This window comes from Romboutsia sp. BSD2780061687b_171204_C1 (assembly GCF_015560225.1).
In the GTDB taxonomy this organism is placed as follows: domain Bacteria; phylum Bacillota; class Clostridia; order Peptostreptococcales; family Peptostreptococcaceae; genus Romboutsia_C; species Romboutsia_C hominis.
On record NZ_JADMRK010000008.1, the window covers coordinates 1 to 57671 of the forward strand.

58 protein-coding genes and 1 rRNA gene (1 of these 59 running past the window's edge) are annotated in these 57671 nt (G+C 29.7%); 3 read left to right on the top strand and 56 right to left on the bottom strand.

The annotated features are described in order from the left end of the window. Positions 1-328, bottom strand: a 16S ribosomal RNA gene (locus tag I2H23_RS12110); the annotation flags it as partial. Between the two features lie 462 nt (positions 329-790). On the opposite strand from I2H23_RS12110, the gene I2H23_RS12115 reads away from it, so the two are divergent. Continuing rightward, positions 791-982: a hypothetical protein gene (locus I2H23_RS12115; protein ID WP_092921369.1), complete on the top strand. Its 192-nt coding sequence runs from the start codon at positions 791-793 to the stop codon at positions 980-982. Between the two features lie 418 nt (positions 983-1400). On the opposite strand, the gene I2H23_RS12120 is transcribed toward I2H23_RS12115, so the two are convergent. Next, positions 1401-2552 (bottom strand): S41 family peptidase, encoded by a 1152-nt coding sequence (locus I2H23_RS12120; RefSeq protein ID WP_195581700.1) that lies wholly within the window; start codon positions 2550-2552, stop codon positions 1401-1403. Positions 2553-2707: 155 nt separating this feature from the next. Between I2H23_RS12120 and I2H23_RS12125 the strand changes: the two genes are divergently transcribed. Continuing rightward, positions 2708-3283, top strand: coding sequence for a 5-formyltetrahydrofolate cyclo-ligase (locus I2H23_RS12125; RefSeq protein WP_166504681.1), 576 nt, complete (start codon positions 2708-2710; stop codon positions 3281-3283). A gap of 62 nt (positions 3284-3345) precedes the next feature. Here I2H23_RS12125 and I2H23_RS12130 read toward each other — a convergent pair whose 3' ends face one another. From I2H23_RS12130 to purR, 52 genes are all read right to left on the bottom strand, one after another. Continuing rightward, positions 3346-5739 carry an ATP-binding protein gene (locus tag I2H23_RS12130; RefSeq protein ID WP_195581701.1) on the bottom strand — a complete coding sequence of 798 codons (2394 nt, stop codon included), beginning with the start codon at positions 5737-5739 and terminating at the stop codon, positions 3346-3348. Positions 5740-5978: 239 nt separating this feature from the next. Next, complete coding sequence (locus I2H23_RS12135) at positions 5979-6401, bottom strand: hypothetical protein (protein ID WP_092921379.1); 423 nt, start codon at positions 6399-6401, stop codon at positions 5979-5981. A 340-nt stretch (positions 6402-6741) separates the two neighbouring features. Beyond that, the gene (locus tag I2H23_RS12140; RefSeq protein WP_092921381.1) at positions 6742-7677 is read right to left on the bottom strand and encodes a transketolase family protein; all 936 of its coding nucleotides are present in this window, start codon (positions 7675-7677) and stop codon (positions 6742-6744) included. Then, entirely contained in the window at positions 7670-8497 is an 828-nt protein-coding gene (locus I2H23_RS12145; RefSeq protein WP_092921383.1) for a transketolase, read from the bottom strand. Before I2H23_RS12145 ends, I2H23_RS12140 begins: the two co-directional genes overlap by 8 nt. Before the next feature lie 288 nt (positions 8498-8785). Further along, positions 8786-9148, bottom strand: coding sequence for a type II toxin-antitoxin system PemK/MazF family toxin (locus I2H23_RS12150; protein WP_092921385.1), 363 nt, complete (start codon positions 9146-9148; stop codon positions 8786-8788). Further along, the gene (locus I2H23_RS12155; RefSeq protein WP_092921386.1) at positions 9138-9422 is read right to left on the bottom strand and encodes a ribbon-helix-helix protein, CopG family; all 285 of its coding nucleotides are present in this window, start codon (positions 9420-9422) and stop codon (positions 9138-9140) included. The genes I2H23_RS12150 and I2H23_RS12155 overlap by 11 nt, the downstream gene beginning before the upstream one ends. 30 nt (positions 9423-9452) lie before the next feature. Continuing rightward, positions 9453-10610 (bottom strand): alanine racemase, encoded by a 1158-nt coding sequence (gene alr, locus I2H23_RS12160; RefSeq protein WP_166504680.1) that lies wholly within the window; start codon positions 10608-10610, stop codon positions 9453-9455. 15 nt (positions 10611-10625) lie between these two features. Next, the gene (gerS, locus tag I2H23_RS12165; RefSeq protein ID WP_166504679.1) at positions 10626-11216 is read right to left on the bottom strand and encodes a germination lipoprotein GerS; all 591 of its coding nucleotides are present in this window, start codon (positions 11214-11216) and stop codon (positions 10626-10628) included. Between the two features lie 21 nt (positions 11217-11237). Then, complete coding sequence (locus tag I2H23_RS12170) at positions 11238-11699, bottom strand: CBS domain-containing protein (RefSeq protein WP_092921392.1); 462 nt, start codon at positions 11697-11699, stop codon at positions 11238-11240. Positions 11700-11703: 4 nt separating this feature from the next. After that, positions 11704-12084: a holo-ACP synthase gene (acpS, locus tag I2H23_RS12175; RefSeq protein ID WP_092921394.1), complete on the bottom strand. Its 381-nt coding sequence runs from the start codon at positions 12082-12084 to the stop codon at positions 11704-11706. Positions 12085-12277: 193 nt separating this feature from the next. Beyond that, complete coding sequence (atpC, locus tag I2H23_RS12180; protein WP_092921396.1) at positions 12278-12538, bottom strand: ATP synthase F1 subunit epsilon; 261 nt, start codon at positions 12536-12538, stop codon at positions 12278-12280. A 2-nt stretch (positions 12539-12540) separates the two neighbouring features. Next, positions 12541-13935, bottom strand: coding sequence for a F0F1 ATP synthase subunit beta (gene atpD, locus I2H23_RS12185; protein WP_092921397.1), 1395 nt, complete (start codon positions 13933-13935; stop codon positions 12541-12543). Between the two features lie 15 nt (positions 13936-13950). Continuing rightward, the gene (gene atpG / locus I2H23_RS12190; RefSeq protein ID WP_092921398.1) at positions 13951-14808 is read right to left on the bottom strand and encodes an ATP synthase F1 subunit gamma; all 858 of its coding nucleotides are present in this window, start codon (positions 14806-14808) and stop codon (positions 13951-13953) included. 27 nt (positions 14809-14835) lie between these two features. Continuing rightward, entirely contained in the window at positions 14836-16338 is a 1503-nt protein-coding gene (gene atpA, locus I2H23_RS12195) for a F0F1 ATP synthase subunit alpha (protein WP_166504678.1), read from the bottom strand. Positions 16339-16353: 15 nt separating this feature from the next. Then, positions 16354-16896, bottom strand: a complete 543-nt coding sequence (locus I2H23_RS12200; protein ID WP_166504677.1) for a F0F1 ATP synthase subunit delta — start codon at positions 16894-16896, stop codon at positions 16354-16356. Beyond that, positions 16893-17393, bottom strand: a complete 501-nt coding sequence (atpF, locus tag I2H23_RS12205) for a F0F1 ATP synthase subunit B (protein ID WP_092921401.1) — start codon at positions 17391-17393, stop codon at positions 16893-16895. The genes I2H23_RS12200 and atpF overlap by 4 nt, the downstream gene beginning before the upstream one ends. A 97-nt stretch (positions 17394-17490) precedes the next feature. Next, positions 17491-17736: an ATP synthase F0 subunit C gene (gene atpE / locus I2H23_RS12210; protein WP_092921403.1), complete on the bottom strand. Its 246-nt coding sequence runs from the start codon at positions 17734-17736 to the stop codon at positions 17491-17493. Between the two features lie 57 nt (positions 17737-17793). Continuing rightward, the gene (gene atpB, locus I2H23_RS12215; protein ID WP_166504676.1) at positions 17794-18498 is read right to left on the bottom strand and encodes a F0F1 ATP synthase subunit A; all 705 of its coding nucleotides are present in this window, start codon (positions 18496-18498) and stop codon (positions 17794-17796) included. A 2-nt stretch (positions 18499-18500) separates the two neighbouring features. Then, the gene (locus I2H23_RS12220) at positions 18501-18890 is read right to left on the bottom strand and encodes an ATP synthase subunit I (protein WP_092921407.1); all 390 of its coding nucleotides are present in this window, start codon (positions 18888-18890) and stop codon (positions 18501-18503) included. Between the two features lie 4 nt (positions 18891-18894). Further along, a complete protein-coding gene (locus I2H23_RS12225; protein ID WP_092921409.1) occupies positions 18895-19122 on the bottom strand; it encodes an AtpZ/AtpI family protein in 228 nt (75 codons plus the stop codon). Between the two features lie 544 nt (positions 19123-19666). After that, the gene (gene upp, locus I2H23_RS12230; RefSeq protein ID WP_166504675.1) at positions 19667-20296 is read right to left on the bottom strand and encodes a uracil phosphoribosyltransferase; all 630 of its coding nucleotides are present in this window, start codon (positions 20294-20296) and stop codon (positions 19667-19669) included. A 12-nt stretch (positions 20297-20308) separates the two neighbouring features. Beyond that, the gene (gene rpiB / locus I2H23_RS12235) at positions 20309-20761 is read right to left on the bottom strand and encodes a ribose 5-phosphate isomerase B (protein WP_195238520.1); all 453 of its coding nucleotides are present in this window, start codon (positions 20759-20761) and stop codon (positions 20309-20311) included. A 59-nt stretch (positions 20762-20820) separates the two neighbouring features. Continuing rightward, complete coding sequence (locus tag I2H23_RS12240) at positions 20821-21861, bottom strand: L-threonylcarbamoyladenylate synthase (RefSeq protein ID WP_166504673.1); 1041 nt, start codon at positions 21859-21861, stop codon at positions 20821-20823. A gap of 28 nt (positions 21862-21889) precedes the next feature. After that, positions 21890-22570 (bottom strand): ZIP family metal transporter, encoded by a 681-nt coding sequence (locus I2H23_RS12245; protein ID WP_092921417.1) that lies wholly within the window; start codon positions 22568-22570, stop codon positions 21890-21892. Between the two features lie 118 nt (positions 22571-22688). Further along, positions 22689-23753, bottom strand: a complete 1065-nt coding sequence (gene prfA, locus I2H23_RS12250) for a peptide chain release factor 1 (RefSeq protein ID WP_092921419.1) — start codon at positions 23751-23753, stop codon at positions 22689-22691. A gap of 44 nt (positions 23754-23797) precedes the next feature. Next, on the bottom strand, positions 23798-24646 hold the full coding sequence (gene prmC, locus I2H23_RS12255; protein ID WP_092921421.1) for a peptide chain release factor N(5)-glutamine methyltransferase: 849 nt from the start codon (positions 24644-24646) through the stop codon (positions 23798-23800). A 10-nt stretch (positions 24647-24656) separates the two neighbouring features. Then, complete coding sequence (locus I2H23_RS12260; RefSeq protein WP_092921423.1) at positions 24657-25556, bottom strand: DUF1385 domain-containing protein; 900 nt, start codon at positions 25554-25556, stop codon at positions 24657-24659. Between the two features lie 139 nt (positions 25557-25695). After that, on the bottom strand, positions 25696-26280 hold the full coding sequence (locus I2H23_RS12265; protein WP_092921425.1) for a thymidine kinase: 585 nt from the start codon (positions 26278-26280) through the stop codon (positions 25696-25698). 72 nt (positions 26281-26352) lie between these two features. Beyond that, complete coding sequence (gene rpmE, locus I2H23_RS12270) at positions 26353-26553, bottom strand: 50S ribosomal protein L31 (protein ID WP_092727659.1); 201 nt, start codon at positions 26551-26553, stop codon at positions 26353-26355. Between the two features lie 116 nt (positions 26554-26669). After that, positions 26670-28175 (bottom strand): transcription termination factor Rho, encoded by a 1506-nt coding sequence (rho, locus tag I2H23_RS12275; RefSeq protein ID WP_092921427.1) that lies wholly within the window; start codon positions 28173-28175, stop codon positions 26670-26672. Positions 28176-28435: 260 nt separating this feature from the next. Then, positions 28436-29437: a class II fructose-bisphosphatase gene (gene glpX / locus I2H23_RS12280; RefSeq protein ID WP_092921429.1), complete on the bottom strand. Its 1002-nt coding sequence runs from the start codon at positions 29435-29437 to the stop codon at positions 28436-28438. 705 nt (positions 29438-30142) lie between these two features. Further along, complete coding sequence (pepF, locus tag I2H23_RS12285; RefSeq protein ID WP_442970812.1) at positions 30143-31861, bottom strand: oligoendopeptidase F; 1719 nt, start codon at positions 31859-31861, stop codon at positions 30143-30145. A gap of 616 nt (positions 31862-32477) precedes the next feature. Next, the gene (spoIIE, locus tag I2H23_RS12290) at positions 32478-34847 is read right to left on the bottom strand and encodes a stage II sporulation protein E (RefSeq protein WP_092921431.1); all 2370 of its coding nucleotides are present in this window, start codon (positions 34845-34847) and stop codon (positions 32478-32480) included. A gap of 89 nt (positions 34848-34936) precedes the next feature. Further along, positions 34937-35857, bottom strand: coding sequence for a Ppx/GppA phosphatase family protein (locus tag I2H23_RS12295; RefSeq protein ID WP_195581703.1), 921 nt, complete (start codon positions 35855-35857; stop codon positions 34937-34939). 129 nt (positions 35858-35986) lie between these two features. Then, a complete protein-coding gene (locus I2H23_RS12300; RefSeq protein WP_092921435.1) occupies positions 35987-36271 on the bottom strand; it encodes an FtsB family cell division protein in 285 nt (94 codons plus the stop codon). 6 nt (positions 36272-36277) lie between these two features. Beyond that, positions 36278-36772, bottom strand: coding sequence for a spore cortex biosynthesis protein YabQ (yabQ, locus tag I2H23_RS12305; RefSeq protein WP_092921437.1), 495 nt, complete (start codon positions 36770-36772; stop codon positions 36278-36280). Beyond that, positions 36773-37027 (bottom strand): YabP/YqfC family sporulation protein, encoded by a 255-nt coding sequence (locus I2H23_RS12310; RefSeq protein ID WP_092921439.1) that lies wholly within the window; start codon positions 37025-37027, stop codon positions 36773-36775. 61 nt (positions 37028-37088) lie between these two features. After that, positions 37089-37331 (bottom strand): RNA-binding S4 domain-containing protein, encoded by a 243-nt coding sequence (locus I2H23_RS12315; protein ID WP_092921441.1) that lies wholly within the window; start codon positions 37329-37331, stop codon positions 37089-37091. Between the two features lie 88 nt (positions 37332-37419). After that, positions 37420-37698, bottom strand: coding sequence for an HU family DNA-binding protein (locus tag I2H23_RS12320; protein ID WP_092921443.1), 279 nt, complete (start codon positions 37696-37698; stop codon positions 37420-37422). 70 nt (positions 37699-37768) lie between these two features. Beyond that, positions 37769-39223 (bottom strand): nucleoside triphosphate pyrophosphohydrolase, encoded by a 1455-nt coding sequence (gene mazG, locus I2H23_RS12325; protein WP_092921444.1) that lies wholly within the window; start codon positions 39221-39223, stop codon positions 37769-37771. Positions 39224-39432: 209 nt separating this feature from the next. Continuing rightward, complete coding sequence (locus I2H23_RS12330; protein ID WP_092921446.1) at positions 39433-41046, bottom strand: putative polysaccharide biosynthesis protein; 1614 nt, start codon at positions 41044-41046, stop codon at positions 39433-39435. A gap of 260 nt (positions 41047-41306) precedes the next feature. After that, the gene (locus I2H23_RS12335; protein ID WP_092921448.1) at positions 41307-41846 is read right to left on the bottom strand and encodes a stage V sporulation T C-terminal domain-containing protein; all 540 of its coding nucleotides are present in this window, start codon (positions 41844-41846) and stop codon (positions 41307-41309) included. Positions 41847-41945: 99 nt separating this feature from the next. Continuing rightward, entirely contained in the window at positions 41946-42950 is a 1005-nt protein-coding gene (locus I2H23_RS12340; protein ID WP_092921450.1) for a peptidylprolyl isomerase, read from the bottom strand. Between the two features lie 19 nt (positions 42951-42969). Further along, entirely contained in the window at positions 42970-46356 is a 3387-nt protein-coding gene (gene mfd, locus I2H23_RS12345) for a transcription-repair coupling factor (protein WP_092921452.1), read from the bottom strand. A gap of 15 nt (positions 46357-46371) precedes the next feature. After that, positions 46372-46932, bottom strand: a complete 561-nt coding sequence (pth, locus tag I2H23_RS12350; protein WP_092921454.1) for an aminoacyl-tRNA hydrolase — start codon at positions 46930-46932, stop codon at positions 46372-46374. A gap of 13 nt (positions 46933-46945) precedes the next feature. Then, complete coding sequence (locus I2H23_RS12355; protein ID WP_092921456.1) at positions 46946-47575, bottom strand: prepilin peptidase; 630 nt, start codon at positions 47573-47575, stop codon at positions 46946-46948. 56 nt (positions 47576-47631) lie between these two features. Next, positions 47632-48408 carry a prepilin peptidase gene (locus tag I2H23_RS12360; protein WP_092921458.1) on the bottom strand — a complete coding sequence of 259 codons (777 nt, stop codon included), beginning with the start codon at positions 48406-48408 and terminating at the stop codon, positions 47632-47634. A 181-nt stretch (positions 48409-48589) separates the two neighbouring features. After that, a complete protein-coding gene (locus tag I2H23_RS12365; RefSeq protein ID WP_092921460.1) occupies positions 48590-49654 on the bottom strand; it encodes a type IV pilus twitching motility protein PilT in 1065 nt (354 codons plus the stop codon). A 541-nt stretch (positions 49655-50195) separates the two neighbouring features. Beyond that, a complete protein-coding gene (locus I2H23_RS12370; protein ID WP_092921462.1) occupies positions 50196-51146 on the bottom strand; it encodes a ribose-phosphate diphosphokinase in 951 nt (316 codons plus the stop codon). An 86-nt stretch (positions 51147-51232) separates the two neighbouring features. Continuing rightward, positions 51233-52606 carry a bifunctional UDP-N-acetylglucosamine diphosphorylase/glucosamine-1-phosphate N-acetyltransferase GlmU gene (gene glmU / locus I2H23_RS12375; protein WP_092921463.1) on the bottom strand — a complete coding sequence of 458 codons (1374 nt, stop codon included), beginning with the start codon at positions 52604-52606 and terminating at the stop codon, positions 51233-51235. Positions 52607-52807: 201 nt separating this feature from the next. Then, complete coding sequence (spoVG, locus tag I2H23_RS12380) at positions 52808-53086, bottom strand: septation regulator SpoVG (protein ID WP_092921465.1); 279 nt, start codon at positions 53084-53086, stop codon at positions 52808-52810. Between the two features lie 148 nt (positions 53087-53234). Then, a complete protein-coding gene (purR, locus tag I2H23_RS12385) occupies positions 53235-54104 on the bottom strand; it encodes a pur operon repressor (protein WP_195581704.1) in 870 nt (289 codons plus the stop codon). Between the two features lie 221 nt (positions 54105-54325). Here purR and murC point away from each other — a divergent pair, with 221 nt between their 5' ends. Then, positions 54326-55678: a UDP-N-acetylmuramate--L-alanine ligase gene (gene murC, locus I2H23_RS12390; RefSeq protein ID WP_092921469.1), complete on the top strand. Its 1353-nt coding sequence runs from the start codon at positions 54326-54328 to the stop codon at positions 55676-55678. Positions 55679-55729: 51 nt separating this feature from the next. On the opposite strand, the gene I2H23_RS12395 is transcribed toward murC, so the two are convergent. Further along, the gene (locus I2H23_RS12395) at positions 55730-56530 is read right to left on the bottom strand and encodes a hypothetical protein (RefSeq protein WP_092921471.1); all 801 of its coding nucleotides are present in this window, start codon (positions 56528-56530) and stop codon (positions 55730-55732) included. A 230-nt stretch (positions 56531-56760) separates the two neighbouring features. Next, positions 56761-57671, bottom strand: the 3' portion of a protein-coding gene (locus I2H23_RS12400) for a M20/M25/M40 family metallo-hydrolase (protein ID WP_092921473.1). It continues 205 nt past the right edge of the window; the window shows 911 of its 1116 coding nt (coding positions 206-1116); its start codon lies beyond the right edge, outside the window; it ends in the stop codon at positions 56761-56763.

Consider the following 57671-nt stretch of genomic DNA (forward strand, 5'->3'; position numbering starts at 1 on the left):
GAGTTTGGACCGTGTCTCAGTTCCAATGTGGCCGATCACCCTCTCAGGTCGGCTACTGATCGTCGCCTTGGTAAGCCGTTACCTTACCAACTAGCTAATCAGACGCGGGTCCATCCTGTACCGCAAAAGCTTTGATAAGAAAGCCATGCGACTCTCTCATGTTATCTCGTATTAGCATACCTTTCGGTATGTTATCCGTGTGTACAGGGCAGGTTACCCACGCGTTACTCACCCGTCCGCCGCTCTTTACCGAAGTAAATCGCTCGACTTGCATGTGTTAGGCACGCCGCCAGCGTTCATCCTGAGCCAGGATCAAACTCTCAAATAAAAGTTGTTACCCGCTCAGACTATCATTATCTGAATATCTGGCTTGGTTGTATTCGATTCTTTAAAGAATCATTAGTTATTTAAATTAACCTACTGTTTAATTTTCAAAGTTCATTTTAAGCGACCGTGTCGGCGCTACTTTTTTACAACTTCTTTAGTTTACCAAAGTAATTTTACTTTGTCAACTTTTTTCTGTTGCTTTTCTTTTGTGTTTGCCCTTTTCTTAAGGACAAGTATAACTATACCATCTCAAATCCATTTCGTCAACACTTTTTTTGTTTTTCTCTAATTTTATTTATCTTTTCATTTAAATTACTATATATACTAATGTTTACATATATATTACCCACGATATTGAATATTAATTCTTAAACTTCATAAAATATTAAATAAATACAACTTTATATACTTGTATAAACTCTAAGAAAGGAGATGCTATATATAATTATAGCTAACAAATTCTATGTCTACTTTCAACAAAATCAAAGATTTATATGAGGATGGCTACAGATGTATTTACCATAACTGTACAGATAATAATTACACTATATATCTTAAGAATTTTGATTCTGAAGATTCTCAAACTATTGAGATATCAGATGAAAATGAATTTAATCAATTTCAAGGATATATTAATGATTTAAAGATGTCATAACTAATTTTATTTTTCATTTTAAATTTTAAAATTAGATATTAAACTACAAAAATAGAGAGTTTTCACACTCTCTATTTTGTAGTAACTAGCTTCTTTATAAGGTTTAATAATTCCACTCTATCTACTTCCATTTGTTTTTTATGCTCTTTATATTCATTGAAGTTAACAACTTTACCTCTGTTTTTCTTCATAATAACCACTTCCTATTTTAATTATAAACTTAATATATTAATTCTATACTTAATTGATATTCCCTTCTATAAAATATACAAAATTTCTTAAATATATTCATATTTTATATTTTAATTCTTTATAATATGTTATATTTTTACATTCTATTTTTTTATAAATTTTAATTATATTTTTCATTAAAAAACAGGCACTTTTTATATTTTATGCCTGTTTTTATTGATATATTCTATTTTATTTCCTTTTTCATCCAATCAATAGCTTTATCTAATTGCTTTTCAGGATTTTTTTCCTCTATATTTGGTTTTATTCCTTTTCCATTTATATAATCTCCACTAGGAGTAAAATATTGGGCAGTGGTTAATTTAAAACCTGTACCATCTTTAAGCTCTCTTACACTTTGTACTAAACCTTTACCAAAAGTTGTAGTTCCTATTGAGATACCAGCTTTATTATCTACAATAGCTCCCGTTAATATTTCTGATGCTGATGCACTATTCCCATTAGTTAAAATAGCTATTGGCAATCCTAGCTTATCTTTACCTGATTTTAAGTATTCTGTATTTCCTTTATTGTCTTTAGTGTAAACTATAGTTCCTTCTCCTATTAACTCATCGGCTATATCTTTGCATATATTTAATAGTCCTCCACCATTATCTCTTACATCTAATATTAACCCCTTCATTCCCTCTGATTTTAATTTATCTAGTACAGTTTTAAATTCTTTATATGTATTTTCGCTAAAAGAAGTTATTCTTAAATATCCTATTTTATCTTCTAGCATCTTACCTTCTACGCTTTTTGAAACAATCTCTTCTCTTTTAACTTTAACATCAAATTCATTGCCATCTCTTTTTAAAGTTAATTCTACAGTTGTACCCTCTTTACCTTTTATCATGCTAATTGCTTCATCTGAATTTTTAGCAAACACATTCTTTCCATCTACCTTTACTATCTTGTCTCCCGCTTCTATTCCACTTTTTTCTGCCGGAGAACCTTGTATAGGAGATACTACTGTTAAGTAATCATCATCTGGAGAAGGACTTATTATCACACCTATACCAACAAAAGACCCACTCGTTTGTTCCTTCAATCTTTTAAACTCATCTTCTGTATAATACTGAGAATATGGATCATCTAATCCTGAAAACATTCCTTTTATAGCTCCATTAACCAAATTATCATCTTTTGTTTTTTGATAGAAATCTTCTTTTATAGCTCCTTCTAGACCTATCATCTTATTGTACTTACTATATTTTTCATATAAATCTTTCGACACTACAACCTTATTACCTAATCCTATTTGCAAAGTAGAGGTAAACAAAGCTGTTACTATTACTAAAACTATTCCATACACGATAGCTCTTTTCTTTGATATCATTCTAGGCATCTCCTTTATCTAATCTAGTATATATTATATGACTAGCTATTCTTTTTATTACCATTTCTATTTTTGTTGCTTAGTTTTTAACTTATGTACTAAAATTTATAATGGATACATATCCATATTATACCATAGTAAAAGGGGTAGATTTTATGAAAAAGGAATTTAGAAAAAAAGTTATTTCTGATAGAAATAACCAAAATTATGAATCTTTATGTAAAAACTCATCAATAATAACTCAAAAAATATTAGCTTTAGATTGTATAAAAAAAGCTAAAAATATTATGCTTTATCTTGATTTTAATAATGAAGTTAAAACAGATGAACTTATAGTTAAGCTTCTTTCTTTGGGTAAAACTGTCTCATCTCCTATAACGATTAAAGAAGAAAAAAAATTAATACCATCTCAAATAATTGATTTAAAAGATGGAGTAAAAATCGGTGCTTATGGAATAAGGGAACCAAAACCTGAATGCTCTCCAGAGGTAGAGGTTAAAGATATAGATGTAGTAATAGTTCCAGCCGTTGCTTATGATAAAGATTGCTATAGACTCGGTTACGGTGGTGGCTTTTATGATAGATTCATAGAAAGGTTAAGAGAAGATGCTATCACAGTAGGAATTGCTTTTGATTTACAAATTTTTGATTCTGTACCTAAAGAAGATCACGATGCTCAACTTGACTATATAATTACAGAAAGCCAAATACTTACACCTAATAAATTTTAGATAATATTAATTTAAAAATGATACTAAGGGTTAAAACTTAGTATTTTAACCCTTAGTATTTTTTATTCCTTTTTATCATCTCTATCTTTTTTATCTATTTGTCTTAAACTCTCAAGCTTATCCTTAACTAAATTATCTATTTCATCTATAGTCTTACCTGTAAGTATCTCTAATCCTTCTTCTATACTACTTATTGCATATATACTAAAAGTTCCAGCTTTTACAGCTTCCACTATCTCATCTTTTAGTATTAAATTCTTAACATTTTGTATCGGAATCATAACACCTTGTTTTTGAGAGAAACCTTTTAGCTTACATACATCAAAAAATCCTTCAATCTTTTGATTCACTCCGCCTATAGGTTGTATTTCTCCTTTTTGACTAACAGAACCAGTTACTGCAATACTTTGTTTTATAGGTATATCAGCTATACTAGATATTATAGCGTACAATTCAGTACTAGATGCACTATCTCCATCTACACCACTATAGTTTTGTTCAAAAGTTATTGATGTAGTTATAGATAATGGTCTCTCTTTTCCATACCTTTCTCCTAAATATCCACTTAATATTAAAACTCCTTTATCATGAATACTTCCACTTTGCTTTATTTCTCTTTCAATATTTATTACACCATGTCTTCCCCTATAAGTAGATGCTGTTATTTTTGATGGCTTACCAAATGAATATTCACCTGTACCCATAACAGCTAATCCATTAATTTGACCTACTTTCTCTCCTTCTATATCAATTAACAGAGTTTTGTCTTCAAACATCTCATTTAATTTTTCTTCATATTTATTATTTCTATATACTTTTTGTTCTATTGCATTTTGAACATCTTTTGCAGTGACATATAACTCACTATCATCACTTATAGCCTCTGACTCATATACTAAATCTATTATATTACTAACTCTTGCTGTTAATTTATCTTTATTGTCACTTAACTTAATACTATATTCTATTACCTTTTCAACTGCATCTCTTTCAAAGTGTTTTAATTTTTCATTGTTGCAAGTATCAGCTATTAGCTGAATTGTCTTATATATATTTTCATCATTTTTATCTATTTCTATATCAAAGTCAGCCATAACTTTAAATAGATTTCTAAAATCTTCTTCATATGAGTATAAAAGTCCATAATAACGACTGTCTCCTATTAATATGACTTTCACATCTAAATCTATTGGTTCTGGCTTTAATGTAGATGTTACTAAATATCCATATTGTTTATTAAGAGATTCTATTGATATCTTTCCTGTTTTTAAACTTCTCTTTAGACAATCCCAAGAAAAAGGATTCGATAATAAATCTTTTACATTTATGATTAAGTATCCTCCATTCGCCTTATGTAAGGCTCCTGGCTTTATTTCCGTAAAACTTGTTGTTAAAGCTCCTATCTCATTTTTATACTCTATACACCCTATCAAATTATAGTATGTAGGATTGCTTTCTACTATTATCTTACAATCTTCACACTCACTATTATCTATAAATAAATTTACTTTGTATCTATTAAAAAACTTATCATCATTTTTTTGACCCATCATACCAAATAGCGCCATAGGTTTTTGTTGATTACCTTCATTTTTATCCTTAAATTTATCAATGTTATTAACTATATCATTGCATAAATCATTTATATATCTTTGTATTTTTTCTTCTTTTCCATACTTATCTAGTAAGTATTTATCATAAAACCCAACTAAACTTCTTCCTACATTTTTATCTAAATCAATAGTTTTATTTTTATAATCATCTTCACAATTTTTTATCTTATCTATATATTCCTTGCTATCTTGATTTAGCTTAAGACCCTCTTCTCTTAATTTATTGATTTGTGTAGGAGTTAGTTGACCTAACTCTTGTTCTTGCATTAATGTTCCATCTTCTTTTATTGGGATACTAACAAGTCCTCTTTCTGTAACTTCAAACTTAAATCCTCTAGGCTTGGCAAATTCATTTAACTCTGATATTATTCCTTGAATACTATTTTCAAGTTCACTCATAAGTATTCTGCTATGGTATTCATATTCTTTTGAATTAAATAATTTAGGTACCTCGCACTTTAATTTTTGAATTATTTCTTCTATATCTTCTTTAAATATTTTTCCTACCCCTGATTTGAAAGATAAAGCTATAGGTTCATTAATGTTTTTAAAATTATTTACATATACCCAATCTCTATTATTATTTTGTTTATTATTGCTGGTATACTTTTTTATAAGTTCACTAGTGTAACTAACTCTTCCCAATCCATTTGTACCTACAACATATATGTTATATCCACTTTTTTTCATCTTAAGTCCAAACTCAATGGCCTTCACAGCTCTATCTTGGCCTATTATTTCTCTTTTAGAATCTATCTCTTCTGTAGTACTAAATGATAGATTCTCTATCAATGAGCTCGGTTTTAAGTCTTCTACTCTAACTTTATATTTATCTATATTCAACAATCATTCACCTCTTCATATTATGTTAAGTTTTATTTTTCCCCGCTTATTGATAAATAATTAGTTAATATGCAATAATAATATTTTTTTAATAAATTCATCTAATTTAATTATTTTATTTAAAATTTAAAAATATCTTTTAGACATAAAAAAACACCTTAAAATATTTTAAGGCGATTTTTATTAGATTATGTACATGTTTATTTTTCTAAATTTTTATTAATATAATATGTAGTCTGTTATTCCTCTGTCACATTTAATTCTATATTTTCAGGAAGATCAGTTAAATTGGTTTCTACAACTATGTACGGATATGATTTTTCTTTTTCTTTATATGAAATTTTTACTTTCATTAAACTTCTATCATTTTCTTGAACCATTTCTATTTTATTCATCTCTATTCCCTTTTCATTATCTTTACCTCTGGTTACAATAACATATATCTTTTCGTTTAACTTTACAGCTAAAGCTCTTTCTTCATCTGTATATTTGTCCATCATATCAAGTATCTTTTCTGGTATAGATTCTCTTTGTACTATAGTGTAATCTACTGGATTTGACTTTTCCATAAACATATTTGGGATTACTATAAACCCACCTATTACTAGTATTAATAGAAGTACTCCATATATAACTCCCTTTACATTAAATTTTATATTCATTTATTTCACCCCCATATATTTTAATATATGAAATTTATACGAGCCTTAGAATATTATTTATTAGTATATTTCCAAAACCTCATAAAAAATTTGCTTGATTAATCTACGTGATGACAAACATCTTAATATCTCAAAAGACCATATCCATTGCTAAAATACGATATTTTAAAATTTATTGAATTATTTAAGATACAAAACTAGTTGGATTTTACATTCTATTATTTGAGGAATGTTATTATATGATATGTATTTAGTGAAATATAACGAAAATATAAAATCTTTTATAGTAAATAAATTTGATAATTAAAAAGGATATAGCTTACGCTATATCCTTTTTATATTATTTCTTAGCTATTGCTTCCTTAGCAGCTTTAACTATATCGTTAGATGTTAATCCATATTTTTTTACTAATTCAGCAGGTGTACCTGATTCTCCGAAAGTATCATTTATACCTACTTTTTTAACTACAACTGGACATTCTTCAGTAACAACTTCACTTACTGCTGAACCTAGACCACCTAATATACTATGTTCTTCAGCAGTTACTATTGCACCAGTTTCTTTAGCGGCAGTTATTATTAACTCTTTATCTATAGGCTTTATAGTAGACATATTTATAACTCTAGCATTTATACCTTCTGATTTTAAAACTTCTGATGCTATTATAGCTTCGTTAACCATTATTCCACAGGCTATTATTGTTAAATCATTTCCTTCTCTAACTACTGTACCTTTTCCTATTTCAAATTTATAATTTTCATCAAATATTGTAGGAACTGCACTTCTTCCTAAGCGAACATACATAGGTCCGTAAACTTTAGCTGCTTCAAATATCATTTGTTCTGCTTCTACACCGTCAGCAGGAACCATAACTGTCATATTAGGTATACTTCTCATTATAGCTATATCTTCTACACTTTGATGTGTTGCTCCATCTTCTCCAACTGTTATACCAGCATGAGTAGCACAAACTTTTACGTTTAACTTTGGATAACAAGCAGAGTTTCTGATAACTTCAAAAGCTCTTCCTGTTGCAAACATAGCAAAGCTACTTGCAAAAGGTATTTTACCAGCTGCAGCAAATCCACAAGCTGCACCTATTAAGTTTTGTTCAGCTATACCCATATTGAAGAATCTATCTGGGAATGTTTTATAAAAATCATTTGTCTTAGTTGATTTTGATAAATCTGCATCTAATACTACAACATTATCGTTTATTTGTCCTAATTTAACTAATGCTTTTCCGTATGCTTCTCTAGTTGCTATCTTACTCATTGTCTGCACCCCCTAATTCTTCTAAGGCTCTTTCTAAATCGCTATCACTTGGAGCTGTTCCATGCCATCCAGCTTCATTTTCCATGAAAGATACACCTTTACCTTTTATAGTCTTTGCAATTATCATTGTTGGCTTTCCTACTGTTTCTTTAGCCATATCTAAAGCTGCAAAAATTTGATCGAAATCATGTCCATCTATTTCTATTACATTCCATCCGAAAGCTTTAAACTTATCTACTATAGGACCTATGTTCATAACTTTCTCTACTGCTCCATCTATTTGAAGACCATTATAATCTAAGAATGCTACCATATTATCAAGTTTGTAGTGAGCTGCACTCATAGCAGCTTCCCAAACTATCCCTTCTTGAACTTCTCCATCCCCAAGTATAGTATACACTCTCCATGGTGCATTATCTAATTTAGATGCCATAGCCATACCACAAGCTGCTGAAAAACCTTGTCCTAATGAACCCGTTGACATATCAACTCCAGGTATTCCCTTCATATCAGGATGACCTTGTAACATACTATTTATTTTTCTTAGCTTCATTAATTCTTCTCTAGCAAAGTAACCCTTTTGAGCTAAAGTTGCATAAAGTACTGGTGCTGCATGTCCTTTAGATAAAACAAATCTATCTCTATCTTCCATTTTGCTATTGTTAGGATCTATATTCATTTCATTAAAGTAAAGAGCTGTTAGTATTTCTACAGCTGATAATGATCCTCCTGGATGTCCAGATTTAGATTCATGTATCATAGAGACTATATCTTTTCTGATAATACGTGCAATCTCATTTAATCCCTTATGGTCTCTCATGTAATTACCTCCCTGTTTTTCATAAAGTAAATATTACTTATGTAATATATTTTTGTAATCTCATATTATTATATCACTTTTATAGATTTTTTTTACTTTATTTTTTTAATTTAGATATATTATGTATACTTTTTATATATTTTGATATATAATTTTTAACAATTATGATTTTTATATATCAAAATATATATTAGACATTATTTATGATACACTTTTTTTATCTTTAATATATCATATTTCATTTTTAATAAAAAAAAATTATTGATATTAAAAATAATACCAATAATTTTATAACGCAAATAGTCCTAGACTTATCTGAAGACTACTGTCAACTTTTACCATCATATTATCATCTAGACAACCAATTTTTTCTCTTAACCTTTTTTTGTCTATAGTCCGTATCTGTTCTAAGAGAATAACAGAATCTTTATTAAGCCCATATTCGTTCGCACTAATTTCTATATGTGTTGGTAATTTCGCCTTGTTAATCTGTGATGTTATAGCAGCTATTATTACCGTTGGACTATATTTATTTCCTATATCATTCTGTATAATTAAAACAGGACGAACTCCACCTTGTTCCGATCCGACAACAGGGCTTAAATCAGCGTAGTATAAATCTCCTCGCTTTATGTCTAGGTTAATACTCACCCTGGGCTATCTTCCCTTCAATACAATCCTCAGAAGATACTTCATTTGTCATACCTAGTTCAGCCAGCGATAGATTAATTTGCCCCATTTCTTTATAACCTTTGATCATAGACTCTTTTATGTCTATTTTTCTCTTTTGAGTTATATAAAATTGAAAGGCAGCCTTTGCAAAATCTTCTCTATTACTATTCTCCATCTCAACGATATGGTCTACCTCAGAAACGAGGGAATCCGGTAAAGTAAATACTATCTTTTCCTTACTTTTTTTGTGCACAAAATCGCCTCCCGGGGTATACTATCATTATTATTTTATCAAATAACTATCTGATTGTAAAATTGCATTTCTTTCCATATAGATTCTATCTACTCTTCTTGATACCATACATAACACTTCATAGTTTATAGTCTCTAGGCTTTTTGCTACATCTTCTGCTGTCAATTTCTCTTCCCCAAATATTATAACCTCATCGCCAATTTTTATGTCTATATTCTTGTTAATTTTGACCATACACTGATCCATACATATCCTACCTATGACATCAAATATATTTCCTTTAATCATCACCTTAGGATTTTTTTGTATTCTAGAAAATCCATCTGCATATCCTATAGGTATAGTTGCGATTTTTTCTGTTTCATCACTTCTATACTTTAATCCATAACTTATCCCAGTACCTTTATCCACATCTTTTATATGAGCTACTCTCGTTTTTAAAGTCATTGCAGGCTTTAATTGAATAATGTCTCTATCTACTTCTTCTGATGGATAATGACCGTATAGTATTATTCCACATCTTACCATATTAAGATTCAAATCTTGTAAATCTATAATTGCAGCACTATTTGATACATGTTTTATAGGTATGTTTATATCTATAGCTTCTAACCCTTCAACCATATATTTAAATCTTTGTACTTGAAGCTTAGTGAATTCTTTACTTTTTTCATCTGCTGTAGCAAAATGTGTAAAGATACCCTCAATGTCTACAAACTCTAAATCATTTATCGACTTTATATCATTTATTGATTGAGAATTAGGTATAAACCCTATCCTTGACATACCTGTGTCAATTTTAATATGGATTTTAGCATGTTTACCTATATGCTTGGCGATATCATTAAGTTTTTGAGCCATTTCTACTGAGTAAATAGTAATAGTTATATCATTGTCTATAGCAGTTGCTAATGCTTCTTCCGGAATATAACCTAAACAAAGTATAGGAAGCATTATTTTATTTTGTCTTAATTCTATTCCTTCTTCTAATCTAGCTACTGCTATATAATCAACATTTTCTTTTTCTAATAATTTTGCAATCGGTACTGAACCGTGCCCATAGGCATTAGCCTTTAGCACACCACAAATTTTTGTATTTTCATTTAAGGATTTTTTTATATTATCAAGGTTAAATTTGATATTGTCTAGATTTATCTCTGCCCATGTCGGAGCTGTTATTTTGTTCATTTCTTTAGTTCCCCCTTACTTTTCATATTGAAAATCTTTGTAAGTAATAGTGAATCTAATCATTCCTTTAGAATCTATTATTTCCATTTTTTCTGGTTGTTTAGTCTTAATATTAATATACAATATTTGTTTGTTAAAATATTCATCTTCACCTGGTATGTACGTTTCTAAGGCAAGACTACCATCAGATAATTTTATATCAACCTCTTCACTTTGCAGGTAATTTTTTATAAAATCCCCAATAAACATATTTTGATCATTTTCACCTACATTAGGTAGTTCAATTTCATCTTTTATTCCTGGGTTTTTTACTATTATTTTATCTGATTTGTATTCAATAGTTTTACCTTTTAAATGCTCTGGTGATACTAACTCTAATTTATAATTATCTGGCTTATTATAATTATGAATAAATACGTAATTATGTGAACTCTTATTGCCAACTACTTCTACTTCAGCCTTACATGTATATGAATCAATTTCAGATATTACCTTTTGAAATTCTTCATAGGCCTCTTCTTTAGTTAATTGCCTTTTTTGGCAACCTACAATAATAACTAGCATACTTATAATAAGCACTGCTAGTAGCGTTAGCTTACTTCTCACAAAATCCTCCTATATTAATTCTTATTCATTATACATAGCTCTAATTATATCGTATCTACATATAATTCCTTTTAATTTATGTTCTTTATCTACTACTGGAACTCTATTTACTGATTTTTTTATCATAATATTAGCTACATCATCAAAATTATCTTCTTCATTTACAGTTACTATATCAGTTGACATTAAGTCTTTTACTTTGTATGCTGCTATTTCTTTAAACTCTTCTTCCATCTTCTTGTAATCATCTAAAAATATTAACCCTTGGAAAAAGTTAATTATATGAGGAGCTTCTACATGCTGTTCTTTCTTCATTATGTCTGTCTCAGAAATAATACCTACTACCTTATTATCTTCATCTACTACAGGTACCCCTCCTATTCTTTCTTTAATTAGTAACCTTGCAACATTAACTATACTTTCTTCTCTATTTGCCACTATTACATCCGTTGTCATTATGTCCTTAGCTATTTTATTGTTCATAATATCACTCCTTAATTATAGTTATAGCATTAGCTACCGCATATTCTTTACAATGAGATATAGATACTTTTATTTCTAAAACATTATAGTCTATGCATATCTTCTCCAAATTATTATAGGTTTTAACTATAGGTTTTCCTATTTCATTCCTTAATATTTCTATATCTTTAAAATTAAAATTTCTTATACCTGTCCCTAAAGACTTGCTTATAGCTTCTTTGGCTGAAAAATTCCCTGCTATACTTTCAACTCTAAAATTGTTAGATTTAAAATATTCTATTTCATTTTCTGTAAATATCTTTTCTAAAAATCTATTATTTTTATTTATAGCTTCTTTTATTCTTCCTATCTCCACTATATCTATACCAATATCTAATATATTCATAGATGCCTCCGGTTCCTATTATAGTATTATTTTGTTGCATATATATAAATATATTCAACTCGACATTATAAAATCCTGTCATATGCCTATTATAATACTACAGTAGAATTATTTTTAATAGATAATTAGAATTTTCTATTAGTACTGATGTTTTTTTAAAATAAAAAGACTAGAGTTAAACTCTAGTCTTTTTTTATAACCACTCTGCAGATTCAGTTAAAATAACAGCTTGTTCTTTTTCAACTTGCATGAATCCCCCAGATATTTTTGCTTCTTTAAATTTACCTTCTTTTTTTAGACGTAGAGTTCCATCAGATAATCCTGCAACTAAAGGTCTATGGTTTTTTAATATACCTCTGTCTCCTTCAGTAGTTCTAACTATTATCATCTCTGTTTTATCTTCATAGAAGATTTTATCAGGAGTAACAATTTTAACCGCAAATTCGCTTGCCATTATTATCTACTCTCCTTCGCTTTTGCAACTGCCTCTTCTATACTTCCTACGAATAAGAATGCTGATTCTGGTAAGTCATCATGCTTACCTTCTAATATTTCTTTGAAACTTCTTACAGTTTCTTTAACAGGTACATATTTACCTTCAAATCCTGTGAATTGCTCAGCAACTGTGAAAGGTTGAGATAAGAATCTCTCTATCTTTCTAGCTCTTTGTACTGTTACCTTATCTTCATCAGATAATTCGTCCATACCAAGTATAGCTATTATATCTTGAAGCTCTTTATACTTTTGAAGTATAGATTGAACAGCTACTGCAACTTCATAATGTTCTTTTCCAACTACAGCTGGGTCAAGTACTCTAGATGTAGACTCTAATGGGTCAACAGCTGGGAATATACCTAGAGACGCTTTTTGTCTAGATAAAACTGTCTTAGCATCTAAGTGTGTGAATGTTGTAGCTGGTGCTGGGTCAGTTAAGTCATCGGCAGGTACGTATACAGCCTGAACTGATGTTATAGACCCTTTATTTGTAGATGTTATTCTCTCTTGTAATTTACCCATCTCTGTAGCTAATGTTGGTTGGTATCCAACTGCTGATGGAGTACGTCCAAGTAATGCTGAAACCTCAGATCCTGCTTGAGTGAAACGGAATATATTATCTACGAATAATAAAACGTCTTGTCCTTCTTGATCTCTGAAGTGCTCAGCCATTGTAAGACCAGTTAAAGCAACTCTCATTCTTGCTCCAGGTGGCTCGTTCATTTGTCCGAATACTAGAGCAGTCTTTTTGATAACTCCAGACTCGCTCATCTCACCGTAAAGGTCATTACCTTCTCTTGTTCTTTCCCCAACACCTGCGAATACTGATATACCACCGTGTTGAGTAGCTATATTGTTTATAAGCTCTTGTATAAGAACTGTCTTACCAACTCCGGCTCCACCGAATAGACCGATTTTACCACCTTTTAAGTATGGTGCTAGTAAGTCAACAACTTTTATTCCTGTTTCTAGTATTTCAACACCTGGCTTTAATTCGTCAAATGCTGGAGCTTCTCTATGTATAGGACTCTTAGGAGCATTTTTGGGTGCTTCCTTACCATCAACTGGCTCACCTAATACATTGAATATTCTTCCTAAAGTTTCGTCTCCTACAGGTACACTTATTGCAGCTCCTGTATCAACAACTTCCATACCTCTTACAAGTCCATCAGTAGAACTCATCGATATACATCTAACTGTGTCATCACCAACATGTTGTGCAACTTCTATAACTATTTTTTTATCTCCGTGCTTTATCTCTAATGCATTTAATAGATTAGGTAAGCTTTTTTCATCATCGAACTTTACGTCAACAACTGGACCGATAACCTGAACTATTTTACCTACATTTGCCATGTCCTAACCTCCTTATTATTGAGCTGAAGAAGCCCCCGCAACTATCTCAGATATTTCCTGAGTAACTGCTGCTTGTCTTGCTCTATTGTATTGTAACTCTAAATTAGATATCATTTCATTAGCATTGTCTGTAGCTGATTCCATAGCTGTTCTTCTCGCTGCTTGTTCTGAAGCATAAGCTTCAGCTATACCTCCGTATATTCTCCCTGAAACATACTTAGGTACGATAAAACCAAGTACAGCATCTGGAGAAGGTAAGTATTGAACAGAAGCTCTACTATTCTTCTCTTCTTTATCTTTGTCTACTGCTATTGGTAACAATCTAGTTACTCTTGGCTCTTGACTTAATGCTGAAACAAACTCTGTATATATTAACTTAACTTCATCTATATCTCCGTTTTGATAAGAATCCATTATATTATTAGATATCTCGATTATATCTTCATACTTAACGTCTTCAACAGAATCTATTGTTCCAATTAAGTCAAAAGATCTTTTGCTAACAAACTCTTTTGCTTTTTTTCCTATAGCTACAACCTTAACATTATTAGAACCTTGAGTCTCTGCAACTAATGTTTTAAATACATTCGAGTTGTATCCTCCTGCAAGTCCTCTATCTCCTGCTATAACTATATAACATTTATTTTTAACTTCTCTTTCTTTGAGAAATTCACTTTTAACTCCACTCGTATTCTTAGCTATATTTTGAACAGCTTCTTGTAAAGTATTAAAATATGGCTTAGAACTTTCTGCTCTTTCCTTAGCTTTTCTAAACTTCGAAGAAGCAACTAATTCCATAGCTTTAGTTATTTGCTTAGTATTTTCAACACTGGCAATACGAGTTTTAATTTCTTTCATTCCAGCTCCTGCCAATTGGGTTACCTCCTTTTTTAAAAAGGATTACGCTTCTATAACAAATTTCTTCTTGAAATCGTTTATAGCGTTTGTTAATTCTTGAGTGAAATCTCCATTCGCAAGAATTTTTTCTCCTATTTGTGGATAATTAGCATCTATGAATTCAATTAATTCTGCTTCAAATCTCTTTATATTATTTACAGGTATATCTGCTAATAAGTTGTTAACAACTGCAAATATAGCTATTACTTGATCTTTAACATCCATAGGTTGATGTTCACCTTGTTTTAGAACCTCAACTATTCTTTCCCCTTGAGCAAGTCTCTTCTTAGTATCTTCATCTAAGTCTGATCCGAATTGAGAGAATGCTGCAAGTTCTTTATATTGAGAGTAAAGAAGTTTTAATGGTCCTGCAACTTTTTTCATTGATTTTATTTGAGCAGATCCACCAACTCTTGATACTGATATACCAGGGTCAACTGCTGGTCTTATTCCTGAGTAGAATAATTCTGGCACAAGGTATATTTGTCCGTCTGTTATTGATATAACGTTAGTTGGTATATAAGCAGAAACGTCTCCACCTTGAGTTTCTATTATAGGTAATGCAGTTATAGATCCTGCACCTAACTCATCAGATAATTTAGCTGCTCTCTCAAGTAATCTTGAGTGTAAGTAGAATACATCCCCAGGGTAAGCTTCACGTCCTGGTGGTCTCTTAAGTAATAATGACATTTCTCTGTATGCAACCGCGTGCTTAGTTAAATCATCATATACTATTAATACATGTTTTCCGTTGAACATAAATTCTTCACCCATAGCAACTCCTGCATATGGTGCTAAGAATTGAAGTGGTGCAGATTCAGATGCTGTAGCAGACACTACTATTGTGTAGTCCATAGCTCCGCCTTTTTCTAATGTACTAACAACTTGTGCAACTGTTGAACGCTTTTGTCCTATTGCAACGTATATACATATAACATCTTTACCTTTTTGGTTAAGTATTGTATCTATACATATAGATGTTTTACCTGTTTGTCTATCACCTATTACAAGCTCTCTTTGTCCTTTACCTATTGGTATCATGGCATCGATAGCTTTTATTCCTGTTTGTAGAGGCTCATGAACTGACTTTCTAGCCATTATTCCTGTAGCTTCTGATTCAACTGGTCTAAATTTATTAGTGTTTATAGGTCCTTTTCCATCAACTGGTTGCCCTAGTGAGTTTACAACTCTACCTATCATAGCATCACCAACTGGAACTTGAACTATATTACCAGTTCTCTTAACGATATCTCCTTCTTTTATTCCAGAGTCGTTACCTAATATAACTGCCCCAACCATGTCTTCTTCAAGGTTAAGAGCCATTCCGTATACTTCTCCTGGGAACTCTAATAATTCACCAGCCATAGCTTTATCTAATCCGTAAACACTAGCTATACCGTCCCCAACTTTTAAAACACTACCTGTATCTGTTAATTCAACTTTATTCTCATAATTTTTTATTTGCTCTTTAATTATAGAACTTATTTCTTCAGGTCTTAAGTTCATGGGTTCACCACCATTCTAAGATATTACTTGAGATAGTATATTTTTCATTCCTGCTAAACGAGTTTTAACAGTTCCGTCTATCTCTTCGTTTCCAAGTCTAACTAGAACTCCTCCTAGTATAGATTCATCAACGTTGTTTTCTAAAGTAACATTTTTGTTGTATTTTTTTGAAAGTTTTAACTCAAGTTCTTTAATTTCTTCTTGAGACATAGGTACTGCAGTTATTGCAGTTCCTTCTAACACATTTTCTTTTTCATTTAATAATGCTTTAAATGAGTTTTGAACAGCTTCTATAACTGAAACTCTATCTTTATCTATCATTATTTTTAAGAAATTGCTTAAATTTTCACTCAACTGATTTTGAAAAACCTTCTTTAATAAGTCTTTCTTTTCTCCTTTTCCTACAAGAGGAGATTTTAAAACATTGAAAAAATCTTCGTTAGATTTTAGTATGTTTACAACTGCTACTAATTCTTCATTTAAACTAGCAGTTGTGTTAGTTTCTTCTCCTACTTGAAATAAGGCTTCAGCATATCTACTCGCGACTACATTCATCATTTAGCTTCGCCTACCTCTTTTATAAAGTTATCTATTAAATCCTTGTGCTTAGATTTATCTATATCTTTCTCAATAACTTTAGATGCTGCTAATAATGCTATATCAGATATATCGTTTTTGATTTCATTCATAGCTTTTTGTCTTTCTTGTTCTATATCTTTATTAGCTTTTTCTCTTATATTTTGTGCTTCATTTTTAGCATTAGCTATCATTTCAGATTCTTTTTGCTCTGCTCTTAATGTAGCTTGTTTTATTATTTCTTGACCTTCGTTTTTAGCTGAGATTATCTTTTCTTCATATTCTTTCTTTAAAGATAAACCTTCTGTCTTAGCAACTTCTCCTTGTGCTAAGTTTTCTCTGATGTCTTTTTCTCTAGCTTCGATTATTCCTAATACTGGTTTGAATAAAAGTTTCTTTAATATTACAAATACTAGGAATGTATTTATAAGCTGGAATATTAATTCATATGATATGCCTATAAGTGGCTTGAATTCCATATGTTATCCTCCTTCCTACTAATCACAATTCGTAAGTAGGAGATGGCTCTCCCCATCTCCTATTTACAAAATTTCTTAATATTCATTCATAATTTCCTTACATTAATGGATTAGCAAATAGAAGGATTATTGCTATAACTAGTCCGTATATTGCTGAAGACTCTGCTACTGCTGCTCCAAGTAACATTGTTTTTATTATATCACCTTGTGCTTCTGGTTGGTTTCCAACTGCTTCTGCACCTTTACCTGCTGCGAATCCTTGTCCTATTCCTGCTCCTATACCTGTTGCAACTGCGATACCTGCTCCTATAGCTGAAGCTGCTGCTATTATAGCTGTTTCCATAATTACTTCCTCCTTAGAAATTCTAATTTTTTAAAATTTTGATTATTTAATATTTTTTTATTCTGTTGCTGCACTTCCTACGAATACCATCGTTAACATTATGAATATAAATGACTGTAATAATCCAGCAAATATATCAAAATATAAGTGCAGTGGTACTGGTATTATTAACTGACCAAAAGGTATTGTAACACCTGGGATTAATGTTGATAGATATCCCAAGAAGTCATATAGTAAAGCCATTATAACGGCTCCACCAAGTATATTACCAAATGGACGGAAACTTAGTGAAACTGGTTTCGCTAATTCTCCTATTAAGTTAAGTGGTAATAACAGTGGGTTTGGCTCTAATAATCCTTTGAAGTATACTGGACCATTAAATTTAACACCTGCATAATAAATCATAACGAATGTTATTAATGACCATGCTAATGTAGTATCTAAATCTGTTGTAGGTGATCTAAATCCTAATAATCCTATTAAGTTAGAAACCGCAAAGAATAAAAATAAACTTCCTATGTACGGAACCACATTTGGCATTCTTTTTACAGTTTCCTTACCCATAGTATCTTCTACTAATTTAGCAAGCCCACCTATAGCAAATTCTAAGAATATTTGCAATTTACTTGTTGGAACTTTCTTTAGGTTTCTTGTCATTAAGTAAGAAGCTAAAGCAAGCCCTGCAAGTATTAACCAACTTGTTACTACGGTTTCACTTAATTTAAAGTTACCGAAAAATATAACCCATTTTGCTTGGCTCATACTTACGCCTCCTTTCTTTTGAGTTTGTCTATTAAGAATGTTTTTGTTAATATAACAAACTTAGGACTTAATAACCCTATTGCAACCCCTAATACATGTATGTATGGGGCTTTTACAGAGACAAATAGCACTACTCCTGTCACAGTCATCCTCAGCAAATATTGACCAGCTGAGTATATTTGAGCCTTAGAAACAGGCATAGTTACCGATTTTTCTATTGTTATAGCTAACAATCTAAAATTAAGTACAGCTATTATCGTACCAAATATCAACCCTAAAAGCATTTCTTTGCTAAATGTTGAAGTTATCAACAATAATATAATAGCTATAAGATCGTAAACTATAACTCCCTTTGTTACGTAGTTTATTTCATCTTGTAGTTTTGTATGCATATAATCACTTCCTTTTTGTGTATACTATTAAAGTTTTATAAACTCCCATAAATGCTCCACCAACTCCTAATAATAAAAATACTATCATAAATATTGGTTCTGTATTAAATTTGGAATCAAAAAACTTTCCTAAAAAGGTACACCCAAATATAGGAATTAATATCATCAACCCTACTTGACTTATCAAAGAAAGCATCTTAGCTATTTCCATGTATATCTTGTGTTTACTCATACATTAGATACCTCTCTATGAATAGTTTCTTATATATTCATTAAATTTACTTATGTACATGATTTATAAGACCCACTTTGAGCCCTTTATATAAAAAACCATATATCCTATATTACCACTTTTTCAGCAATTTTTAAACATTTTTTTATTAAATTTGATTTTTTTTGAATTCATTTGAAGTTTTGTGAAAGCACCAATTTAAGCCATTATAGGTATATAACTTGAATAAAATGTTTTCATAAATATATTATTCAAACTATACAATTTCTATCCCATTTAAATAATATTTAATATATATTTATAAAATTTTAATGGTTTTTGTATATTATTCTACCTATTCACTCATTTATGCATGTTTTAAGATTAATAATTAAATATTCTGATTCTCAATAACAATTTAAACCGACTAGCATAATATAGAAATTTCTTCATTTAAAGTTTTGTTATTTTTTTTAACTTCACCTCTTTAACAGATATCCTTTTCCTTACTCGTTATTAAAAAGGCATCTATAAATTTTATAGATACCTTTTCCATGTTGTCTTATTACTTTGTACCGTATAGTCTGTCTCCTGCATCTCCTAAACCTGGAACTATATAACCATGCTCATTTAATTTTTCATCTACTGATGCAACATATATATCTACATCTGGATGATATTTTTGAACTTCTGCTATACCTTCTGGAGCAGCAACTAAGTTAACTAATCTTATAAACTTAGCCCCTCTTGCTTTAAGTACATCTATAGCTGCAACTGCAGATCCACCCGTAGCAAGCATTGGATCTACAACTATCATTTCTCTTTCTTCTATATCTTGTGGTAATTTACAGTAGTATTCTACTGGTTGTAATGTTTCTGGATCTCTGTATAAGCCTACATGACCAACTTTTGCAGCTGGTGTTAAACTTATAAGTCCATCTACCATACCTAAACCTGCTCTTAGTATTGGTACTATTCCTAACTTTTTACCTGCTATAACCTTAGATGCAGTTTTTACTACTGGTGTTTCTATCTCCACCTCTTCTAATTGTAAGTCTCTTGTTATTTCATATCCCATTAACATACTTATTTCTGTTAAAAGTTGTCTGAAATCCTTTGACCCAGTGTTCTTATCTCTCATTAATGTTAACTTGTGTTGTATTAATGGATGATCTGTGATTATTACTTTACCCATTATGACTACCTCCTATTTGCTGTGCTTTTTTTCTATTTCTTTTATCATATCAACTCTTTTTGAGTGTCTACCGCCTTCAAATTCTGTATTTATCCATGCATCTACTATTTCTAAAGCTAATCCTCTTCCTAAAACTCTCTCGCCTAAAGATAACATGTTTGCATCATTATGAGCTTTAGACATCTTAGCTGAGAAAACATCAGATACTACAGCACATCTAATTCCTTTAACTTTATTAGCTGCTAAAGATATACCTATTCCTGTTCCACAGCAAATTATTCCATAATCAATCTCTTTATTTACTACTGAATTGGCAACTATCTCCCCATATATAGGATAGTCCACTGATTCTAAGTCATTTTTTGGTCCAAAATCTACACACTCTATGCCTTTAGCTTCTAAGTGCTTTTTTATTTCTTCCTTAAGATTATATCCTCCATGATCACTACCTAGTCCTATTTTCATCTGCCTAGTCCTCCAATTTATATTATTATAATATATTTTAACCTACTTTTGCCATAAATTTATGCTTTTATTACTTTATATCCTGCCGATTTAAGTAATCTATTCATTATAGCTTGACCTACACCAGTCATTTCAAAGGATTCAGAATAAACTATATCTACATTTCTTTTATCCATTTCTCTTAGTACATCAAATAAATTGCTTCCTACTTCTTCTAAAGTATTCCCCAAAGAAATAACTTCTCCTTCATATACTTCTTTATTTTTTTCTACACACATCACTCCAGATTTAATACCATTTTCAGAGTTTTCACGTATGATTTGATTTATTTTATTGATAACATCTTTATCATTCCCTGACACTATGTATACGTCTGCATCAGGAGAATAATGTGTATACTTCATCCCAGGTGCTTTTGCTTTTTTATTATCTTCTTTTTTTAATAGAGAAGGATCGACCAAAACTTCTCCTAAAACTTCTTCTAGATCTTCTTTTGTTATACTTCCAGGTCTAAGTATCATAGGTACCTCACCTGTAAGGTCTAACACTGTAGATTCCAGTCCAAAATCACAATTTCCACCTAAAACAATACCACTAACTCTTCCATCCATTTCTTCTTTTACATGGTTACCTTTAGTTGGAGATGGTCTACCTGATATATTAGCAGATGGTGCTGCAATAGGTAGTCCTGATTGTTTTATAAGTTCTCTTGCTATTTTATGAGACGGCATCCTTATAGCTACCGTATCTAATCCTCCACTAGTCGTGTTAGGAACTATGTCTTTTTTATTAAGTATTATAGTTATTGGTCCTGGCCAAAACTTATCCATAACAATCTCGGCTTTATTACTTATATCTTTAGCCAGATCTCTAACTTCTTCTCTATCATATATATGTACTATAAGTGGATTATCGCTAGGTCTGCCTTTAGCTTCATATATTTTCTTTACGGCATTTTCATCTAGAGCATTTGCTCCTAGACCATATACTGTTTCAGTCGGGAATATTACAGTCTTTCCTTCTTTTAATAATTCTGCTTGTTTTTTTAATTCTTCTACATTTATGTTATTAACATCTATTTTACTTATTATTGTTTTCATCTTTTGTATGCCTACTTTCATTTTTAGCTTAAATACACTTTACAATTATTGTACCTACTAAAAAACCAATTATACAATGTAATGTCGTTGACTTTGGAAATATTTCTTCTAAAACTACATATATCATAGTTCCTGCAGCTAAAGAAAGAAAAATACCCATTAAAGAATTAAATACTATCCCAAAACAACCACCTAAAAAACTACCCACACCCATAGGAACTCCTGCTAACAGTGTAAATCCAATCACTTTTGGTATTTTAATTTTAGACCCCACTAAACTAAGTGCCATAGCTAATCCTTCTGGAATATTGTGAATTCCAATTATTATTGCTAAAGTTATACCAAAGGATTCCTCCGATATAAAAGACGATCCAATCGCTAACCCCTCCGGTAGATTGTGAAGTAATATACTAATAAAAACAAGATATCCAGATTTTAAGTCACTAGGTATATCGAGCTTATTTTTTATATACATGGTGATAAGTACACCAATTAATACAAATAAGGAAGTATATGCTATTCCCATTTCCTCCATTGACTCATTCATCAAATCGAAAACTACTACAGCTAACATTATGCCTCCAGATATCCCCATAAAAAAACTAAGATATTTGTCCACATTTTTCTTGAAAACTGCGGATATAACACCACCCATACCAGTTCCTATTACACCTGCTAAAAGTCCTATTAATGTTATTTTAAGTATCATATGCTCCTCCTTTAAATTTTATATACTAATGTATACTTAAAGAAGGAACATATTTATTCATGTTATATAAAAATCCCTAAATTAATAGGGATTAATAGAAGGATTAGATTTAATCAAATTATAGTGATGCCATTTTCTCAGTTTGATCTACAGTTATTAAAGCATCTATCATTTCATCTATATCTCCATCTAAGAATGAATCTAACTTATATAATGTTAAGTTTATTCTATGATCACTAACTCTTCCTTGAGGGAAGTTGTAAGTTCTTATTCTTTCAGATCTATCTCCAGTACCAACCTGACTCTTTCTTTCCGCTGCTATATCTTTGTTTTGCTCAGCTATAGCTTTATCATTAAGTCTTGCTACTAGTATTTTTAATGCTTGTTCTTTATTTTTTAACTGTGATTTACCATCCTGACAAGATACTACCTCTCCTGTAGGTATGTGAGTTATTCTTACCGCAGAGTCAGTAGTGTTAACACTTTGCCCACCATTTCCTGAAGAACGGAAAACATCTATTCTTAAGTCATTTGGGTTTATGTTTACTTCTACTGTTTCAACTTCTGGTAAAACTGCAACTGTTGCAGTAGATGTATGGATTCTTCCTCCTGATTCAGTAGATGGTATTCTTTGAACTCTATGAACTCCTGACTCATATTTAAGTCTTGAGTAAGCTCCCTTACCTTTTATTAAGAATGATACCTCTTTATATCCACCAACACCAGTATCACTTGCACTTAATAATTCCATTTTCCATCTTCTTCTTTCAGCGTATCTTGAATACATTCTGAATAGGTCCCCTGCGAATAGAGCTGCTTCATCTCCACCAGCTCCTCCTCTTATCTCAACGATTACGTTCTTTTCATCGTTAGGGTCCTTTGGTAATAATAATATCTTTAATTCCGCTTCTAGAGGTTCTACTTGCTCTTCTAACTCAGATAATTCCATCTTAGCTAGGTCTCTTAACTCTTCATCTGATTCTTCTTGTAGTATTTCCTTTGAATCAGCTATACTAGTTAAAACATTTTTATATTCTCTATACTTCATTACTATTGGCTCTAAGTCAGAATGTTCTTTCATGTACTTTTGCCAAGTTTTTTGATCATTTATTATTTCCGGATCACTTATTTTTTCTGTTAAATCTTTGTATTTATCTTCTAATACATCTAATTTTTTTAGCATCCTTTTTCACCTCGTTTATTGTAACATATCAATTTTTCATTATATCATAGTTTATAGCCTATAACAACTCTATCAATACCTTGTATATCCTTCTTTGTATATATATTTGTGTATCCATTAGCTTCCATAATTCGCTTTACATCTTCTGCTTGATCATGCCCAACTTCATATGCCAATATTCCATTTTCTTTAATATATCTTACTGATTGTTTGGTTATATCTCTATAGAAATCAAGTCCATCTTCTCCACCTTCTAAGGCATTGTATGGCTCATAATCTTTAACTTGCGTATGAAGTGTTTCTATGTCCCTTTTAGGTATATATGGTGGATTTGAAACTATAACATCAAATTTAGTTTCTATATTTTCAATAGCTGAAAATAAATCTGATTTCTTAAATACGACCTTATCATCTACACCATTGTTTATTGCATTTATTTTTCCCACTTCTAAAGGTATATCCGATATATCTAAAGATACAACTTTAGATTTTTCTATATACTTAGCTAGACTTACAGTTATAGCCCCTGAACCTGTTCCTATATCCACTATATTAACTTCTTTATCCTTACAAAGTTCAATAATTTCTTCCACTAAAGGTTCTGTATCAGGTCTAGGTATTAAAACACCTTCTTTTACAAAGAAATCAAGTCCCATAAATTCTCTATTACCTACTATATAAGCTATCGGTCTTCCATTTATCCTTTCTGATATTAAACTTAAAAACATTTTATATTGTTCTTTAGTTAATTCTTTATTTAAGTTTAAATGGATATAAATTCTATCCACATCTCCAAGTACTTTTTGTAAAATAATTTCCGTGTCTAATCTTGGAGTGTCACTTATTTCTTTTAATTCCTCCATATACTTTATAAGTATGTCTCTTATTGTCATATTATCACCTTTATTTTTCTTCTATTACAGCTTTTAATGCTGTTAGTGCTACTTCTAATTGCTCATCATCAGGTTCTTTAGTTGTAAAGTTTTGTAAAAACATTCCTGGATATGCGACAATTTTAGTAAGACTATTATTATATTTCCCAAGAAATCTTATTATTTCATAAGATATTCCAGCAACCACAGGAATACATATTATTCTCATAACCACTCTTAATATGGGATTAGGCCATCCAAAGAAAGAGAATAGTATAATAGACGTAAACATAACTATAAATAAAAAGTTAGTCCCACACCTCGGGTGTAGTCTAGTAAATTTTCTAGCATTTTCTACTGTAAGCTCTTCTCCACTTTCATAGCAGTATATAGATTTATGCTCGGCACCATGATATTGAAATACCCTTTCTATATCTTTACTCTTAGATATTCCTACTATGTATATAAATAAAATAGCTATTCTAGCAAAGCCTTCTATTAGGTTTAATACGAAATCGCTTTGTATATATTTTGAAAACAAACCTCCTACTACAGTAGGAATTAGTACAAATAATCCTATTGATAAAATAATAGATATTATCATAGTCAAACCTATCATCACATCATTAGCTTTATCTTTAAATATACTCTTGAAAAACCTGTCAAAAGCATCCTCTTCTTCTTCATCTAAAAAAAATTCTGATGAGAAGTTTAAACTTTTAATACCTTCTACCATTGTCTCGATTAATACAAATGAACCTCTTAAAAATGGTATTTTATCTATATTCTTATCTTTTATCCAACTTTTTACTCTATTTTTCTTTACAACAATCTCCCCATTGCTTTTCCTCACTGCAACGGCTCTTTTTTCTTTAGACTGCATCATAACCCCTTCGATTACAGCCTGACCACCTACAGATTGCTTCTTCATTAATTCACCTCTTTATTTTATACTTTACTTATTTCTTTATTATAATATAAGAGTATGTATTAAAATAGACTTTTTATATTATAAAAGGGAGCATTCCTTGGTGATTAACATCATTTTAAGAAACTCCCTTTACTTTCAATTATTTTTTATCTTTATAAACCACATGACATTTTCTGCATCTAGCTTCATAAGTTTCAACAGCCCCTACTTGTATTATAGGGTCATCATATCTTGCAGGTTCTCCATTTATTAATCTTTGAGATCTATTAGCTGGCTGTCCACATACTGAACATATAGCTTGTATCTTATCAACAAATTCTGCAACAGCTAATAACTTTGGTGTTGGTCCAAAAGGCTCTCCTTTAAAGTCCATATCAAGACCAGCAGCAATAACTCTTATACCTTTATCTGCTAAGTTCATAGCTATTTCAACTATTTCTTCATCAAAGAACTGAACTTCATCAATTCCTACCACCTGAGTCTTATTATCTATATGATTATATATCTCTCTTGCATTACTTATAGGTATTGCATTTATACTGTCTCCATTATGTGAAACAACATCCTCTTTACTATATCTATTATCTATTTGAGGCTTAAATACTACTACATTTTGTTTTGCTATTTTAGCTCTTCTCAATCTTCTTATAAGCTCTTCACTTTTACCACTGTACATAGGTCCTATGACAACCTCTATATACCCGTGATTTACAGGTCTATACATATTTCGTACCCCCTATGATTGTTAGATTACATTAAAATAGGAGTTGGCTGCCCAACTCCATTTTTGTAAAGATTAGTCCATTTTGAATCTCTTCTTGAACTTGTCTATTCTTCCACCTGCTTCTATATTCTTTTGCTTTCCAGTATAGAAAGGATGGCACTCAGAACATATTTCTATTTTTATCTCGTCCTTAACAGAACCAGCTTTGAAAGTGTTCCCACAAGCACAACGTACTTCTACAGCTTCGTATTTTGGTTGTATATCTTTTTGCATCATATTCACCTCTTCTCAAATTTTATAAATTAACTATATTAATTTTTTCGTTTTGCATTATCAACTACACCATTATAACATAAGTTTTTTATTGGTACAAGCAGTTTTTCTTTAGATTAAATTCCTTTTATCGATTTGATAAACTCTTCATTATTCTTTGTTCTTTTTAATAATTCTATAACTTTATCTGTAACCTCTAATACAGAATTATTACTCATTTCTCTTCTTAATTTATATAAAGCTGACTTCTCTTCTTCTGTAAGTAATAGATCTTCTCTTCTTGTTCCTGACTTGTATATATCTACAGCTGGGAATATTCTCTTTTCAGCTAACTTTCTGTCTAAGTTAAGCTCCATATTTCCAGTTCCTTTGAATTCTTCAAATATTACATCATCCATTCTAGAACCTGTTTCTACTAAAGCAGTCGCAAGTATAGTTAACGAACCACCTTGTCTTATATTTCTAGCTGCACCAAAGAATTTCTTAGGCCCATGTAATGCTCCTGGATCAAGTCCTCCAGATAAAGTTCTTCCTGTTGGAGATATTGTTAAATTATAAGCTCTCGCAAGTCTAGTTATACTATCTAATAATATAACTACATCCTTTCCATGTTCAACTAGTCTTTGTGCTCTATTTAATACCATTTCAGCGACTTTAACATGGTGGCTAGATACTTGGTCAAATGTTGAGTATATAACATCTCCATTAATAGATTCTCTCATATCAGTAACTTCTTCTGGTCTTTCATCTATAAGAAGTACTATAAGTTCTACATTAGGATGATTTTTAGCTATACTATTTGCTACATTTTTTAATAAGCTTGTCTTACCTGCTTTAGGAGGTGCAACTATTAATCCTCTTTGACCCTTTCCTATCGGAGATATTAAATCTATTAATCTGGTAGCTATATCATGTTGATGTCTTTCTAATGTAAGTCTTTCTTCTGGGTATATTGGAGTTAATAATTCAAAGGCCTTTCTTTGTATCGCTGTTTCAGGCTTCTCGTCATTTATTTTTTGAACATATAAAAGAGCCCTGAACTTTTCTCCTGTTTTAGGGTGTCTAGTTATTCCTTTTATCTTATCTCCAGTTTTCATATTAAATCTTCTTATTTGAGAAGGCGATACATAAACATCTCCTTCTGTAGATAGGTAATTTGACCCTCTTAAGAATCCAAACCCATCTGGAAGTATTTCAAGAACTCCTACTACCTCATCATCTTTTGATGTATTAAATTCATCTATTATTTTAGATTCATCTACTACCTTTTGAGTATAGTATCCTTTATTATTTCTAGTATTGTTATTTTCTATATGATTTCTATGATTATTTTCCGTATTATTTCTATGATTTCTGTTTTCTGTATTACGATTATTTCTATTTTCTTCGTTTCTTTGTTGACTATTTCTCTCTTCTTTAACTTCTATTTGTTTAACTTTCTGTTCTTTCTCTACACTGTCTTTTTCTAAACTTTCTTTTATTATATCTATTAATTCATTCTTTTTATACTTGCTTATAGACTTTATGCCTATTTCTTTTGCTATCTCTTTTAACTGAAGTAGAGTCTTATCGTCTAATTCAGATACTTTTATGTTATCTATATTCAAAAGAATCCTCCTCATCTATATCTCTTTATTATATCTTCCATTTAATCTATGGGATTTAAAGGTGTGAAAAAGAAAAGATTTACTTATAATTAATTTTTATAATATCACTTATCTTCTATACTGGTCAACATACAAACATAGCTATATATAATAATTATTCTATATACTATATATTATACTATTTTTAAAAACTTTAAACTATTTATGTATATTTATATTTCCTCGATAAAAAAATATAGGCTTATTCAGACAATAAACCTATATTTATTATACTTCTATTCCATATTATATTTTTTCATTAAATCTACTAATATATCATTTTTATCTAAATTATGTATTGCATCAACAAACCTTATAGTCCCAGTTTTTGCTCTCATAACTACAGATTGTGTCTTAGCCCTATTGTTCCCTATTTGTATTACTCCCTTTAATAAATCACCTTCTGTAATTCCTGTAGCAGCAAAGAATAATTCATCTCCTTTTGCTAAGTCATCAATAGTTAAAACTTTTTGTAAGTCCTCATCAGAAAATCCCATTTCATGACATCTTTCTCTCTCTTGTTCACTTAAAGGATATATTTGGCCTTCCATATCTCCTCCCATACATTTTATGGCAGCAGCAGTTATTACACCTTCTGGTCCTCCACCTATTCCCATAAGCATATCTATTCCTGTTTCTTCGAAGCAAGTAGCTATAGCAGCTGCTACATCTCCATCTCCAAACATTTTTATTCTAGCCCCTAGTTTTCTTGCAGCTTCTATTATATCATTATGTCTTTCTCTATCTTGAACTATTATAGTCATTTGAGTTGTTTTTTTACCTAAAGCTTTAGCAACATTTTTTATATTTTCTTCATGAGATTTATTTAAATCTATACTTCCTTTTGCCTTTGGCCCTACTATTATTTTTTTCATATAAGTATCTGGTGCATTTAATAAACTTCCCTTAGCTCCCATGGCTATTACTGATATAGCATTTGGAAGTCCTTTAGCTATTAATGTAGTCCCATCTAGTGGATCTACTGCTATATCAACTTCCATACTCCCCTTCGTTCTCATACCAACTTTTTCCCCAATATAAAGCATTGGTGCTTCGTCTAGTTCACCTTCACCTATAACAACTTCACCATCTATTTTTATTGATTCAAAAGCTCTCCTCATAGCCTCTACTGCTGCTCCATCTGCTCCATTTTTATCTCCTTTACCCATGAATTTAGAAGATACTAATGCAGCTGATTCCGTTACCCTAACAAGTTCTAGCGCTAAATTTCTATCCATAATATACTCCATCTCCTTAGTTAGTTTTACTAAGAAAAATTATATATTATATTTGTTAATTAGTAAACATGTGTATCACTTTTTATTATTTAGTGTATTATAATAACCCTACACATACTAGTATGTTATATTTTAAATAAATTTTACTTAATTTATTAGATGATAAATTAATATAAAGATATATTTTTTAATGTCTAATACAAATCTTATAAATTAATATTTTATATAGAACCTAATTTAATTTCTTTAAAATAAAAAACTAACCAAAGGGTTAGTTTCTTACATCATAGCTGCTAATAATCCAAATAGTGTCGTCATGCTAGTAGCAACAAGTACTACTACTACTGATATTGCTATAATTTTATTTTTTTTCTTTTGATTTTTTGCCATTTATTCCACCTCAAATAAATTATTTATTATACTCTCTATAATTGAGTTAATGTACTCCACAAATTATTCTTTAAAATCTCTCTTCTATATACTTAGCTGCTATTATACCATATTTATAAGTATCTTTTAAAATTACTTTTTTGCTTCAATTATATCCATATTGTATTAATCATATTAAATATGCTTTTGATAGCTTAAAAAATCATTTTATATTCTTATATATGACTTTCCTTCCATTAATAATCAATCCTATATAAAAAGTCCTACTTAGCAAAAATAGGACTTTTTATATAGTTATATTACTAATAACCTATATTATTTAACTATAATCGTTTCTAACTCTTTAACTAATTCATCAAATTTATTTATTGTATTTTCTATAGGTTGTGTACTCGTTAAATCTACTCCTGCTTTTTTCAGAAGATTTGTAGGGGAATCTGAACTTCCTTTTTTTAGAAAACTAATATAATTATCTGAACCATTTTTTAAGATATCTTGTGCAAATGCAACACCTGCACTACATCCTGTAGCATACTTATATACATAAAAACTATTATAGAAGTGCGGTATTCTAGACCATCCTACTTTTGCTAATTGATCTAATTCATAATCTTTACCATAATATTTTTGAAGTAATTTTCCCCAAGTATCATCTAATACTAGTGTATTTACAACTTCTCCATTTTCCATCATCTCATGTATAATTTTTTCAAACTCAGCATACATAGTCTGAATAAATACTGTATCTTTTATTAAGTCTAAGTATTGAGTTATATAATATGCCTTTTCTTTATCATTTGTAGCATTCTTTATTAACACTTCATACAATAAAGCTTCATTAGTTGTTGATGCTACCTCATGAGTGAATATAGATGGATTTGAATTATAATAATTTTGATTTTTGGCACTCATATAAGAGTATACTCCATGCCCAAGTTCATGAGCTAATGTAGATACTGAACTTAAATTGCTTCCATAATTTAATAATATATATGGATGAGCATCATAAACAGATAAACAATATGCACCACTTACTTTTTCATCTTTCGAATATACATCAATCCATCTTTCATTAAAAGCTTTATATACTATATCACTATATTCTTTACCTAAAGGTGCTAATGCTGAATATATAATTCCTTGTGCTTTTTCATATCCTATACTATTATCAACACTATCTACTATCGGAACAAACATATCATAATAATATACTTTATCTAAATTAAGAGCCTTTTTTCTTAAGGATATATATTTATGCAAGCTAGATGTATTATCACTCACAGTTTCGATTAATCTATCATATACTTTGGTGTTTACCCCATCACTTTTTAAGTACATATCTAAAGAAGACTCATATCCTCTTTGAGTGGAATAAAATATATTCTTATTTACTTGTCCTACTAATAGCCCTGCTAAAGTATTTATATTGTCATTATAAGATACAAATTCATTTTGGTAAGCTGATTTTCTTTCATTTCTATCAAAAGATTCTAAAGCTTGACTATACTCAGATGGATTTAAATTTGTTTTTTTATCCATATTTCTAAAGAGTTCATATATATATCCTGGTAATGATGTTATTTTCGATACATCTGCAAGTATGTTTTCTGAAGTTTGATCTAGATAATAATCTTTAGAACTTCTTATGCTTGACAAATATCTATTATATTTACTTTTTATTTTCTTACTAGATGAGATTTCTTTAAATTCTTTATCTGATAATTTCAGAACCTCTAATTCTAAACCTGAACATACCATTCTATAGTCTCTATATACATTATCTAATTTTTCATCCATTGCTAAGTATTTATACGAATTTTTACTTATATCCTTTTTTAATTTTACATATCCTCCAAGCTTATTTAATTTTATATCTAATCTTTCTTTTATTTCTAGTGCAAAATCCAAATGAGTCTTAGACTTGGTAATTTTACCTGTATAATTTTTTAATTCCTTTATATCTTTTGTAAATTTTTTTAAATCTTTTTCCCATTCAGCATCATTTTTATATAATGCTTGTAGATTCCAACACATCTTATTATAGTCAATAGGTTTCTTATTTTCTTGTTTAGTCTCTTCTTGATTGTCTATTGCTATAATACTTTTATTATGCAAAAAATCATTACCATAAGATATTTCTGGCATAGCTCCTATACAAAAAACAGATATAGACAAAATCATAATTGCTTTATAATATATTTTATTGCTCATAAAAAGCCATCCTTTCAATAAAATCTACTTACTTATAGGATGGCTTTTTTGTTCCTTATTATTCAACTATTACCATTTTAAATATTTATACATAAACACTTTATCCACATACTTATCAACATATTAACAATCTATATTACGACAAATATTTAGTTTTTCCAATATTCTTATTCTATTGGAATTTTTTTAATTTTGACTTTTAACATACTTATTAACAATTATTTAATACTTATCAACAAGTTTTTGTAGGTTATTCACTTATATTGTTAATAAATACTTTTAGTTTATTTGTATACAATTTCATTGCATCAAAAAAATATTTTTTTATTTATTGTTTTACTTTGTCGAACTTTGTGTTTTCAATATATATAGGCTAATATTACTCAACTCTAAACTTATCCACATTTTAATAACATGTTATTAACAATATGTTGATAAGTTAATTTTTATATATCTTAGTAACTAATACTGTCATATCATCCTCTATAGTTTCACCTTGCATTTCAAGAGATTTGTCTAGTATTAAATTAGCTATCTCTTTTGGATTGGTAGTTTGCATATCTTTTATGAAGTATATTAACCAGTTATCACCCATATTGTTATTCTTACCAGCATCTAATATTCCATCAGATACCATAATTATATAATCACCATCTTTAACCTTTGTTGTCTTTCTATCTAAGTTTATATCACATAAAATCCCCACTGGTAATGATGATGAGGATATTAAATCTATATCTTTATTATCTCTCATTATATATGTAGGGCATGCCCCCATCTTTATAGTTTCTAGTATTCCTCTTTTTAAATCAACTATTCCTAAATCTAATGTAGAGAACATCTCATCTGACGATTTTAATAATAACATGTTATTAATTGTGTTGATAACTATTTCATCTTCAATTTTCGCATCCATCATTTTTTCTAATATATCTATAGTTATAGATGATTCTTCATATGCTTTTCGACCTTTACCCATTCCATCGCTTATGGCCATCATATATTTACTATCTCTTATCTCCATATGTGTATAATTATCCCCACATAATATATGTCCATCTTTTGACATTGATATCACTTCAGTTATAGCTTTATATTTTTGACTTCTACTAAAAGTTATTTTACATTCTTGACCTAAAGATCTACATCCAACCTTTTGAGCAGATACACTAGTTCCCATATAATCAGATATAATATTTGTTAGCTTTTTATCGCATAGACATCCATCTATGCAGTTATCTTTATTTATTACTATTTCAAAGTCATCATCACTCTTTGTTATATAATTTATCTTGTTTACTGAAATGCAGTTTCTTTCTAATTCATCTTTTAAATCATTTTCTTTCTCTAAGTCTAGCACAATATTATTTTCTAAATCATAGGATATAGACTTCATAGATTTTGATATACTTCTTATTTGGTTTGCTATTAATTTTCTACTTTCTGAAAATCTTACTGTCCAATTATAATCTACTAAAAATAACTTATAATAATTATTTATTGTTTTAATTACTCCCTCTGGAGTTATACATTCTTTTATAAAATCCTCTGGTACACTGTCTATTTTAAGTTCTCCTTCTTCCTCTATGCTTTGTAATATTTCATTCATAAGAGTATATGTATAATTAAATTTTAAGTCCCAGCATCTTCTTTTCATTCCACAGTTTTTACACTGATCAATATAAATCATATCTATTATACTTGCTATGTCCTTTTGATCTACAACTTTTTCTTTTTCTCTAATCTTATCAAAAGTATCTGCTATACTATCATAAGCTTTGCTCATATTTAATAGTCTATTATTAGTTAAGCTTTTCATTCTATCTATATAGTCATTAACTACTTCATTAGAGTTCACATTAACTCTTATCCTATTTTCTATTCTATCAAAAGCTTTCTTTGGTAATAATAATACTATTAAGCACCCTATTAACATATCCCTCATTTGTTGAATATCCAATCCAACACCTAGACTATAGCCATATATCATAAACCAAGATAATATATACCCTATTATACAAATATATTTGTTTAATTTGTTAAAAGCCCCACTTATTAGTCCCGATACAGAGAACACTCCCATATATATAGCACTAGTTATATCACTTATCATAAATGCTATTCCAACTATAACCCCAGAAGTAGCTCCCATAGCTGCACCTCCAATAATAGATGCCATAAGAATAAGTATTGTAGACAAGACTGTTTTTAAAGACACCCCTAAGATATACATATCTCCTATTCCCATAATACTTAAAGTAACTATTATACTTAAAGATATAATTTCTTCTACATTCATAGTTATTTTCTTATTAGAGTTACTCAGCAAATCAATACCATAAGAAAATATATATATTCCGATAAATACTATAGACGATTCCATAATTGCTATAAAAATATCATATACATATCTATTAGATAAAAGAGCTTGTCCAATAGATATAGGTAATATAATAAAAGTTCCCAAAAGAGCTATCTTCCAGGTTGAATTAACACCTTTAATTTTCTTGTTTATTGACATATATATAATTAAGCATAGGATATACTTCAAAATATAAGGCATAGTGTTTCCGGATAAGATTATTCCCAACAACGTTGCCATAAAAGCAGGAAGTCTATATTTTTCTATCTTAGATACATATATGAAAAATGCTAATCCCAGAGGTGCTATAGTATCCATCAAAATAGTCCTACTTAGCAAAAATGCCATTGATATAAATACAATTGTATTTAATTCCATATATCTATTAAATTTTCTATAATTAATTTTAATAGTTTTATCTTTTAATTTTACTGAACTCTTCTCCATAAAAAAATCCCCCTCTTTTGTTTATAATGAGATTGTAACAAAGAGGGGGGTAATGTTTTTGTCATAATGAGTTCTCTATAATAAAAACATTAAGACATATTTTTTGATTTTTGACAGATTAATCCTTCCAAATTATCGTATTCACTTACAATTATTTTTTGACTTTCTAGTTTTTCCATTATTTTATCTAGTATTTTTACACCAGCAGTTATAATATCTGCTCTTTTAGGCTGTAATCCTTTTAATCTTTTTTTATCATTTAGTGTCATATTCTTTAAACTTTGTAGAACTATATCTATATCTTTTTTGCATATTTCACTATTGTGTATTTTTTCCATAGAATAGACTTCTAATTCCTGGTTAATTGCTGATAAAGATGTTATAGTTCCGCCTATGCCTACAAGATAACTTATATTGCAACTTTTTATATACTCTAATGTATCTTTTAATGTATTTTCTATGAAAAATTCCATATCTTCAAATTCTTTGTTATCTATTGGATCTTTTTTTAAAAATTTTTCTGTCATCCTTAAGGCTCCTACATTTTCACTTTTAGCAAAACTTATTCCTTTTCGGTTTCCAATTATAAACTCTGTTGATCCTCCACCAATATCTATTACTAATATATTACCTTTTTCATTTAGACCTTCTAACACACCCTTAAATCCTAAATTTGACTCTTCTACGCCACTTATTATTTCTATATCTATGCCTGTTTTTTCTTTGGCTAAGTCTATAAATTCATTTTTATTCTTGCTATCTCTTAATGCAGAAGTTCCCATTGCATATATTTTTTCACAACCTTCTTCTTTACATATATCAGAGAATGTTTCTAGTGCTTTTATATTTCTATCTATCGCTTCTTTATTTATATATCCTTCTTTATCTACACCTTGTCCTATTCGTGTAGTATTTATAAATTTTTTTCTATTTTCTATCTTGCCATTTATATAATCAGCCACTAAAAGTCTCATTGAGTTTGTTCCAATATCAATTGCTCCTATCTTCATTGGTATATCTCCTTTTTCTTTTTTGTTCAATAATAAGGTACAACTAATTTTTTAACTATATATGTTAATTATCTCATATTTACATGCATTCATATACCTTAAATATTTATCATCTAAAAAGAAGGTAACTTAGTTACCTTCTTTTATATCAATATATATGATTTCCCCTGGCTTAACCATATTTAAGCGTTCTCTAGCCATAGTCTCTAGGTCGTTATTACTCTTTGCTTTTTCAGCCTCTTTTATTTCTAGCCTAGTCTCTTTTATTTGCTCATTGAGACTATAAATTTCTTCTTTATATTCATTATACTTTTTTAGTTGAAATATAAATCCACTCATCATGCCTACTATTATGACACCTAAAAATAATGTTAATACTATAAACTGGCTCGAAAATTTTTTTCTTAAGTTCATATTAACCTACACCTTTTTTCTTATTTTTATCTTACCTAATGTTTTTCTCTTTACTCCCCTATTTATAAGTACAATCATATTAGGTATATAAAATATCATATCAAATAAAAAGTGTAGTGTGTATATCATAACGTAATACAAATTCTTCAAAATACTGACTATGTACTTTGTGGTATTTTTGATTAATGCTGTTAAAATATATAATACTTTATTCATTATTGCTAAAACAAATTTGCTTATGGTGTTGTAATATAAAATAAAACCAATAAATAAGGCTAAAAAATGATAATATCTCAGTTCAAAAGATTCTATTGCATTTACGGTTATAAAAACTGTTATTGTAGTTAAAATCCAAAATAATGCATCAAAAACTAAAGAGCAGTATTTTATAAATTTAAAATTTGATTTTATAACTCTATAAATATCAAATAATACGCCTACAACTATCCCACCGTAAATAGTTGCAAAAAAATAACTAGCATCTTGAGTAAACGGAGTCATCTACTTAAACACCTTCTTAAAAAAGCTTTCTTGTGTTTTTCTTTCCTTGGAGTAAATTATAGCATTTATGGTTCCATCTACATTTATAACTTTCTCGTCTATGCTCAGCTTACTCATATCTAGGTTTTCACCTTCTATTACCATTTCACCTGCGCTTGTTTTAACTTCTACCTTTTTATCGCTAAAGGAGTAGATGTGCTCTACACCAGAAACAATTAAATTGCTCCTATCCTTTAAGGTTATATTATGTTCCATAGTATCCCCCCAGTAAATTTTCAATTAATACTACTATAAATATACTGAGGATATCCTATTTTTATTCTACTATTTCATACATTTCTTTTGCATCATTTTTTAATACATGCTCTCTTATTTCATTTATCTTTACCTTCATAACTTTTTCTCCAAAAGTTATTTCTAATAAATCCCCTACATTTACTTCTGATGAAGATTTTGCAACTTTCCCATTTATAGTAACTATCCCCTTATCACAAGCCTCTTTAGCTACTGTTCTTCTCTTTATTATTCTAGACACTTTTAAAAATTTATCTAATCTCATTATCTAAGTTCACTTCCTTAAAAAATTATATTTATATTAGTATATAGAAAAAGTGTGGTATAAAATTCCACACTTTTTAATTTAATAATTATCCATTTATTATATCTTTAAGACCTTTTCCAGCCTTGAATACTGGAGCTTTAGAAGCTGGTATTTCTATAACTTCTTCTGGGTTTCTTGGGTTTCTTCCTTGTCTAGCAGCTCTCTCTCTAGTTTCGAATGTTCCAAATCCTACTAATTGAACTTTTTCTCCACCTACTAATGCTTCTTCTACTGATTTCATAAAAGCGTTTAATGCTGCTTCTGCTTCCTTCTTAGTTAATTCACTCTTTTCTGCCATTTTTGCAACTAATTCAGCTTTATTCACGATACTTACCTCCTAAAAAATTTATATAATAATAGAATTCTTATTTTTAAATTCTAGTTTTTAGCTAAAATTATAACTTATTAGCTTTTGCTTCATTCCAAAGGTTGTCCATTTCTTCAAGGCTCATATCTTCTAATTTTTTGTTTAATTTTCTTGAGCCTTCCTCAACAAATTCAAATCTATTTATAAATTTTTGACTTGTAAGGTTTAATGCTTCTTCTGGATTTATACCTAAAAATCTGGATAAATTTACTATTGAGAATAATAAATCTCCTAGTTCTTCCTTTATGTATTTTATATTTCCTTGTTTGTGTTCGTCAAGTAATTCTTTATATTCTTCCTCAACTTTTTTTAATACATCATCAATATTATCCCAGTCAAATCCTACTAAAGCTGCTTTATATTGTATTTTTTCAGCCTTTGTAAGAGCAGGTAAATATTTAGGTATTCTTTTTAATCCTTCTGTTACGGTGTCTTCACCTTTTTCTTCTTTTTTTAACTCTTCCCATGTTTTATCAAATGTATTCATATCAATATCTTCATTTTTGAAAACATGAGGATGTCTATGTATAAGTTTTTCGCATATACCAGCTACAACTTCTTTTAAATCAAATAATCCTTCTTCTTGTCCTATTTGACAGTGGAATATAACTTGTAAAAGGATATCTCCTAGCTCTTCTATCATTTCATCTATATCATCGTTATCTATAGCTTGACAAAGCTCGTACGCTTCTTCTATGACATATTTTTTTAATGATTCATGAGTCTGCTTTTTATCCCAGTCACAACCACCTGGACCTCTTAAAGTTTCCATTATTTGATATAAGTCATTTACTGTATTATACACTTTTTTAGAGCTTTTTGGTATATATAAACTCGTTAAATAATCGAATTTATTTTCCATTCTATCTAGCTCGAATAAAGGTACATATTTCTTACTTTCTAGATTTTTGACACCTGCACCACTTACTATACATACTTCTTGATCATAATCATAATACTCCATTAATTGTAACTTAATATTTGAAGCTATAAAGCTATCATATATTTGAGTTATTATCATTGCAGTATTTGTATCTATATAGGAATTTTGTATCTCAAATGCATCTATCAACTTAAATCCATCTGCAGGGTCTACTGCTAAGTAGTTAAACATAGCGTCTACAAAACTCATAGATGCAATTGTTTCTACTTCTATGCCCTTTTCTCTTGCCATAGATTCTATTATACCTACAGACTTTTCTGCAACTCTTGGATGCCCTGGGACAGCATATACTAAGTCCCCTTCTTTAGATGTTTCTATTATAAATTCTGAAATCTTTGTATATACGTCTTCAAAGTTTTCTTCTTTTTCATAAAAATAATCTAGAGAAGTATATTTTATAGATTCTTTTAGCTTGTCCACTGTTGGATGTTTCTCTGTTCGTAAGAATATCTTTTGAGCTGACTGTAAGGCTTCTAATGCTCCCTGACTAATTAAAGAATAATCTCCAGGGCCAAGTCCTACAATACTTATCTTACCCATAATACCACTCCTCTTAATTTATTTCAATTGTTAGTTATCTTATAAATATGTACTATCTAATTCATAAATATTATGTTCATGAATCTGCCTTTTTATTTAATTTTAAGGAAATTATGCCTAATTCTTATTAGTATTAGGCATAATTTTTTGACTATATTTAACAACAACTATAATTATTTTAACATATGATGTTCTATAGTAGTGTTTTTCTATTTCATAAGATTAAATTTTTTAAGTATTCTATAAAGTTTATCACCTTTTGGAATAGTTAATAATTCTTCTTTCTTAATTCCACCTATAAATATAAGTACTAATCCATAGATGACAGCACCTATACATATTGAGATTACAGTAGATAATGTATTACCTAATATTCCAAATAAGAATCCATAACTTAACTTAACAACTATAAACATACTTATAACTGTTATTAGTGGTTTTATAATAAATTCACTTGGTGAGAATTTTACTTTCATCACTTTTCTTATGTAAATGATTTCGATTAGCGCTGCTACTAGATATGCAGTAACTGTACCTAGAGCTGAACCTAATACATTTATTTCATATATACCTGTTAATGTATAACTTATTACTACCTTAAATAGCATACCCATTAATAAAGCTATTACAGGTACCATTGGTTTACCCATACCTTGAAGTATACCATTCATTGTTTGTATTAATCCTAAGAATATTATACATGGTGTAAGTACTAATAATATAGTTCCTACATATGCTGGCTCTTTAGGATATAATAAATGCATTATTGGACCTGCTAATGATGCAATACCAAATGCTGCTGGTAAAACTATTAGTAAAGTTACTTTTATAGCTGTCTTTGTATCTTTTCTTGCCTTAATTTTGTTGTTAACAGCATATGATTCTGATATAGATGGAACTAAACTCATACTCATAGATATCGTAACAACTGATGGTAAGTTGATTATAGACATAGCTAATCCTGTTAATTGCCCAAATAACGCTAATGCTTGACCAGGAGTATATCCTGCTTCTGTAAGTCTTCTAATAACTATTACATTATCTATCATATTTACTAAAGGCATAACAGATGCACCTATTGTTATAGGTATAGCTACTACTAGAAGATTTTTCATTATCCTAGCTACTGATTCGTCTTTGAAATGAGCGCTAGCTTCATTCTCATATTTACGTTGTTTTCTTTGTCCTAAATAAACTAGTATTAAATAACCTATAGATGCTACTGCACCTATTGTAGCCCCCATTATAGCCCCTGCAGCTCCTAGTTTTGGACCGTAATTATTCATTAGATAGTAAGCTAATCCTAACCCTAATATAACTCTGAAGAACTGCTCAAGGATTTGAGATATAGCTATCTTTGTCATTTCTCTTTTACCTTGGAAATATCCTCTATAAGATGACATCATTGGTACGAATAAAAGCGCTGGTGATATAGCCATCATAGCGTAGTATGCGCCTGGGTTTTCCATTATGTCATTTACTATGTAATCTGCTCCAAAGAAGAATATACAGAATGCCACTAAACCAGTTATAAATAAAACTGTATATGACACTTTAAATATTTTATGAGCACCCTTATGGTCTCCAATTGCGTTCTTTTCTGATACTAACTTTGCAAGTGCAGTTGGAAATCCTGCTGTTGCTAGTGTTAAAAATAAAGTGTAAACAGGATATGCAGCTTGATAATATCCCATCCCCTCTGCCCCAATTAGGTTTCCAAGAGGTATTCTGAAGAATGCCCCCATTATCTTTACAATTATACCTGCTAATCCAAGTATAAGGGCACCTTTTAAGAACGAGTCTTTGTTCTTGTTATTACTCATAACACGACCTCCATATTTTTTGTATAACAAACTTTAATATATCATATATTCAATAGTATGTTCAATATATTACTATAACTTTAAATAATTAGCTTTATTGATGAACCAAACGACTTTGTATCTTAATCTAAATCACTTTTTTATATATGTAAATCAATTGATATTACTTATACTTACAGTTTTTCAACATTTTAAAAATTTAATTTAATATTCCCTATAAAAAAGACCCAAATTTATTTGGGTCTTTGACTTTATATCTTTTACTGTACTTGCTTTCCTAAGAAGTTTGCTGCTATTTTTAATATTTTTTCTTCAGCTTCTGACATATCATCTGATTCTTTTGCTACTAGTGCTATTGATCCTATACAGTCACCTGATGAGCTTATTATAGGTATTATAATTTGTTTTTTATAATCCATGCTGTCATCTTTATGTAAAGGTATCAGCTTAGTATCCTTACTAGTTTTTGTTTCTCTATTTTCTATTAATTGTTCTAATTCATCACTTATACTTTTTTCTTTATATTCTTTTTTAGGTAATTTAGAAACAGCTATTATAGAATCTAAGTCTGTAACAACAACACCTAAACCAAGTGTTTCTCCTAAAGTTTCTGTGTATTCTTGAGAAAATTCATTTAACTCTCCAATTGGTGAGTATTTTTTTAGGATTACTTCTCCATCTTTAGCTGTGAATATTTCTAGAGGATCTCCTTCTCTTATTCTTAAAGTTTTTCTTATTTCTTTAGGAATAACAACCCTTCCTAAATCATCTATTCTTCTAACAATTCCTGTCGCTCTCATGTTTAGTTTATCCCTCCATAAATTACTTTAAGCTTATTTTTACCAATGATAAGAAAAATATACAAAAAAGACTATGCATAATTTGCATAGCCTTTATATTTATATTTTTATTTTGTCTAATACATCTTTATTTTTCTCTATTTTAGCTTCTTTTGTAAGTTTAGTTACTTGTTCAGTGAATTTTTCATTAAGTAATATAGTTTTTATTGAATCTTTTACATCATTATATGGAGTTTGTTCATTTACTTTATCTGTAACTTTTATTATATGGTACCCAAAGCTACTTTCTACTATGTCTGATATTTCACCTGGCTTAAGATTAAATGCTGCTTTTTCAAATTCAGGAACCATCATTCCTTTGCTAAAGTACCCTAAATCTCCACCTTGTGCTGCTGAACCTGGATCGTCAGAATTTTCTTTTGCAAGTTCTGAGAACTCTTCTCCTAATTTAGCTCTCTTAAGTAGATCTTCTGCTTTTTTCTTAGCTTCTTTTTTCTTTTCATCAGAAAGTGGCTTTCCATTTTTATCTTGTGTTGAAACTAATATATGTGATGCTTTAACTTCATCTTTGTAGTAGTCTTTTTTATGGTCTTCATAATACTTTTTCATTTCTTCATCAGATATTTTAATAGTCTTATCAAAATGTTCTTTATAATTTTGAACAGCTAAATCTTGTTCTTGTTGAGTTCTTAGGAACTCATCATTAGCTCCTATTTTTTCCATATCTTTCTTGTACTCTTTATCTGAATCTATATTTTTCTTTAATTCATTATATTTTTTGTCTACTTCTTCTTTAGTAGGTAGTAAATTATCTTTTTTTGCTTGTTCATATACTACTTCTACATTTATCATTTGGTCTAAGATATTTTCTTTAAACTTATCTCTATATTTAACGCCTTTTTCAACTTCTGTGTCCCATACATTTTTTCCATACATAGCCTCTACTGATTGCTTGTATAACGCTAGAGTTGTTTCGTATTCACTAACAGTTATCTTTTGACCATTAACTGTAGCTACCGTACCATCACCTTTAGGCGAGTTTGAGCAAGCTGTGACAGATAACCCTACCATCATAGCTACTGCAACTGACATTAGTTTTTTCATTTGAACACCTCATTTAATTTTATTTTATACTACACATCTTTTCTAATAGTTCTTCCAACTCAATCACTATATTATACCCTATTTTTTCACTTGTTTTGTATCTTGTTATTGGAGCAAGTATTATTTCATCTTTTAACTGTCTAACTTTTTCTATCTTTAGCTTTTTACACAATGTTTTTATATATGCTATTCTTAATAAACATTTAACAGATTTAGGTATATCAGAGAATCGATCCTCTAATTCCTCTTCTACTTCCTTCATATCTTCTTTATCTTCTATAGATGCAATTTTTTTATACATTTCTATTTTCATTAACTCATCACTTATATAACTATCTGGTATATAAGCATTTACACTTAAATCTATTTCTACATCTATTTCTTCGATAATAGCCTCACCTTTAACCTTTTTAATAGCTTCATTTAACATCTTGACGTATAAATCATATCCTATTACAGCCATATGCCCATGTTGCTGAGATCCAAGTATATTTCCTGCACCTCTTATTTCAAGGTCCCTCATAGCTATTTTAAACCCAGAACCAAATTCTGTAAACTCCCTTATAGCTTTAAGTCTTTTCTCTGCTACTTCACTTAATACTTTATCCTTTTCATACATTAGATAAGCATAGCCTTGTCTTGAACTTCTTCCTACCCTACCTCTTAACTGATAAAGTTGTGCAAGGCCCATCTTATCTGCATCATATACTATCATAGTGTTAGCATTAGATATGTCCATACCAGTTTCTATTATAGTTGTACAAACCAATACATTATAATCTTTATTTAAGAAACCTAATATTATATCTTCTAAAGCTTTAGAAGTCATTCTACCATGAGCTACGGCTACTTGAGCATCTGGTACTAAACGTTGTATCATACTAGCCATTTCTTCAATTCTTTCTACTCTATTATATACAAAGAATACTTGACCTCCTCTTGCTAGTTCTCTCTCTATTTCATCTTGTATAACACTTTCTTTTGCTTCTGTAACATAAGTTATTACAGGATGTCTTTCTTGAGGAGGCTCTTCTATAACACTCATATCTCTTATTCCACTTAGCGACATGTGTAGTGTTCTAGGTATAGGTGTTGCTGATAAAGTTAATACATCCACTGTTGATTTTATCTTTTTAAGAGCCTCTTTATGTCTTACTCCAAATCTCTGCTCTTCATCTATAACAACTAATCCTAAGTTAGGTAAGTTTATGTCCTTAGAAACTATTCTATGAGTACCTATAAGTACATCCACCAAACCTTTTTTAGCATCTTCAATTATTTGTTTTTGTTGCTTAGGAGTTTTAAATCTACTTAATACTTCTACTCTTATTGGGTAATTATCAAAACGCTCCCTAAAAGTATTATAATGCTGTTGAGCTAGTATTGTCGTTGGAACTAATACTGCAACCTGCTTTTGCTCCATACAAGCTTTAAAAATAGCTCTTATAGCTACCTCAGTTTTACCATACCCAACGTCTCCACAAACAAGTCTATCCATAACTTTATCTGATTCCATATCTTTTTTAGTATCTTCTATGGCTTTTAGTTGGTCATCTGTTTCTTGATGTGGGAATAATGATTCAAACTCTAGCTGCCAAGGAGTGTCTTCAGAGAATTTGTAACCTTTTACTTTTTCACGTTTAGCATATAGCTCTATAAGGTCTTTTGTCATATCCTCTATTTCTTTTTTAACCTTAGCTTTTGCCTTAGTCCACTCATTTGTTCCTAATTTATTAAGCTTTACCTTCTCTTCCTCTACCCCAATATACTTTTGGACTTTGTCCATTTGGTCTATTGGTACATATAAATTGTCTCCACCTTGATAGACTATCTTCATATAGTCTTTTTTTACGGCATTCACAGTTATTTGCTCTATTCCTGTGTATCTACCAACTCCATTATTCTCGTGTACAACATAATCTCCTACACTTAACTCTAAGAAAGATTCTATTTTTTTACCTTTTTTAGATTTTTTAGACTTAGATGACGATGTTCTTTTATGTACACCTATCATTTCATTATCAGTTATAACTGCATACTTTATAGATTTATACTCAAATCCACTACTTATACGAGCTGGTATTATTATTATTTGAGACGATTTTATCTCTATATCCCTACTTTCTGAGATAGTTGATTCAAGCCCTAAATCCAATAAATCTGAATTTAATTTCTTAGCTCTATCAAGAGTATTCGTAGCTAAAATTATTTTATATCCATTGTATTTTAATCTATTTAATTCTTCTACTAATATATCTACCTTAGCATTAAAAGTTGGTATTTCCCTAGCCTCAAAGTTTACAATTGATTTTATATTAAAATCATTTATAGGCCTTGGTAGTAAAGTGTTTATTACAAACTTTTTATTAGATGCAATAAATTCTAAATCTGAATAATGATATAAAAGTTTCCCTTGATTTTTAAGTGCCAATCCTCTTTCAAGATTTACCTTATAATTTTCTTTGAAAGTATGTATATAATTTTCACATCTTTCCTTAAGTCTGCTTATATCACTTATAAATACTATTGCATCTTCACTTAAATAATTAAAAATACTCTTATTTTCATCTGTATATATATAATCTATATAATTTTCTATTCCTTCAAAGTAAGTCTTATTAAATATCTTATCTATATTCTGTAAAACATCATCATCTGTATGCTTACTAACGTCTTTTTTCATTCTAGCCACAGATTCATCTATATTTTTAGGGTATATAAACTCTCTAGACGGAGTTATAGAAAATTCTTGTATCTTTTCAATAGATTTTTGCGTAAAAACATCAAAAGTTCGTATAGATTCTATTTCATCATCAAATAGTTCAATACGAATTGGATTTGTGTATTCTAGAGAGAATATATCTATTATTCCTCCCCTTATACTAAACTGACCAAAACCTTCTATCTTAGAAACTCTTTCATATCCTAACTCAACTAATCTCTCACTTAGTAATTCTACATTTAGAGTATCACCTATCTTATGCGTTGATATATTCTCTAAAAGAACATCTTTAGGTATATATTTTTTTAAAGCAGCTTCAATAGATGTTACCAAAATTATTTCCTCACCTTTAGCCAATTTTAGCAACACCTTTAATTTTCTAGCTTCTTCATTTCTATCCTTTGCATCTAAATGGTAGAAGTAAATATCTTGAAAACCTAAATACTCCACCTTATCCTTAATATAAAAGTTTAAATCATCATATACTTTTTTAGCCTCTAAATCACTACTTGTTATAATTATCATTTGTCTAGATAAGTCCTTGTATAGTGAATATGCAATATGAGGTTTTTGTACAGGTAAAAGCCCATTAATAAGTAATGAGCCTTTGTTTTTCTGTATAGAGTTTATAACTTCTTTATATTCTTTGGAATTTTGCAAAGGGTATACAAATACATCATTCATATTAATTCCCCCTCACTATCCATTATATTTGTTCATAGATAAATCTATATCTTCCTTTATTATAGTCTCAACAGCATGATATGCTTTTTCAAGACCTCTTTCTAAATCATCAACTTCTTCTTTTCTAAATCTTGAAAGAACGAAATCTGCTAAATCTTGGCCTGGCATAGGCTTAGATACTCCAACTCTAACCCTTGGAAATTCTGTTGAACCTAAACACTTAACGATCGATCTCATACCATTATGAGTTCCACCACTACCTTTTTTTCTTATTCTTAGTTTACCCACATCTAAGTCAATATCATCATATATTACTATTATATTGCTCAAATCTACCTTATAGTATTTATATATATCTATTAAAGTTTCACCACTTAAATTCATGTATGTTTGTGGCTTAACTAATAGAACTTTTTCAGAACCTATTCTTCCTTCTCCTATTAAGGCCTTATGCTTTATTTTCGTCACTGATATGTTATATTCCTTTGCAAGAATATCTATAACATCAAAACCAACATTGTGTCTAGTTTTTTCATATTTCTTGCCTGGATTACCTAACCCTACTACTACGTACATATTTTGTCCTCCTCTATTTACTTATTATGCCAAAATATAAATTTAATATATCATAATTTGTTATTATTATTGTTATTGTTGCTAAAGATATAAATGGTGCAAATGGTATTTTCCTCTCCTTATTACTTTTATACAAAAGTATATATATCGAATACGGACAAGCTAAAATAAATGATAAGGCGATTAAATACATTGAATAGTTATGCCCTAATACAAAACAACATAAGCAGTATACGCCTATGTCTCCTTGTCCTAATGATTTTGTTGTTGTGGCTAATATATATGGTACAATAAGTCCTATTAATAGTGCAATGATATGGCTCATTGTGTTAACATCATACTTTATTGTAATTAGAAAAATTCCACCTTGAATTATTATACCACTAAGTACAGTTATATCATATATATATGTAGTATGATAATCTATTATTGATATAACTATTATAAATGGTATTAGCGATAAGTACTTTATTGACTCTGCGTTTACTCCATATTTGTAGTAGATTAAAGACATTGATAACAGATTTAATGTGTAAATTATTATTGTATTTAGCTTATTTTGATTAAGTTCATCACATATTTTATATATTTTTTTATTGCATATATATGATGTTATTATTGAAATTAATACTATATATATCATAATCTAAACATAGTAATAGGGTCAATTTAATTATTGACCCTATTTATATTATCTAATCATAAAAACAAACTCATATACCAATCTATTATAGATGTTCCACATAGAACATTAATTAATGTTCCTATGGATATAAATGGTCCATAAGGTATCATTGAATTATATTCTTTGTTTTTTATCTTGCTATATATTATAGTACAAACTCCGTAAATTGCTCCTACATATACACTTAATAATACTGTTAGTAGTCCATATTTCATTCCTAAAAATAGTCCTACCATACCAAAAAGTTTGATGTCTCCCCCACCCATTACTTCTTTTTTTACTAATAGCTCTATCAGGTATATTAGTACTAGTGTACCTCCTCCACAGATTAGCCCTCCTAGTAAACTTTCTTTTAACCCGATTCCTTGTCCTAGGATATTAAAAGCTAGAGCTCCTATACTACCGAAAATTATTAATCCATCGGGTATTATATAGTGATCTATATCTATGAAGGTTATTATTACTAATAGTGATACTAATAACAAGTAGTATAGTGTTATAGTGTTTAGTCCGTATACTTTATATACTAATACAAACAATATACCTGTTAGAAGTTCTACTAATGCATATCTTGGCGGTATCTTTTGTTTGCAGTATCTGCATTTTCCTCCTAGAAAAGTCCAGCTAAGTACAGGGACTAAATCTAATGGCCTTAGTCGTGTTTTGCAATTGTAGCAATGTGATGGGGGATTTGATATTGATTGTTTATTTGGTATTCTGTATATACATACGTTAAAGAAGCTGCCAAATATTATTCCAAATATAAAAAAATATATATAATACATTCCCATCTGTCAATTTATCTCCTTGTTTAATTTTTTATCATATTATAAATAGTTTACATATCCTGAGTCACATTTAAATTTTAGTATCAAGTTTATATCATCTATAAAAAATTTTACTTTTTCTCATTATATTTTCCAATTTTATCTATATATTTTTGTATTAAACTGTTTATATTTAGTTGCTTGATTAATAATTAATCCCTCCAACTAATCTGGATGTGTATTCGTAGTCAGAGCACTTACTTAATACACTATCTCTTGATATTTTTCCTTCTCTGTATAAATTTACCAACCCTTGATCCATAGATTGCATACCTAACTTAGAGCTTGTTTGTATAATATTTTGTATTTGATATGTTTTATTTTCTCTTACTAAGTTTCTTATTGCTGGTGTGGCTACCATAACTTCTAATGCTGCGACTCTATTTGTTCCATCTATAGTTTTTATTAATTGCTGTGATATAATCCCTTCACATACTGTTGATAATTGAGTTCTAATTTGCTGTTGCTGTTCCGGTGGGAACATATCAACTATTCTATCTATTGTCTTAGCCGAGCCTACTGTATGTAAAGTTGAGAAAACTAGATGTCCTGTTTCTGCAGCAGTTAAAGCTATTGAAACAGTTTCAGGATCTCTCATTTCTCCCACTAAAATAACATCTGGGTCTTGTCTAAGCGCTGATCTAAGTGCTGAATTAAAGTTTTCTGTATCGCTACCTATTTCTCTTTGATTTACTATTCCTTTTTTATGATGATGAACATATTCTATAGGATCTTCTAGCGTTATTATATGTCTCTCTTGAGTTGAGTTTATTGTGTCTATTAAACTAGCTAAAGTTGTGCTTTTACCGCTTCCTGTTGGTCCCGTTACGAGTACTAACCCTTTACTCTTTTCTGTAAAACTAGCTATAATATCAGGTAATCCTAAGGTTTTAAATGACGGTATTTTAGATGTTATAGTCCTTACAGCTATTGCATATTTACCTTTTTGCTTATATGCATTTATTCTAAATCTATCCCCACTTTTAAAAGATACGGATAGATCCACTTCTCCGTGTTCTTCTAGAATTTTAAATTTTTTATTTCCTGCTATTTCCCTGGCCATAATTTCAGTGTCTTTTTCAGTTAAACTTTCTTCATTTAACTTTACGAAGCTTCCTTTTATCCTAGCTATCGGAGGAGTATCTACTGTTATATGTACATCTGATGCTCCTAACTCTACTGCCATTTCTAATAAATTAAATATATTCATAATTTTCTCCTCATATATTATAGTTTTTAAATATACTGCTATAGTAAACTTATATAATTAAATTGCATCTTATAAAATTTAAGATGCAATTTGAATGTTGTATATTAAATTTTTAATTTTAGTGTATCTTGAAATAGATTATACTTTTCTGGCTTTTTAGTATTGAGGGTTATCTGTGTCTAACCTAAGGATATCTTTTTCTGATCTATAGACTATAAATTGGATATTAGCTGAAATATCTCCTCTAGCTTTAGATTAAATTCTTCAAAAACTTTTAAGGCTTCTTTAACTTCGTTATTTCTGTATCTGTTAATACAAGGTCTAGTAACTCCTGACCTTGATCTTCAACTTCTCTCATTACTTCAGAAATTATTTAAGCTAATATATATAGTCAATGTCCTAAATCTTTTTTTAGCTTAATTTTACCTGAATCACTTATTTTACCTTAAATTCCATATTAAACTTTATCAAATATTCTTTTATCCATTTTAATTGCGACAAAATAAAAGGATACCTATATAGGTATCCTTTATCTATTTGACTAGAATAACTTACTAACTGACTCGTTAGCAAATATTTTCTTTATAGCATCTCCAAATAATGGAGCAACTGTTTCTATTTGTACTTTATCTATTTTCTTTTCTTCTGGAAGTTGTATAGTATCTAAAACTATTAATTCTTTTATTGCAGAGTTTTCTATTCTTTCCATAGCTGGTCCTGATAATACTCCATGAGTACAGCAAGCATATACATCTTTAACACCAAATTCTTTTAAAGCATTTGCTGCATTTGTTATAGTTCCCGCTGTATCTATCATATCATCTAATAATATAACATTCTTACCTTGCACATCACCTATTATGTTCATTACTTCACATACGTTAGCTTTAGGTCTTCTCTTGTCTATTATAGCTATTGGAACATCTCCGTTTAAATTGTTAGCAAAGTTTCTTGATCTTGTTACACTTCCTAAATCAGGTGAAACTACTACTAAATCTTCTATATTCTTTTTGTTGAAGTAATCAGCTAATATGCTTCCTCCTTGTAAATGATCTAGTGGTATATCGAAGTAACCTTGTATTTGTGCAGCATGTAAGTCCATAGTTAATACTCTGTCTGCACCTGCTGCTGTTATTAAGTTTGCAACTAATTTAGCTGTGATTGGATCTCTTGCCTTAGCTTTTCTGTCTTGTCTTGCATATCCATAGTAAGGTATAACTGCAGTTATTCTTCCTGCTGATGCTCTTCTTAATGCATCTATTATTATTAATAATTCCATTAAGTTGTCATTAACTGGACTATTAGTTGATTGAACTACGAAAACATCACAACCTCTTACTGTTTCATTTATGTTTACGCTTATTTCACCATCACTGAATGTACTTACTTGGCAGTCACATAATTCTACACCTATATGATCTGCTATTTTCTTAGCTAATTCATTAGATGCATTTCCTGCTATTATTTTTATTTCGCTTCCGCTAGTGTTCATGTAAATCCTCCCAAAATTTTTGAAACTTTGTTTAATTTATTTAAAATCTAGGCTTTTGCCTAAAAAAATAATAAGCTGTTTAGTTGCTATTTTTTATCCTTTTGATCTTTCTTCTCTACCCAACCTTCTTTGTTCACTTGTCTTTGTCTCGCTACTGCAAGCGCCCCTTGTGGAACATTGTCTGTTATAGTTGAACCTGTTGCTATATACCCTTTTTCTTCTACAGTTACTGGTGCTACTAGATTAGAGTTAGAACCTATGAATGCTCCATCTTTTACTATAGATTTTGCTTTATTTTTACCATCATAGTTTACAAATACTACTCCACATCCTATGTTTACACCTTTTCCAACATAAGCGTCTCCAATATATGCTAGGTGAGATGCTTTAGAATTATCTTCTATTGTAGCATTCTTAACTTCTACGAAGTCTCCTATCTTTACATTGTTCCCTATGTTACTCTTAGGTCTTAAATATGCATATGGTCCTACTGTAGTGTTTTCTCCTACTACACTATCAACTATAGTTGAATTTTTCACCTCTGTATAATCGCCAATTTCTGAATTTGTTATACTACAATTCATTCCAATTATACAACTTGAACCTATTTTTGTACTTCCCATTAACATAGTTCCTGGATATATTACTGTATCATTTCCTATTTCAACTCCAGCTTCTATATATGTTGAATTAGTATCTATGATTGTTACTCCATTTACCATGTGAGATTCATTTATTCTTTGTCTCATTATTTGTTCTGCTCTAGATAACTCTACTCTTGAGTTTACACCCATTAGTTCTTCTATTGTAGAACCGTTGAAAGCTCCTACTTTAAGACCCTTATTTCTCATTATTTGTATAGTATCTGTTAGGTAGTACTCTCCTTGTGCATTGTTGTTATCTAATAAATCTAAAGATTCTCTTAAACTCTTTCCATTGAAGCAGTATATTCCTGAGTTTATCTCTTTAGCTAACTTTTCTTCTTCTGAAGCATCTTTTTGCTCTACTATTTTTAGTAAATCTGAATTTTCATCTCTGATTATTCTTCCATACCCCGTTGGATTGTCTACTACTGTTGTAAGCACTGTTGTGTGATACTCATTTTCTATGTGATAATCGAATAGTTTTTTAAGTGTTTCTTCTTTTACTAAAGGTGTGTCTCCGCATAATACTACGATTATATCTTCATCATTTATGTATTCTTTAGCCATCATGACAGCATGACCAGTACCTAATTGCTCCGTTTGCATTGCTATCATTGTATGTTCTGGTAGTTTTGATTTTACTACTTCACTTTCGTGGCCTAATATTGCTACTATATCGTTAACCCCTGAATTTTTACATACATCTATTACGTGGTTAACCATTTCTTTTCCACATACTTTATGAATTACTTTTGGGAATTTAGACTTCATTCTCGTTCCTTTTCCTGCTGCAAGGATTATAGATTTAAAGTTCATTTCTCCACTCCATTCTTTATAACTATTTTATCTATGTTATTATATTATGTATATAATATAGTTTGTATACAATACTTTGTTACTACTAATTAATATAACACCTTTTGTCAAAAAAGTATACATTTAAACAAAAATTTTAAATATAAAAAAGAGTCGAATAGTTCGACTCTTTATAATAAACAATAAAAAAATTCTATTTAATTATTCAGCTGCAACTTCTAATTGAGCAACTGCTTCATGATATGCATTTAGTACTGCATCTTCTAATACTTGTCTCATCTCTGCGTTTATTGGATGAGCTATATCTCTAAAATTACCTTCCCCTATTTTTCTACTTGGCATAGCGATGAATAAACCATTATGTCCTTCTATAACCTTTATATCATGTACAACAAATAAGTTGTTAAAAGTTATAGACACTATACACTTCATTTTTCCTTCGTCAGTTATTTTTCTTATTCTTACGTCAGTTATCTTCATCCTTTTATATCCCCCTTTTGAATTTGACAAATTAATGTATTTATAAATTTTATATATATATTTACTTATAGTTTAGTATTCTATTAAATATTTGAATATCCTTTTTTATTTTTTGAAAATTTATGGTTTTTGTAAATTTATTTTTTACCTAATCTTCTATTATTTCTTCTATGTCACAATCCCCTTCGACAAATTCTTTCTGATATTCATCTTTAAATGTCTTTAAATTTGGTTCTACTATTATATTATCTCCATTTACATCTAATTGAATTAAAGATATATAATCTTTTACCATTTTGTCTTCTGGCTTCATTGTAGATATAAATACTCCCGTTCCTATAACTTCCGCTCCAAACTCCCTCATAAGATCTGTCATACCTTTGATTGTACCTCCACCTCTCATGAAGTCATCTATTAATATAACTTTGCTATTCGGCTTAACTGCTCTTCTTGGTAAACTCATACTTTCCACTTTAGAAGTATTTCCACTAACATAAGTCATACTTAGTGTAGGTCCTTCTGATACTTTTATATCTTTTCTTATTATAACAAGTGGTAAATTCATTGCTTTAGCTGTCATAAGAGCCATTGGAATTCCTTTAGTTTCCATTGTCACTACGCAATCAGCTTCTGCATAATCTATATTTGATGCAAATATTTTACCTATTTTTGATGCTATAGTAGGATCATATATTAAGTCTATTAAATATAAAAATCCTCCTGATAATACTCTAGATTCGTCACTTATTTTTTGACATAATTCCATTAAAAATTCTTCATTTTCTGCTTTTGATGTCTTTGGTATATATTTTACTCCACCAGCTGCTCCTGATATTGTTATTACTTTCCCTAGTTCTAATTTTTCAAAGACATTTTTTACTACTATTAAATCTTCACTTATTGTAGATTTAGCAGCATTAAATTTATTTGTAAAATAGCCTAATGTAAATATCTTATTTGGATTGTCCGATAATATCTTTACTATGGAACCAATTCTTTCCGTTCTTTTAAATTTCATGCATTTAACCTCCTACGATTGCAGCTTCTTCTATATAAACTAAATAATGCATAACCATGTTTATTATGATATAATAATGGTTATGTTTTAAGCAATTTTTTAATATATTGTATATGTAATATAGTATATGTATATTAATCATTAAATATTGAACATTATACTATTATACCACAAACATAGTTCATATTGTAGGGCTTAATTAAAAGAAAGGTGGTTTTCTTATGAAGATACATTTCATTGGAATCGGTGGCATAAGCATGAGTGCTTTAGCTGAAATATGCCTTAATAAAGGATATAAAGTTTCTGGTTCAGATTCAAACGAATCTTACTTATTAGATAAACTTAGATCTCAAGGCGCTAATATATTTATAGGACATGAAAAAGAACATTTGGCAGATGATGTAGATATGGTTGTTTACACTGCGGCAGTTCATGATGATAATGCTGAGCTTATTGCAGCTAGAGAAAAGAATAAACTTGTTGTAAACAGAGCTACTTTCTTAGGTCAAATAATGAGAGAGTACAAAAATTCTATAGCAATTTCTGGTACTCATGGTAAAACTTCAACTACTTCTATGTTATCTACTATATTCCAATATGCGGATTTAGATCCAACTATATTAGTTGGTGGAAATTTAAGTAGTATAGGTGGTAATGTTAAAATAGGTAACTCTGATCATTTCATAACAGAGGCATGTGAATATGTTGATAGTTTCCTAAACTTTAACCCTAAGATATCAACAGTTTTAAATATAGAGGAAGACCATTTAGATTACTTCTCAGGCTTAGATGAAATAAAAGCATCTTTTAATAAATTTGGTAAATTACTTCCTAAAGATGGTTATTTCATAATAAATGGAGATGACGAAAATACAAATGATATATTACACGACGTAAAAGCTACTGTTATAAAATACGGTACAAATTTAGATAATGATGCTTTAATTAAAAATATAAGCTTCAATGAAAAAGGTCATGGTATATTCGAGATAGAATTGAATGGTAAAAATTTAGGTGTATTTGAACTTTCTGTTCCAGGACTTCATAACATCTACAATGCTACTGCTGCTATATTAGTTGCTTATGTTTCTAATATAGAATTAGAGCTTATAAGAGAAAATATAAAATCTTATTCTGGTGTTGGAAGAAGATTTGAGGTTAAGGGTAAATATAATGATGCATTAATAATTGATGATTATGCTCATCACCCTACTGAATTAAAGGCTACTTTATCTGCTGCTAAAAAGATGAAGAAGTCTAAGTTATGGTGTATATTCCAACCTCATACTTACACTAGAACTAAGTCTCTTTTAAATGAATTTGCTGAAGCATTTTATTCTGCTGATAAAGTTATTATAACTGACATATACGCTGCCAGAGAAAATGATCCAGGAGATATTCATTCTAAAGATTTAGTTGAAAAGTTATATCAAAACCATGTTGATGTTGCTTATATAAGTAAGTTTGAAGATATAGTTGACTATCTTCGTGATAATGTCTCTTCTAATGATTTAGTAATAACTGCTGGTGCAGGACCTATATACAAGGTAGCTGAAGAATTAGTTGAAAATTAATAAACAAAAAGGATATACTAGCTAGTATATCCTTTTTGCTTATTAAAATACTTATTCCTCTAATTTAAATATGTCTTTTACAAGATAATCATATAATCCAGTGTGGACTTCATAATATGCTTGAATTTTATTCTTTCCTTCACCCTGTGTTATTTTTACATAATCTTTACCCATTGTTTCTACTTTCGCATCATAGTTCTCGCCTTGAATGTTTATAGTAAAGTTGTACTTACTTCTTTCTTTACTCTTTTCTGGCTGAACTTTGCCAACCATTCTCTTTTGAACCATTTTAAGTGCTAGGTCTTTAAAATTCCAGCCAAATATTTTCTTAGTTTCATCTTTATAAGTTATTTTTACAGTATCCCAACTCTTATACTGCTTTATAAAGTCAAATGACAAATATATACTCTCACTTAAAAGCTTACTAAGTTCTTTTTTTGTAGCAACCGGAACTTTATAGTACTCTTCTTTGCTGACAGTGTATACCCTAAAGTAATTCAAGTCTGTTGAAAATCTAATTCCATCATCTGAGTTACCATTGTATATAGGAGTGTATGATTGTGGCTTTCTTATTTTTGTAAATTCTGTAAATAACACAGTTATATTATCCCAATAATCCTTTTCTATTCTAACACTTTCTACTTTTGAATCTGATAAGTATATTTTACTTTTAGAGCTCAATTGTTTTATTAATGATCTTGTGTCATCTTCTAATGCCTCTGTCGTTTGTTGTCCTGGTTCTTTGTCTTTTGTATCTTTGAACAAGGTAAATCCTAAGAAATAGCATACAAAGAATAACACTACAGTAAGAGCTACTAAAACCTTTTTTTTGATTTTTTTCTTCTTAGCCATCTTCACGCCTCCTTTATCCATATAATCATAAGATAATTATATTACTTTTATGTAGTTTTTGTAAGACATAATTACTTATTATACTTATTTCCAGGGAAATTACTACACCCTTCTACACAAATACTTGTACATTTTTTAAATTTTATACATTTTTCTCTTATCTTTTAACATAAAAATAGTATCTAAAAGCAATTTAGATACTATTTTCTAATTAGTTTTTAATTTTTAATTTATGCTTCTTTTATTAACTCAGTTACCATTTTAGCAGAATTTTCTATATCCTTTATAGCTATATATTCTTCTAATGTATGAGCATTTTTCATACCTATACCTAGGTTAACTGCTTTTATTCCATTTTTATTTAATATATTAGTGTCACTACCTCCACCTGTAGATGTTGTGTGACCTTCTACATTCATATTAGCAAAAGCTTTTTTAGCTAGCACTACTATTTCATCATCTTCAGATATATTAAATGGTGCATAAGCTCTTGTAGTTTCTATTTCTATTTTAGCTCCAAATTCTTTAGCTGCTTTTTTAAATACATCTACCATATGGTTTGTTTGAGCATCTAACTTTTCTTCGCTTAAGCTTCTAGCTTCTGCTGCTATTTCTAATTCTGGCATAACTATATTTGTTGCTATTCCACCATTTATTATACCTATATTAGCAGTAGTTTCTTCATCTATTCTTAATAAATTCATATTTTCTATAGCTCTTGCTGCAACCATTACTGAACTTACTCCATTTTCTGGTTCAAGACCTGCATGAGCTGGTTTTCCTATTATTTTGACCTTTATAGCATCTTGTGCTGGCGCTTGAATTATTATTTCTCCTGGAGCTCCACCACTATCTAAAACAAATGCATAATCTGCATTTACTTTAGAATAATCTAAGTACTTAGCACCATATAATCCGCCTTCTTCCCATATTGAGAATACAACTTGTATATCCGCATGTTGGATATCATTTTCCTTAACTGTTCTTAATGCTTCTAATATAGCAGCTATACCAGCTTTATCATCAGACCCTAGTACTGTTGTTCCATCACTTTTTATTATACCATTAGCTTCATCTATTATAGGCTTTACTCCTATACCAGGACTAACTGTATCCATATGTGAAGTGAAAAGTAATGTTT

What these genes read in the sequence shown, in the direction of transcription:
- I2H23_RS12115 (WP_092921369.1), top strand. Translation starts at nt 791, where the DNA reads ATGTCTACTTTCAACAAAATCAAAGATTTATATGAGGATGGCTACAGA.
- I2H23_RS12120 (WP_195581700.1), bottom strand. Translation starts at nt 2,552, where the DNA reads ATGATATCAAAGAAAAGAGCTATCGTGTATGGAATAGTTTTAGTAATA.
- I2H23_RS12125 (WP_166504681.1), top strand. Translation starts at nt 2,708, where the DNA reads ATGAAAAAGGAATTTAGAAAAAAAGTTATTTCTGATAGAAATAACCAA.
- I2H23_RS12135 (WP_092921379.1), bottom strand. Translation starts at nt 6,401, where the DNA reads ATGAATATAAAATTTAATGTAAAGGGAGTTATATATGGAGTACTTCTA.
- I2H23_RS12140 (WP_092921381.1), bottom strand. Translation starts at nt 7,677, where the DNA reads ATGAGTAAGATAGCAACTAGAGAAGCATACGGAAAAGCATTAGTTAAA.
- I2H23_RS12145 (WP_092921383.1), bottom strand. Translation starts at nt 8,497, where the DNA reads ATGAGAGACCATAAGGGATTAAATGAGATTGCACGTATTATCAGAAAA.
- alr (WP_166504680.1), bottom strand. Translation starts at nt 10,610, where the DNA reads ATGAACAAAATAACAGCTCCGACATGGGCAGAGATAAATCTAGACAAT.
- I2H23_RS12170 (WP_092921392.1), bottom strand. Translation starts at nt 11,699, where the DNA reads ATGAACAATAAAATAGCTAAGGACATAATGACAACGGATGTAATAGTG.
- acpS (WP_092921394.1), bottom strand. Translation starts at nt 12,084, where the DNA reads ATGAATATATTAGATATTGGTATAGATATAGTGGAGATAGGAAGAATA.
- atpC (WP_092921396.1), bottom strand. Translation starts at nt 12,538, where the DNA reads ATGGCAAGCGAATTTGCGGTTAAAATTGTTACTCCTGATAAAATCTTC.
- atpD (WP_092921397.1), bottom strand. Translation starts at nt 13,935, where the DNA reads ATGGCAAATGTAGGTAAAATAGTTCAGGTTATCGGTCCAGTTGTTGAC.
- atpA (WP_166504678.1), bottom strand. Translation starts at nt 16,338, where the DNA reads ATGAACTTAAGACCTGAAGAAATAAGTTCTATAATTAAAGAGCAAATA.
- I2H23_RS12200 (WP_166504677.1), bottom strand. Translation starts at nt 16,896, where the DNA reads ATGATGAATGTAGTCGCGAGTAGATATGCTGAAGCCTTATTTCAAGTA.
- atpF (WP_092921401.1), bottom strand. Translation starts at nt 17,393, where the DNA reads ATGGAATTCAAGCCACTTATAGGCATATCATATGAATTAATATTCCAG.
- atpE (WP_092921403.1), bottom strand. Translation starts at nt 17,736, where the DNA reads ATGGAAACAGCTATAATAGCAGCAGCTTCAGCTATAGGAGCAGGTATC.
- atpB (WP_166504676.1), bottom strand. Translation starts at nt 18,498, where the DNA reads ATGAGCCAAGCAAAATGGGTTATATTTTTCGGTAACTTTAAATTAAGT.
- I2H23_RS12220 (WP_092921407.1), bottom strand. Translation starts at nt 18,890, where the DNA reads ATGCATACAAAACTACAAGATGAAATAAACTACGTAACAAAGGGAGTT.
- I2H23_RS12225 (WP_092921409.1), bottom strand. Translation starts at nt 19,122, where the DNA reads ATGAGTAAACACAAGATATACATGGAAATAGCTAAGATGCTTTCTTTG.
- upp (WP_166504675.1), bottom strand. Translation starts at nt 20,296, where the DNA reads ATGGGTAAAGTAATAATCACAGATCATCCATTAATACAACACAAGTTA.
- rpiB (WP_195238520.1), bottom strand. Translation starts at nt 20,761, where the DNA reads ATGAAAATAGGACTAGGTAGTGATCATGGAGGATATAATCTTAAGGAA.
- I2H23_RS12240 (WP_166504673.1), bottom strand. Translation starts at nt 21,861, where the DNA reads ATGAAAACAATAATAAGTAAAATAGATGTTAATAACATAAATGTAGAA.
- I2H23_RS12245 (WP_092921417.1), bottom strand. Translation starts at nt 22,570, where the DNA reads ATGATACTTAAAATAACATTAATAGGACTTTTAGCAGGTGTAATAGGA.
- prfA (WP_092921419.1), bottom strand. Translation starts at nt 23,753, where the DNA reads ATGCTAAAAAAATTAGATGTATTAGAAGATAAATACAAAGATTTAACA.
- prmC (WP_092921421.1), bottom strand. Translation starts at nt 24,646, where the DNA reads ATGACAATAAGAGACATACTTATAAAGTATATGGAGGAATTAAAAGAA.
- I2H23_RS12260 (WP_092921423.1), bottom strand. Translation starts at nt 25,556, where the DNA reads ATGAAGAAGCAATCTGTAGGTGGTCAGGCTGTAATCGAAGGGGTTATG.
- I2H23_RS12265 (WP_092921425.1), bottom strand. Translation starts at nt 26,280, where the DNA reads ATGTATAGACCTGTAAATCACGGGTATATAGAGGTTGTCATAGGACCT.
- rpmE (WP_092727659.1), bottom strand. Translation starts at nt 26,553, where the DNA reads ATGCAAAAAGATATACAACCAAAATACGAAGCTGTAGAAGTACGTTGT.
- rho (WP_092921427.1), bottom strand. Translation starts at nt 28,175, where the DNA reads ATGAGGAGGATTCTTTTGAATATAGATAACATAAAAGTATCTGAATTA.
- glpX (WP_092921429.1), bottom strand. Translation starts at nt 29,437, where the DNA reads ATGGATAGAAATTTAGCGCTAGAACTTGTTAGGGTAACGGAATCAGCT.
- pepF (WP_442970812.1), bottom strand. Translation starts at nt 31,861, where the DNA reads ATGTGTTGGAATCTACAAGCATTATATAAAAATGATGCTGAATGGGAA.
- spoIIE (WP_092921431.1), bottom strand. Translation starts at nt 34,847, where the DNA reads ATGGAGAAGAGTTCAGTAAAATTAAAAGATAAAACTATTAAAATTAAT.
- I2H23_RS12295 (WP_195581703.1), bottom strand. Translation starts at nt 35,857, where the DNA reads ATGAAGATAGGAGCAATTGATATTGGAACAAACTCAATGAGACTTTTA.
- I2H23_RS12300 (WP_092921435.1), bottom strand. Translation starts at nt 36,271, where the DNA reads ATGAACTTAAGAAAAAAATTTTCGAGCCAGTTTATAGTATTAACATTA.
- yabQ (WP_092921437.1), bottom strand. Translation starts at nt 36,772, where the DNA reads ATGACTCCGTTTACTCAAGATGCTAGTTATTTTTTTGCAACTATTTAC.
- I2H23_RS12310 (WP_092921439.1), bottom strand. Translation starts at nt 37,027, where the DNA reads ATGGAACATAATATAACCTTAAAGGATAGGAGCAATTTAATTGTTTCT.
- I2H23_RS12315 (WP_092921441.1), bottom strand. Translation starts at nt 37,331, where the DNA reads ATGAGATTAGATAAATTTTTAAAAGTGTCTAGAATAATAAAGAGAAGA.
- mazG (WP_092921444.1), bottom strand. Translation starts at nt 39,223, where the DNA reads ATGGGTAAGATAAGTATTGTAGGACTTGGCCCTGGAGATTATTCTTTA.
- I2H23_RS12330 (WP_092921446.1), bottom strand. Translation starts at nt 41,046, where the DNA reads ATGAGTAATAACAAGAACAAAGACTCGTTCTTAAAAGGTGCCCTTATA.
- I2H23_RS12335 (WP_092921448.1), bottom strand. Translation starts at nt 41,846, where the DNA reads ATGAGAGCGACAGGAATTGTTAGAAGAATAGATGATTTAGGAAGGGTT.
- I2H23_RS12340 (WP_092921450.1), bottom strand. Translation starts at nt 42,950, where the DNA reads ATGAAAAAACTAATGTCAGTTGCAGTAGCTATGATGGTAGGGTTATCT.
- mfd (WP_092921452.1), bottom strand. Translation starts at nt 46,356, where the DNA reads ATGAATGATGTATTTGTATACCCTTTGCAAAATTCCAAAGAATATAAA.
- pth (WP_092921454.1), bottom strand. Translation starts at nt 46,932, where the DNA reads ATGTACGTAGTAGTAGGGTTAGGTAATCCAGGCAAGAAATATGAAAAA.
- I2H23_RS12355 (WP_092921456.1), bottom strand. Translation starts at nt 47,575, where the DNA reads ATGATATATATAGTATTAATTTCAATAATAACATCATATATATGCAAT.
- I2H23_RS12360 (WP_092921458.1), bottom strand. Translation starts at nt 48,408, where the DNA reads ATGGGAATGTATTATATATATTTTTTTATATTTGGAATAATATTTGGC.
- I2H23_RS12365 (WP_092921460.1), bottom strand. Translation starts at nt 49,654, where the DNA reads ATGAATATATTTAATTTATTAGAAATGGCAGTAGAGTTAGGAGCATCA.
- I2H23_RS12370 (WP_092921462.1), bottom strand. Translation starts at nt 51,146, where the DNA reads ATGAACACTAGCGGAAGCGAAATAAAAATAATAGCAGGAAATGCATCT.
- glmU (WP_092921463.1), bottom strand. Translation starts at nt 52,606, where the DNA reads ATGAACTTTAAATCTATAATCCTTGCAGCAGGAAAAGGAACGAGAATG.
- spoVG (WP_092921465.1), bottom strand. Translation starts at nt 53,086, where the DNA reads ATGAAGATAACTGACGTAAGAATAAGAAAAATAACTGACGAAGGAAAA.
- purR (WP_195581704.1), bottom strand. Translation starts at nt 54,104, where the DNA reads ATGAAATTTAAAAGAACGGAAAGAATTGGTTCCATAGTAAAGATATTA.
- murC (WP_092921469.1), top strand. Translation starts at nt 54,326, where the DNA reads ATGAAGATACATTTCATTGGAATCGGTGGCATAAGCATGAGTGCTTTA.
- I2H23_RS12395 (WP_092921471.1), bottom strand. Translation starts at nt 56,530, where the DNA reads ATGGCTAAGAAGAAAAAAATCAAAAAAAAGGTTTTAGTAGCTCTTACT.